At 73.2% G+C, this 57,356-nt stretch carries 54 protein-coding genes (2 of these 54 running past the window's edge); 38 read left to right on the top strand and 16 right to left on the bottom strand.

Annotated elements, in window-relative coordinates:
* The 7 genes from CXY01_RS16120 to CXY01_RS16090 all read left to right on the top strand — a co-directional run.
* Nucleotides 1-60: the final stretch of an ABC transporter ATP-binding protein gene (locus tag CXY01_RS16120; RefSeq protein ID WP_146929094.1), read on the top strand. Its footprint begins 1,797 nt before the window's first position; the window shows 60 of its 1,857 coding nt (coding positions 1,798-1,857); its start codon lies off the left edge, out of view; the stop codon is at nt 58-60.
* A gap of 193 nt (nt 61-253) precedes the next feature.
* Entirely contained in the window at nt 254-2,059 is a 1,806-nt protein-coding gene (locus CXY01_RS16115; protein ID WP_146929091.1) for an ABC transporter substrate-binding protein, read from the top strand.
* A 106-nt stretch (nt 2,060-2,165) separates the two neighbouring features.
* Nucleotides 2,166-4,127 (top strand): translational GTPase TypA, encoded by a 1,962-nt coding sequence (gene typA, locus CXY01_RS16110; protein WP_146929088.1) that lies wholly within the window; start codon nt 2,166-2,168, stop codon nt 4,125-4,127.
* 7 nt (nt 4,128-4,134) lie between these two features.
* A complete protein-coding gene (locus CXY01_RS16105; protein ID WP_146929085.1) occupies nt 4,135-5,091 on the top strand; it encodes a PIG-L family deacetylase in 957 nt (318 codons plus the stop codon).
* A 5-nt stretch (nt 5,092-5,096) separates the two neighbouring features.
* Nucleotides 5,097-5,507, top strand: coding sequence for a DUF6113 family protein (locus tag CXY01_RS16100; RefSeq protein WP_146929082.1), 411 nt, complete (start codon nt 5,097-5,099; stop codon nt 5,505-5,507).
* Entirely contained in the window at nt 5,504-5,989 is a 486-nt protein-coding gene (locus CXY01_RS16095) for a flavin reductase family protein (protein ID WP_146929079.1), read from the top strand. Before CXY01_RS16100 ends, CXY01_RS16095 begins: the two co-directional genes overlap by 4 nt.
* Before the next feature lie 169 nt (nt 5,990-6,158).
* Nucleotides 6,159-9,920, top strand: coding sequence for a VanW family protein (locus CXY01_RS16090; RefSeq protein WP_146929076.1), 3,762 nt, complete (start codon nt 6,159-6,161; stop codon nt 9,918-9,920).
* On the opposite strand, the gene CXY01_RS16085 is transcribed toward CXY01_RS16090, so the two are convergent.
* Nucleotides 9,921-10,193, bottom strand: coding sequence for an LSm family protein (locus CXY01_RS16085; protein WP_146929073.1), 273 nt, complete (start codon nt 10,191-10,193; stop codon nt 9,921-9,923).
* Nucleotides 10,194-10,277: 84 nt separating this feature from the next.
* Here CXY01_RS16085 and fdxA point away from each other — a divergent pair, with 84 nt between their 5' ends.
* The 3 genes from fdxA (at nt 10,278) to CXY01_RS16070 (ending at nt 13,302) form a co-directional block, all read left to right on the top strand.
* Complete coding sequence (fdxA, locus tag CXY01_RS16080; protein ID WP_028050935.1) at nt 10,278-10,604, top strand: ferredoxin; 327 nt, start codon at nt 10,278-10,280, stop codon at nt 10,602-10,604.
* An 11-nt stretch (nt 10,605-10,615) separates the two neighbouring features.
* On the top strand, nt 10,616-11,746 hold the full coding sequence (dapC, locus tag CXY01_RS16075) for a succinyldiaminopimelate transaminase (RefSeq protein ID WP_146929070.1): 1,131 nt from the start codon (nt 10,616-10,618) through the stop codon (nt 11,744-11,746).
* A 230-nt stretch (nt 11,747-11,976) separates the two neighbouring features.
* A complete protein-coding gene (locus tag CXY01_RS16070) occupies nt 11,977-13,302 on the top strand; it encodes a citrate synthase (RefSeq protein ID WP_146929067.1) in 1,326 nt (441 codons plus the stop codon).
* Between the two features lie 4 nt (nt 13,303-13,306).
* Here the strand turns inward: CXY01_RS16070 and CXY01_RS16065 are convergent, their stop codons facing one another.
* Together CXY01_RS16065 and dapD are read right to left on the bottom strand one after the other, a co-directional pair.
* Entirely contained in the window at nt 13,307-14,185 is an 879-nt protein-coding gene (locus tag CXY01_RS16065) for a hypothetical protein (protein WP_146929065.1), read from the bottom strand.
* The gene (dapD, locus tag CXY01_RS16060) at nt 14,182-15,129 is read right to left on the bottom strand and encodes a 2,3,4,5-tetrahydropyridine-2,6-dicarboxylate N-succinyltransferase (RefSeq protein WP_146929063.1); all 948 of its coding nucleotides are present in this window, start codon (nt 15,127-15,129) and stop codon (nt 14,182-14,184) included. The genes CXY01_RS16065 and dapD overlap by 4 nt, the downstream gene beginning before the upstream one ends.
* Before the next feature lie 44 nt (nt 15,130-15,173).
* Here dapD and dapE point away from each other — a divergent pair, with 44 nt between their 5' ends.
* The 6 genes from dapE (at nt 15,174) to CXY01_RS16030 (ending at nt 21,264) form a co-directional block, all read left to right on the top strand.
* Nucleotides 15,174-16,262 carry a succinyl-diaminopimelate desuccinylase gene (gene dapE, locus CXY01_RS16055; protein WP_146929061.1) on the top strand — a complete coding sequence of 363 codons (1,089 nt, stop codon included), beginning with the start codon at nt 15,174-15,176 and terminating at the stop codon, nt 16,260-16,262.
* A gap of 68 nt (nt 16,263-16,330) precedes the next feature.
* Complete coding sequence (locus CXY01_RS16050) at nt 16,331-17,152, top strand: LOG family protein (protein ID WP_146929059.1); 822 nt, start codon at nt 16,331-16,333, stop codon at nt 17,150-17,152.
* The gene (folP, locus tag CXY01_RS16045) at nt 17,149-18,057 is read left to right on the top strand and encodes a dihydropteroate synthase (RefSeq protein ID WP_222594570.1); all 909 of its coding nucleotides are present in this window, start codon (nt 17,149-17,151) and stop codon (nt 18,055-18,057) included. Before CXY01_RS16050 ends, folP begins: the two co-directional genes overlap by 4 nt.
* On the top strand, nt 18,054-19,316 hold the full coding sequence (locus CXY01_RS16040) for a hypothetical protein (protein ID WP_146929057.1): 1,263 nt from the start codon (nt 18,054-18,056) through the stop codon (nt 19,314-19,316). The genes folP and CXY01_RS16040 overlap by 4 nt, the downstream gene beginning before the upstream one ends.
* A 167-nt stretch (nt 19,317-19,483) precedes the next feature.
* Nucleotides 19,484-19,651, top strand: coding sequence for a DUF3117 domain-containing protein (locus CXY01_RS16035; protein WP_013116243.1), 168 nt, complete (start codon nt 19,484-19,486; stop codon nt 19,649-19,651).
* 2 nt (nt 19,652-19,653) lie between these two features.
* A complete protein-coding gene (locus tag CXY01_RS16030; protein ID WP_146929055.1) occupies nt 19,654-21,264 on the top strand; it encodes a leucyl aminopeptidase family protein in 1,611 nt (536 codons plus the stop codon).
* A gap of 62 nt (nt 21,265-21,326) precedes the next feature.
* Here CXY01_RS16030 and CXY01_RS16025 read toward each other — a convergent pair whose 3' ends face one another.
* Both CXY01_RS16025 and CXY01_RS16020 read right to left on the bottom strand, forming a co-directional pair.
* Entirely contained in the window at nt 21,327-22,211 is an 885-nt protein-coding gene (locus CXY01_RS16025) for a dienelactone hydrolase family protein (protein ID WP_146929053.1), read from the bottom strand.
* A 248-nt stretch (nt 22,212-22,459) separates the two neighbouring features.
* On the bottom strand, nt 22,460-23,092 hold the full coding sequence (locus CXY01_RS16020) for an O-methyltransferase (RefSeq protein ID WP_146929211.1): 633 nt from the start codon (nt 23,090-23,092) through the stop codon (nt 22,460-22,462).
* Between the two features lie 201 nt (nt 23,093-23,293).
* Between CXY01_RS16020 and sigE the strand changes: the two genes are divergently transcribed.
* The 11 genes from sigE to CXY01_RS15965 all read left to right on the top strand — a co-directional run bounded on the left by sigE (nt 23,294) and on the right by CXY01_RS15965 (nt 32,686).
* On the top strand, nt 23,294-23,872 hold the full coding sequence (gene sigE, locus CXY01_RS16015; RefSeq protein ID WP_146929050.1) for an RNA polymerase sigma factor SigE: 579 nt from the start codon (nt 23,294-23,296) through the stop codon (nt 23,870-23,872).
* Nucleotides 23,869-24,873, top strand: coding sequence for a zf-HC2 domain-containing protein (locus CXY01_RS16010; protein ID WP_146929047.1), 1,005 nt, complete (start codon nt 23,869-23,871; stop codon nt 24,871-24,873). The genes sigE and CXY01_RS16010 overlap by 4 nt, the downstream gene beginning before the upstream one ends.
* The gene (locus CXY01_RS16005) at nt 24,870-26,384 is read left to right on the top strand and encodes a S1C family serine protease (protein WP_146929044.1); all 1,515 of its coding nucleotides are present in this window, start codon (nt 24,870-24,872) and stop codon (nt 26,382-26,384) included. The genes CXY01_RS16010 and CXY01_RS16005 overlap by 4 nt, the downstream gene beginning before the upstream one ends.
* A gap of 70 nt (nt 26,385-26,454) precedes the next feature.
* Nucleotides 26,455-26,862, top strand: coding sequence for a twin-arginine translocase TatA/TatE family subunit (locus CXY01_RS16000; protein WP_146929041.1), 408 nt, complete (start codon nt 26,455-26,457; stop codon nt 26,860-26,862).
* Nucleotides 26,863-26,932: 70 nt separating this feature from the next.
* Nucleotides 26,933-27,973: a tryptophan--tRNA ligase gene (trpS, locus tag CXY01_RS15995; protein ID WP_146929038.1), complete on the top strand. Its 1,041-nt coding sequence runs from the start codon at nt 26,933-26,935 to the stop codon at nt 27,971-27,973.
* On the top strand, nt 27,970-28,542 hold the full coding sequence (locus CXY01_RS15990; RefSeq protein ID WP_146929035.1) for a 2'-5' RNA ligase family protein: 573 nt from the start codon (nt 27,970-27,972) through the stop codon (nt 28,540-28,542). Before trpS ends, CXY01_RS15990 begins: the two co-directional genes overlap by 4 nt.
* A 9-nt stretch (nt 28,543-28,551) precedes the next feature.
* Nucleotides 28,552-29,571 (top strand): YihY/virulence factor BrkB family protein, encoded by a 1,020-nt coding sequence (locus tag CXY01_RS15985; RefSeq protein ID WP_146929032.1) that lies wholly within the window; start codon nt 28,552-28,554, stop codon nt 29,569-29,571.
* A 152-nt stretch (nt 29,572-29,723) separates the two neighbouring features.
* Complete coding sequence (locus CXY01_RS15980) at nt 29,724-30,728, top strand: YihY/virulence factor BrkB family protein (RefSeq protein ID WP_146929029.1); 1,005 nt, start codon at nt 29,724-29,726, stop codon at nt 30,726-30,728.
* A 51-nt stretch (nt 30,729-30,779) separates the two neighbouring features.
* Entirely contained in the window at nt 30,780-31,358 is a 579-nt protein-coding gene (locus tag CXY01_RS15975; protein ID WP_146929026.1) for an ArsR/SmtB family transcription factor, read from the top strand.
* Nucleotides 31,355-32,143 (top strand): SRPBCC family protein, encoded by a 789-nt coding sequence (locus tag CXY01_RS15970; RefSeq protein ID WP_146929022.1) that lies wholly within the window; start codon nt 31,355-31,357, stop codon nt 32,141-32,143. Before CXY01_RS15975 ends, CXY01_RS15970 begins: the two co-directional genes overlap by 4 nt.
* Nucleotides 32,144-32,236: 93 nt before the next feature.
* Entirely contained in the window at nt 32,237-32,686 is a 450-nt protein-coding gene (locus CXY01_RS15965; protein WP_222594569.1) for a DUF6069 family protein, read from the top strand.
* A gap of 19 nt (nt 32,687-32,705) precedes the next feature.
* Here the strand turns inward: CXY01_RS15965 and CXY01_RS15960 are convergent, their stop codons facing one another.
* From CXY01_RS15960 to sdhC, 5 genes are read right to left on the bottom strand one after another with little or no spacing between them, the layout of a single operon-like run.
* Nucleotides 32,706-33,473 (bottom strand): phosphotransferase, encoded by a 768-nt coding sequence (locus CXY01_RS15960; RefSeq protein WP_146929019.1) that lies wholly within the window; start codon nt 33,471-33,473, stop codon nt 32,706-32,708.
* 52 nt (nt 33,474-33,525) lie between these two features.
* The gene (locus CXY01_RS15955) at nt 33,526-34,287 is read right to left on the bottom strand and encodes a succinate dehydrogenase iron-sulfur subunit (RefSeq protein WP_146929016.1); all 762 of its coding nucleotides are present in this window, start codon (nt 34,285-34,287) and stop codon (nt 33,526-33,528) included.
* A complete protein-coding gene (gene sdhA / locus CXY01_RS15950) occupies nt 34,287-36,137 on the bottom strand; it encodes a succinate dehydrogenase flavoprotein subunit (protein ID WP_146929013.1) in 1,851 nt (616 codons plus the stop codon). Before sdhA ends, CXY01_RS15955 begins: the two co-directional genes overlap by 1 nt.
* A gap of 36 nt (nt 36,138-36,173) precedes the next feature.
* The gene (gene sdhD / locus CXY01_RS15945) at nt 36,174-36,632 is read right to left on the bottom strand and encodes a succinate dehydrogenase, hydrophobic membrane anchor protein (protein WP_146929010.1); all 459 of its coding nucleotides are present in this window, start codon (nt 36,630-36,632) and stop codon (nt 36,174-36,176) included.
* Nucleotides 36,632-37,003 (bottom strand): succinate dehydrogenase, cytochrome b556 subunit, encoded by a 372-nt coding sequence (gene sdhC / locus CXY01_RS15940; protein ID WP_281285328.1) that lies wholly within the window; start codon nt 37,001-37,003, stop codon nt 36,632-36,634. The genes sdhD and sdhC overlap by 1 nt, the downstream gene beginning before the upstream one ends.
* Nucleotides 37,004-37,226: 223 nt before the next feature.
* Here sdhC and CXY01_RS15935 point away from each other — a divergent pair, with 223 nt between their 5' ends.
* From CXY01_RS15935 to CXY01_RS15890, 10 genes are all read left to right on the top strand, one after another.
* Nucleotides 37,227-38,321, top strand: a complete 1,095-nt coding sequence (locus tag CXY01_RS15935; protein WP_246125426.1) for a mannose-1-phosphate guanylyltransferase — start codon at nt 37,227-37,229, stop codon at nt 38,319-38,321.
* 117 nt (nt 38,322-38,438) lie between these two features.
* Entirely contained in the window at nt 38,439-39,611 is a 1,173-nt protein-coding gene (locus CXY01_RS15930) for an amidohydrolase (protein ID WP_146929204.1), read from the top strand.
* Nucleotides 39,612-39,820: 209 nt separating this feature from the next.
* Nucleotides 39,821-40,921 (top strand): BMP family lipoprotein, encoded by a 1,101-nt coding sequence (locus CXY01_RS15925; RefSeq protein ID WP_146929001.1) that lies wholly within the window; start codon nt 39,821-39,823, stop codon nt 40,919-40,921.
* 123 nt (nt 40,922-41,044) lie between these two features.
* The gene (locus CXY01_RS15920) at nt 41,045-42,646 is read left to right on the top strand and encodes an ABC transporter ATP-binding protein (RefSeq protein ID WP_146928997.1); all 1,602 of its coding nucleotides are present in this window, start codon (nt 41,045-41,047) and stop codon (nt 42,644-42,646) included.
* The gene (locus CXY01_RS15915; protein WP_371862780.1) at nt 42,643-43,932 is read left to right on the top strand and encodes an ABC transporter permease; all 1,290 of its coding nucleotides are present in this window, start codon (nt 42,643-42,645) and stop codon (nt 43,930-43,932) included. The genes CXY01_RS15920 and CXY01_RS15915 overlap by 4 nt, the downstream gene beginning before the upstream one ends.
* A complete protein-coding gene (locus CXY01_RS15910) occupies nt 43,929-45,230 on the top strand; it encodes an ABC transporter permease (protein WP_146928995.1) in 1,302 nt (433 codons plus the stop codon). Before CXY01_RS15915 ends, CXY01_RS15910 begins: the two co-directional genes overlap by 4 nt.
* 5 nt (nt 45,231-45,235) lie before the next feature.
* Nucleotides 45,236-45,631 (top strand): cytidine deaminase, encoded by a 396-nt coding sequence (locus CXY01_RS15905; protein WP_146929197.1) that lies wholly within the window; start codon nt 45,236-45,238, stop codon nt 45,629-45,631.
* Complete coding sequence (locus CXY01_RS15900; RefSeq protein WP_146928994.1) at nt 45,628-46,935, top strand: thymidine phosphorylase; 1,308 nt, start codon at nt 45,628-45,630, stop codon at nt 46,933-46,935. Before CXY01_RS15905 ends, CXY01_RS15900 begins: the two co-directional genes overlap by 4 nt.
* A gap of 39 nt (nt 46,936-46,974) precedes the next feature.
* Nucleotides 46,975-47,205 (top strand): hypothetical protein, encoded by a 231-nt coding sequence (locus CXY01_RS15895; protein ID WP_146928992.1) that lies wholly within the window; start codon nt 46,975-46,977, stop codon nt 47,203-47,205.
* Between the two features lie 46 nt (nt 47,206-47,251).
* The gene (locus tag CXY01_RS15890; RefSeq protein WP_146928990.1) at nt 47,252-48,412 is read left to right on the top strand and encodes an adenosine deaminase; all 1,161 of its coding nucleotides are present in this window, start codon (nt 47,252-47,254) and stop codon (nt 48,410-48,412) included.
* Nucleotides 48,413-48,484: 72 nt separating this feature from the next.
* Here the strand turns inward: CXY01_RS15890 and CXY01_RS15885 are convergent, their stop codons facing one another.
* Genes CXY01_RS15885 through CXY01_RS15870 form a run of 4 tightly spaced genes read right to left on the bottom strand, consistent with a single transcriptional unit; the run spans nt 48,485 to nt 52,837 of the window.
* Nucleotides 48,485-49,345 carry an aldehyde dehydrogenase family protein gene (locus tag CXY01_RS15885; RefSeq protein WP_146928988.1) on the bottom strand — a complete coding sequence of 287 codons (861 nt, stop codon included), beginning with the start codon at nt 49,343-49,345 and terminating at the stop codon, nt 48,485-48,487.
* A complete protein-coding gene (locus tag CXY01_RS15880; RefSeq protein WP_146928986.1) occupies nt 49,342-50,838 on the bottom strand; it encodes an aldehyde dehydrogenase family protein in 1,497 nt (498 codons plus the stop codon). Before CXY01_RS15880 ends, CXY01_RS15885 begins: the two co-directional genes overlap by 4 nt.
* 11 nt (nt 50,839-50,849) lie before the next feature.
* A complete protein-coding gene (gene deoC, locus CXY01_RS15875; RefSeq protein ID WP_146928984.1) occupies nt 50,850-51,854 on the bottom strand; it encodes a deoxyribose-phosphate aldolase in 1,005 nt (334 codons plus the stop codon).
* On the bottom strand, nt 51,851-52,837 hold the full coding sequence (locus CXY01_RS15870; RefSeq protein ID WP_146928982.1) for a sugar-binding transcriptional regulator: 987 nt from the start codon (nt 52,835-52,837) through the stop codon (nt 51,851-51,853). Before CXY01_RS15870 ends, deoC begins: the two co-directional genes overlap by 4 nt.
* A gap of 224 nt (nt 52,838-53,061) precedes the next feature.
* Here CXY01_RS15870 and CXY01_RS15865 point away from each other — a divergent pair, with 224 nt between their 5' ends.
* Nucleotides 53,062-55,389, top strand: coding sequence for a DUF6055 domain-containing protein (locus CXY01_RS15865; protein ID WP_146928980.1), 2,328 nt, complete (start codon nt 53,062-53,064; stop codon nt 55,387-55,389).
* On the opposite strand, the gene CXY01_RS15860 is transcribed toward CXY01_RS15865, so the two are convergent.
* Both CXY01_RS15860 and CXY01_RS15855 read right to left on the bottom strand, forming a co-directional pair.
* Nucleotides 55,386-57,227 (bottom strand): phospho-sugar mutase, encoded by a 1,842-nt coding sequence (locus CXY01_RS15860; RefSeq protein ID WP_146928978.1) that lies wholly within the window; start codon nt 57,225-57,227, stop codon nt 55,386-55,388. The genes CXY01_RS15865 and CXY01_RS15860 overlap by 4 nt on opposite strands.
* 37 nt (nt 57,228-57,264) lie before the next feature.
* Nucleotides 57,265-57,356, bottom strand: partial view of a purine-nucleoside phosphorylase gene (locus tag CXY01_RS15855; RefSeq protein ID WP_146928975.1) — the 3' end only. It continues 748 nt past the right edge of the window; only the last 92 of its 840 coding nucleotides appear in the window; its start codon lies off the right edge, out of view; it ends in the stop codon at nt 57,265-57,267.

Below are 57,356 nucleotides of genomic sequence, written 5' to 3'. Positions count from 1 at the left end.
ATCGACGCGCACGACATCACCGACGTCGACAACGAGCGGATGACCGGCCGCGGCTTCTGACCGGTCGAACGCCGCGAGCGCCGTCCCCCGCGGGGTCGGCGCTCGCGGCGTCTGCACGCCCGGCGCGTCCGCCCCTCTTCGGCCGGTTCCGACGGATGTGTCCGGCATGGTTGACCTTCAGGTGGAAACGACCGATACCCCGGTGACGAGGTGCGGTGGTCCGCCTCGATGACGTCGGTCCAGGAGGCACGCGGTGGTCAAGGGTTCACGGTTCGGGGTCGTCGCGCTGGTCGCGCTCGTGGCGGTCACCGGCTGCACGCAGGAGCCCCCCCAGCCGGACCGGACCGGCACCGTGGTCGTCACCGTCGGTGCGCCGTTCACGTCGCTGAACGGCGGGACCCCCGAGGGCCGTGCGCCGGGCAGCACGCTGGTCCGCTCCCTGGTGCAGGCGGGGTTCGTCTCGCTCGACGAGGAGGGCACCGCGGTGCTCGACGAGGGCTTCGGCACGGTGGAGAAGGTCAGCGACGCGCCCCTGACCGTGCGGTACACGATCGACCCGTCGGCCACCTGGTCCGACGGCACCCCCGTCACCCCCGCCGACCTGCTGCTCGAGTGGGCGGCGCGCAGCGGCCAGCTGGACGACGTCACGCCCGAGCTCGACGCGCAGGGCGGGATCACGAACGACGACGAGCTCGAGGCGGGCGTGGCGTTCGTGGCGGCGTCCCCGGCCCTCGCGCAGGTGCAGCAGGTGCCGGCGGTGGAGGGCGCGACGCTGACCCTCGTCTACGCGGCACCCGTCGCCGACTGGCAGGTCGCGCTCGACGTCAACCTGCCGGCGCACGTCGTGGGGCAGGTCGCTCTGGGTGTCGAGGACCCGGCCGAGGCGGCGGCCGCGGTCTCGGCGGCCGTCGTCGGGGAGGACAAGGAGGCGCTGCGCTCGATCTCCGCGGCGTGGCGGACGGACTTCGACGCCGACGCGCTCGCGCAGCACGTCGACCAGGCGGTCTCCACCGGGCCGTACGCGGTGGACGTGATCGTCCCGGGCGAGCGCGTCGAGCTGGTCCGCAACGACGAGTACGGGGGCGACGGGGCCGCGAGCTACGACCGCGTGGTGGTGCGGACCGACCTGGAGCCGCTGGCACAGGTCGAGGCCCTGGCCGCCGGGTCGGTCGACGTCGTGGCCCCGACGGACACGCCGGACGTGCTCGACGCGCTGGCGGAGGTCACCGGTGCCGAGGTGCGCACCGGGGGCGACAGCACGCTCCAGCTCCAGCTCCAGGCGGCGGGGGCCGGTGCCTTCGACCCCGCCACGTACGGCGGCGACGCCGCGACGGCGGCCGCGGTGCGCCGGGCGTTCCTGCTGACGGTCCCGCGGGACGCCATCGTCGCGACCGTCGTCGCGCCGCTGTGGTCGGAGGCGGTCGTCGCCACGGCGCTGCTGCCGACCGTCGGGCCGGACGCCGGGGGTGACGTGGTGCCGAGCGGGCCGGCGGACATCGCCGGCGCGCGCCGGCTGCTGGACGAGGCAGGCATCACCGAGCCGGTCACCGTGCAGGTCCTGGTGAACTCGACGGACCCGCTGCGTGCCTCGATGCTCGACCTGATCACCGCGTCGGCGTCGGACGTGGGGTTCGAGGTCGAGCCGTACACCCCGGTCGACGACCTGGGACCGGACCTGGTCGGTGCGCCCGACGCGTGGGACGCGGCGCTGGTACCGGTGCCGCAGTCGGACCTCCCGGTCGACTCGGTCCTGGCGCGGTGGCGGACCGGGGGCGCGACGAACGTCACCGGCTGGTCGGACGCCGCCACGGACGCGGCCGCGGGGACCCTCGCGCAGACCGTGGACCCCGGTGCGGTCGAGGACCCCCTGGAGGCGGTCGCCGACAGCCTCGTCGCCGGGGGTGCCGTGCTCTCGCTGGTGCGGCAGCCCGTCGTCGTCGCGACCCGCGGGTCGGCCGCACCGACCGCCGGGACCACGCCGGCGGCGCCCGACGTGGAGCCGTTGGCGCTGGGCCGGGCCGACCTGACGTCGTGGTGGGCCTGGGCCCGCGCCGACTGACGTGGGTCTGGTCACCTTCTGACGCGGGTGTACGGGTGTGCGGGTAGAATCGATCGGCGCGGCCGACGACTCGGCGCGCTCCCCACCTTCTGAGATGAGTTCCCCCATGTCTGAGCCCACGACCGTGCCCGAGACTGTGCCGACGTCGTCGGCGGGCACGAGCGTGCGCGGCGACCTGCGCAACGTCGCCATCGTCGCGCACGTCGACCACGGCAAGACCACGCTCGTCGACGCGATGCTGTGGCAGTCCGGGTCGTTCGGGTCCCACGCCCACGTGGACGAGCGCGCGATGGACTCCGGCGACCTGGAGCGCGAGAAGGGGATCACGATCCTCGCCAAGAACACGGCGATCCGGTACACCGGACCCGCGGCGGCGGAGATCGGTCAGCCCGACGGCATCACCATCAACGTCATCGACACCCCCGGCCACGCCGACTTCGGCGGCGAGGTCGAGCGCGGGCTGTCGATGGTCGACGGTGTCGTCCTGCTGGTCGACGCGAGCGAGGGCCCGCTGCCGCAGACGCGCTTCGTGCTGCGCAAGGCGCTCGTCGCCAAGCTCCCCGTGATCCTCGTCGTGAACAAGACCGACCGCCCCGACGCGCGCATCACCGACGTCGTGCACGAGGCGACGGACCTCCTCCTGGGCCTGGCGTCCGACCTGCACGAGGACGTCCCGGACCTGGACCTCGACGCCATCCTCGACGTCCCGGTCGTGTTCGCCGCCGCGAAGGCCGGCCGCGCGTCGCTCAACCAGCCGGCCGACGGTGGCCTGCCGGACGCGGAGAACCTCGAGCCGCTGTTCAAGACCATCCTCGAGCGGATCCCCGCCCCCACCTACACCGAGGGCGCGCCGCTGCAGGCGCACGTCACCAACCTCGACGCCTCGCCGTTCCTCGGCCGCCTCGCGCTGCTGCGCGTGTTCAACGGCACGATCCGCAAGGGCCAGACGGTCGCGTGGGCCAAGGCCGACGGCACCCTGGCGAACGTCAAGATCACCGAGCTGCTGGAGACCAAGGCGCTCGAGCGGGTCAGCACCGAGTCCGCGGGCCCCGGGGACATCGTCGCCGTCGCCGGCATCGAGAACATCACCATCGGCGAGACCCTCACGGACCCCGACGACCCGCGTCCGCTGCCGCTGATCACGGTCGACGACCCGGCGATCTCGATGACCATCGGCATCAACACCTCGCCGCTGGCCGGTCGCGGCGGCAAGGGCCACAAGGTCACCGCCCGCCAGGTCAAGGACCGCCTCGACAAGGAGCTCGTCGGCAACGTCTCGCTCCGCGTCGTGCCCACCGAGCGCCCCGACGCCTGGGAGGTCCAGGGCCGTGGCGAGCTGGCGCTGGCCATCCTGGTCGAGCAGATGCGCCGCGAGGGCTTCGAGCTGACCGTCGGCAAGCCGCAGGTGGTCACCAAGAAGATCGACGGCAAGGTGCACGAGCCCGTCGAGCGGATGACCATCGACGTCCCCGAGGAGTACCTCGGTGCCGTGACGCAGCTGCTCGCGCAGCGCAAGGGCCGCATGGAGACCATGTCGAACCACGGCACCGGCTGGGTCCGCATGGAGTTCCTGGTCCCCGCACGCGGCCTCATCGGCTTCCGCACGCGCTTCCTCACGGACACCCGCGGCACCGGCATCGCCTCGTCGATCGCCGAGGGCTACGAGCCCTGGGCCGGCACCATCGAGACGCGCATCAACGGCTCGCTGGTCGCGGACCGCTCCGGACCGGTCACGCCGTTCGCCATGATCAACCTGCAGGAGCGCGGCTCGTTCTTCGTCCAGCCCACGCAGGAGGTCTACGAGGGCCAGATCGTGGGCGAGAACTCGCGCAACGAGGACATGGACGTGAACATCACCAAGGAGAAGAAGCTGACCAACATGCGGTCGGCCACCGCGGACAACTTCGAGAACCTCATCCCCCCGCGCAACCTGACGCTGGAGGAGTCCTTGGAGTTCGCCCGCGAGGACGAGTGCGTCGAGGTGACGCCGGAGATCGTGCGCATCCGCAAGGTCGTGCTGGACCAGACCGAGCGCGCGCGCATCACGGCCCGCTCGAAGCGCGCCTGATCCCTCGATGGTGACGTCGGGCGGGCTCCTCGCCGTCCACGCCCACCCCGACGACGAGTCGCTGGCGACCGGCGCGCTGCTGGCCACGTGGGCAGCCGCCGGTCGGCCGGTCACCGTCGTGACCTGCACCCGCGGGGAGCGCGGCGAGGTCATCGGCAAGCGCCTGGCGCACCTCGAGGGGGACGGTCCGGCGCTCGCCGAGCACCGTGACCGCGAGCTGGGCAGGGCACTGGCCGCCCTCGGCGTGCGGGACCGCGGGTACCTCGACTCCATCCCCGGTGGGACGCGCGAGCGGTTCCAGGACTCCGGCATGGCGTGGGTGGGCACCGGCCGGGCCGGGCTTCCCGACGAGGTCCCCGACGGGGCGTTCGTCGGCGTCGGGCTCGAGGAGGCCGCCGAGCGGCTGGCCCGCGTGATCCGCTCCCGTCGCCCGGACGTGGTCGTCACGTACGAGCCCGGCGGCGGCTACGGCCACCCCGACCACGTCCGCACCCACGAGGTCACGCAGTGGGCCGTCGACTTCGCCGCGGCCCGGGCCGACGACGCCGCACCGGCGTTCGCCGTGCCGGTGGTGCTCTGGTCCGTCCAGGGGCGGCTCGCCCTGCAGCGCGGCATGCGGGCCCTGCGTGACGAGGCGGTGCTGGCCGCGCTCGGCTCGCTGCACGACGACCTGGACCTGCCGGACCCCGCCGCGGAGCTGCCGTCGGTCGCCGTCCCCGACGACGAGATCGAGCTCGAGGTCGACGTGCTCCCCGTGCGCGACCGCGTGCTGGACGCCCTGCGCTCGCACGTCACGCAGGTCCAGGCGATCCGGGCCGTCGACGACGACCGCGGCCTCGTCGCCTGCTACGCCCTGAGCAACCGGGTGCTCGCGCCGATCCTGCCCGCCGAGGCGTACCAGCGGGGGACCGGCGGCTCGGGAGCCGACGTCGTCTGGCCCGCCGGCGTCCGCCCGGTAACGTGACGAGCGTGCATCGCCTCTCCGCCGGCGCGATCGGCTCCGCCGCCGCGTCCCTCGTGCTCGGGGTCCTCATCGGCACCCTCGGCACCGTGCTGCACCGCAGCATCCCGCCGTGGGGGCTCGTCATCTGCCTCACCCTCGCGTTCGTCGCCGCGGTCACCGTCCGTGCGTGGACCGGGTACGTCGCGCTCGCCGGTTACGCGGTCGGCCTCGCCGGCACCGTCCTGCTCCTCACCCAGCGCGGGCCGGGCGGCGACGTCCTCGCGCCCGACGGGCAGGCGATCGGCTGGCTGTGGGTCCTCGGCTCCATCGCCGTGCTGGTCGTCGCCGCGCTCCTGCCCCGAGGCCCGTTCGACGACCGCCCCCGCGCACCGCGCACGCCGACCGTCGAGCACGAGCTCGTGGACCCGGCTCCGTGACCGACCCGGACACCTTCCGCTCCGCCGTCGCTCGGCTCCCCGCGGGGGTCGCCGTCATCACGCTGCGCTGGCGGGGCACCCTGCACGCCATGACGGCCAGCGCGATCACGTCGGTCTCCCTCGAGCCGCCGATGCTCCTGTTCTGCGTGCACGCCGACGCCCGGTTCCGCGACGCGCTCGACGACGTCGACACCTGGTCCGTCAGCGTCCTCGCCGACGACCAGGCACCCACGGCGGACTGGCTCGCCTCGCCCGGCAGGCCCGCCGTCGACCAGCTCGCGCGCGTCCCGCACCGGCCGGCACCCGTCGCCGACGCGGTGTGGGTCGACGGCGCCGCCGCGTGGTTCGACTGCCGGACCGAGTCCGTGCACCGGGCCGGGGACCACGACGTCGTCGTCGGCTCCGTGCTCGTCGCCGAGCAGGGTCGGGCAGGGGCGGGCGGTCTCGTCCACCTGCGCGGACGGCTGCACGGGGTTCGCTGAGACGGCTTCCGCCGACCCCTCGACGGGTCGTTCGCCAACCCTGCAGGTCTCGCCGCGAGGCGTGACGGGTGAGAACGACCGTCCGTGCGGTGACCGCGCCAATTCGGTTCGCCCAGGCACGTAGACTCGCGCGGACGCGTTGTGCGTGTGTGGAGCAGCGGGGGAGCGGATGACGAACGGCACCGAGCGCGACGAGCCTGGACAGCGCAGCGAGGACGGGCCCGAGGGCGCCGGTACCGCGGAGAGCGACCGTCCGTCGTCGGACCCGGTCTGGCCGGTGTGGGGCGGCGGCGTCGCCGAGCCCGTGGCTCCGACGGACGAGCAGTCCGGCGACGGCCTCGCCGAGTCCGCCGTCGACGAGACGGCTTCGTCCGAGACGGCACCGGACGCGGCCGCTGCTTCTGACGACGCCGTTGCCTCGGAGGACGCCGTTGCTTCGGACGTTGTCGCCGACCAGGCCGCGCGTTCTGAGGTTGTCGCCGAGCAGGCCGTCAGCTCCGCCGACGAGGGCGGTCCGTCGGACGTCGCCGCTGACCGGACCGCCTCCGAGCCGGACGCCGACGCGGCAGCGGACGGAACCACCGCGGACGAGGTGGCTCCCGTGGAGCCGCCCGAGGTCGCGCCCGCCGCCGAGACGGGCGACGTCGAGCTCGCCGACGAGTCACCTGATGTCGCGCCCGCCGACCAGGCGGACGACGTCGTTCCTGCTGACATGCCCGGTGATGCCGCTGCCGCACAGGTCGCTTCCGAGGAAGCCGCCGCGGCGCCTGCCGCTCCGGACGAGCCTGCCGCCGCGCCTGCTGGTCCGGCTGAGCCCGACGCCGCACCCGTCGCTGGTGATGAGGCTGCCGACGAGTCACCCGCGGAGGTGACGCCTGCGGACGAGCCCGACGCACAGGACGGATCGCTGGTGGAGCCGGCGGCGCAGGACGCTTCGGCCGACGAGTCCGCAGCGCCAGACGCATCCTTGGTGGAGCCCGTTGCACCGGATGCATCGGTGGTGGAGCCGCCGGCACAGGACGCGTCGGCCGACGAGCCCGGTGCGCAGGACGCATCGGTCGCCGAGCCGGTCTCAGACGACGCGTCGGTCGTCGAGCCGGTCGCCGACGTCAGCTCCGTCGCCGAGGGCACCTCCGTCGAGGAGCCGGTCGAGGACGGCGGATCCGGCGACGACTCCGCCGCTGACGAGAGCCCCCTCGTCGTCGGAACCGTCTCGGACACCTCGACCGAGCAGCAGCCCGTCGACGCGGCGAACGCCGACGAGCGGACCGCCGACCAGCCGGGTGCCGACCCTGCGGTGGAGGACGGGACGGCCGCCCGCCCGCTGCACGCCGCCGAGGTGACGGAGCCCGACCAGTCCGGGTCGCACGCCCCCGAGGAAGCCGCAGTTGAGTCGCGCGCCTCCGAGGAAGCCGCAGTTGAGTCGCTCGCTTCCGAGGAAGCCACAGGCGGGACGAGCGCCTCCGAGGAAGCCGCAGGCGAGTCGAGCGTCTCCCGGGAAACCGCAGCCGGGCCCACGACGGCGCCTTCCGCGCAGACCCAGGAACCGACGGTGACCGAACCGCCGGCGAGCAGGTCCACCGGGCGGGACGACGCCACGGCTGTCATGGCACCGGTCGCCGCCGAGTCGTCGGACCCGGACCCGGGGACGCCTCCTGCCTCGACCTCGCCGAGCTCCGCTCAGGCCTCACCTCCGGCCCCGGTCGGGACGCTCGCGGGCGCGGTCACCCGCACGGTGCCGGCATCGGCACCAGCGACGGTCGCGCCGACGCCTTCCGGACCGGTGCCGCCGCCCGCGAGCGGAGACGCGACGACCTCTGCAGGGACCACCGCCGCGGCAGCCGCCGCTGCGGCCGCTACGGCGACGGCCGCATCAGCCGCGTCGACGGACGCCGCTGCCGGGCCGAGCAGCGCCGCCGGAGCAGCGCCGAAGGGCGCCGCAGCCGCGCCGACCAGCGCAGCCGCGCCGACCAGCGCAGCCGCAGCCGCACCGGGCGCCGCCGCACCCGCACCGAACAGCGCCGCAGCAGCAGCGGCGGGCGCCGCAGCAGCAGCGACCGGCGCCGCCGCGGCCTCGCCCACGAGCGCCGCGACGGCCCGGCCGACCGCCGCGCCGGCAGCCGCGTCCGGAACGGCGCGACCCTCGGTCCAGCCGCAGGCACCGATCCCGTCGGGGCCGGTCCCGCCGTCGGAGCGCAACGAGTCGCCCCTCGACGTGTTCGAGGCGGAGGACGGCAAGCGGCGCTGGCCCAAGCGGCTGCTGATCGTGGCCGCCGTCATCGTGGCCCTGGGTGCCGTGTACGTGGGTGCGTCGTACGCGCTCGCGGACCGGGTGCCGCACGGCGCGACGGTCGCCGGGGTCGACATCGGCGGACTGACGTCCGGCGAGGCGGTCGCCCGGCTGGACGAGGAGCTCGCGGACGCCACGACCCAGCCGATCGAGGTGGTCGCGAACGACGTCCAGGCGACGGTGGACCCGACGGCGGCCGGGCTGACGTTCGACGCCGAGGCGACGGTCGACGAGCTGACGGGCGTGGACCTCGCGGAACCGGGTCGTCTGTGGGCGCACCTGGCGGGTGTGGGGGCGCAGGACCCGGTGACGGCGGTCGACGACGACGCGCTGTCGGCGGCGATCGGTGACCTGAGCACGTCGCTGGCGCTGGCGCCGGTGGACGGCACGGTGGTGTTCGTCGACTCGACCCCGCAGTCGACGGCGGCGGTGGACGGCTGGAACCTGGACCAGCCGGGTGCCGCGGACGTGCTGGCGTCGGACTGGCTGGTCGCTGCGCGGCCGATCGAGCTGCCGACGGCGACGGTGGCCCCCGACATCACGCAGGAGGAGACGGAGGCCGCGCTCGTGGAGGCGCGGCAGGTGACGTCGGCTCCGGTGACGGTCTCGGTGGCGGGTCAGAGCGCGCTGCTCGATTCGCCCACGCTGGCCGCGAACTCGTCGTTCGTCCCGGTGGACAGCGCCCTGGCGCTGCAGATGAACGGTGAAGGGCTCGCGGCGGTCGTCCTCGCCCAGCTGCCGGGTCTGCTGACCGAGTCGGCGGACGCCCACTTCGAGTTCGTCAACGACGCACCGGTGATCATCCCCGGCATACCCGGGACGTCGCTGGACCCGGCGGCCCTGGCGGAGAGCGTCGCCGCGGCGACCACGGCGCCCGACCGCACGGCGCCCGTCGAGCTGGTCCAGGCCGACCCGGCGGAGTCGACGGCCGAGCTCGAGGCGCTGGGCGTCAAGGAGATCGTCTCGGAGTTCTCCACGCCGCTGAACAGCGAGCCGCGCCGCACGGTGAACATCACGAACGGCGCGAGCAAGATCAGCGGCACCCTGATCCGCCCCGACGAGACGTTCAGCCTGACGGAGGCCCTCGGCCCGATCGACGCCGCGCACGGGTACGTCGAGGCGGGCGCGATCGTCAGCGGGGAGCACACGGACGCCTGGGGCGGCGGCCTGAGCCAGGTGTCGACGACCACGTACAACGCGGCGTTCCTCGCGGGCTTCGAGGACGTCGAGCACCGTCCCCACAGCGAGTGGTTCGCGCGGTACCCGGAGGGCCGCGAGGCGACGATCTTCACCGGGACGCTGGACATGCGGTGGAAGAACAACACGCCGTACGGGGCCCTGGTCCAGGCGTGGGTCTCCGACGGGCGCGTGTACGTCCGGGTGTGGGGCACGAAGCACTGGACGGTCGAGTCGATCACGAGCCCGCGGTCCGGGGTGGTCGCACCGACGACGGTGTACTCGCAGTCGCCCACGTGCGAGCCGCAGGGCGCCGGCAACCCGGGCTTCTCCGTCACCGTGACGCGCAAGACGTACCTGAACGGCGTCCTGGAGAAGACGGAGTCCAACTCCTGGCGCTACAAGCCGCAGAACAAGGTCATCTGCGGCGCACCGCCGGCGGCCACGCCACCGGCCACGCCGTAGTCACGCGCCCGTCGGCCGGTGTCGCCGGTCGACGGGCGCGGCCGGCACCAGCTTGGTGAGCACGATGTCGTCGGCCGGCACCCGCACGTCGCCGCGCCGCGTCCGCACCAGGACACCGTCGTCGTCGACGGCGATCAGCTCGCCGAGCACGTCGGTGAGCGGCGGCGCGTGCAGGTCCGGGTGCTCCGGGTGCGGTTCGGGAAGGTCGTCGCGCACGCGACGCACGACGACGCGCACGCCGGGCGACCAGCTGCGCCAGCCCCCCGGGCTCACGGGTGTCCCTGTGATGGACACCGCGTCGCCAGCCTGCGCATGTGAGCGATACTAGGAGCACCCCTGGCCTGTGGAGGACCCACCGTGACGTATGTGATCGCCGAGCCTTGCGTGGACGTCAAGGACAAGGCGTGCATCGAGGAATGTCCCGTGGACTGCATCTACGAGGGCAAGCGATCGCTGTACATCCACCCTGACGAGTGCGTCGACTGCGGTGCGTGCGAGCCCGTCTGCCCGGTCGAGGCGATCTACTACGAGGACGACGTCCCCGAGCAGTGGACCGAGTACTACAAGGCGAACGTCGAGTTCTTCGACGACCTCGGCTCGCCGGGCGGTGCCGCGAAGATGGGTGAGATCGACAAGGACCACCCGATCATCGCGACACTCCCGCTGCGCGTGCACGGCGACTGACGCCCGCCCCGGTGGGCCTGCTCGCCGGCTCGTTGCCGGACTTTCCCTGGGACACCCTGACGCCGTTCGCCGAGCGCGCTCGCGCGTACCCGGGCGGCATCGTGGACCTGTCCGTCGGCACGCCCGTCGACCCGACGCCCGAGCTCGTGGGCGACGCGTTGGCGGCGGCGGCGGACTCGCCGGGCTACCCGACGACGCACGGCACGCCGGCGCTGCGGCAGGCGGTGGTCGACTGGTTCGCCCGTCGGCGCGGTGTCCGCGGCCTGGACCCGGCGGCGGTCCTGCCCACGGTCGGCTCCAAGGAGCTGGTGGCGTTCCTGCCGTCCTTGCTGGGCCTCGGCGCGGGAGACGTGGTGCTGCACCCGTCGGCGGCGTACCCGACGTACGACGTCGGGGCGCGGCTGGCGGGCGCGACACCCGAGCCCACGGACGACCCGGCCGCCCGCCTCGCGCAGGGTGACGACGTCCGGCTGGTCTGGCTGAACTCCCCGGGCAACCCGGACGGCTCCGTGCTGGGCGTGGACCAGCTGCGTGCGGTCGTCGACGCGGCGAGGACCTCCGCCCGGCCCGTCGTCGTCGCGTCCGACGAGTGCTACGCCGAGCTGGCGTGGGACGAGCCGTGGGCGTCGGCCGGCGTGCCGAGCATCCTCGACCCCCGCGTGACCGGCGGGGACCTCACCGGTCTGCTCGCGGTGTACTCGCTGTCGAAGCAGTCCAACCTGGCGGGCTACCGGTCGTCCTTCGTCGCGGGCGACCCCGCGCTCGTCGCGCGGCTGCTGGAGGTGCGCAAGCACGCCGGGATGATCGTCCCCGGCCCGGTGCAGGCCGCGACGACGGCGGCGCTGGGCGACGACGAGCACGTCGCCGCGCAACGGGTGGTCTACGGGCGCCGGCGCCGGGTGCTGCGAGCAGCGCTCGAGGGCGCGGGGTACGCGGTGGACCGCTCGCACGCCGGCCTGTACCTCTGGGTCCGCCCCGAGTCCGGTGCCCAGGACAGCTGGGCGACGGTCGCGGACCTGGCCGGTCTCGGGATCCTGGTCGCACCGGGCGCGTTCTACGGGGACCCGGAGCACGTGCGCGTGGCCCTGACCGCCTCCGACGACAAGATCGCGGAGGCCGCGGCGCGGCTCTCCGGGGCGTGAGCCGGGCGTGTGCGGCGCCTCGATGAGGGACTCTGCACAGGTGTGATCGTCGTCACAGCAGCACCAACGTCTCGTCGAGGATTGGTCACGGAACGGTTCGCGCGGGTACCGTCGATCCACGCCAACGAGGGCACGCACGCGCAGGCCCAGCCGGCCCATCCAGCGCAGTCGCCGACGACCGGACGCCACGGGACATCCCCGTCACCCGGGAGTCGCAGGAGAGGAACACCATGTCCGACGTCGCCACCCCTGTGCCGGTTCACGCGCCCGTCCACCAGCCTGTCCAGCTGATCGTCGAGGGACAGTCGAAGGACCTGCCGATCGTGACCGCGACCGAGGGCAACGACGGCATCGTCGTCTCCTCGCTGCTGCGCGACACGGGCATGGTCACCGTGGACCCGGGCTTCATGAACACCGCGTCGTGCGAGTCGCAGATCACGTACATCGACGGCGACGAGGGCATCCTGCGCTACCGCGGGTACCCGATCGAGCAGCTGGCCGAGCACTCCACGTTCCTCGAGGTCGCGTACCTGCTGATCCACGGCGCGCTGCCGACGAAGAGCGAGCTCGACGCGTTCGAGGAGCGGGTCAACCGCCACACGCTGGTGCACGAGGACTTCCGCACGTTCATGGGGACGTTCCCGCGCCACGCGCACCCGATGGCGGTCATGGCGTCGGCGATCAACGCGCTGTCCACGTTCTACCCGGAGTCGCTGGACCCGCACGACCCCGAGACGGTCGAGCTGGCCACGGTGCTGATCCTGGCCAAGACGCGGACCATCACGTCGTACGTGCACCGGGCGTCCAAGGGCGAGCCGCTGCTCTACCCGGACTACTCGCGCGGGTACGTCGAGGACTTCCTGCGGATGACGTTCGCGGTGCCGTACCAGCAGTACGAGGCGGACCCGACGGTGGTGGCGGCGCTCGACCAGCTGCTGATCCTGCACGCGGACCACGAGCAGAACTGCTCCACGTCGACGGTGCGCATCGTCGGCTCCAGCCAGGCCAACCTGTACGCGTCGGTCGCGGCCGGCATCAACGCGCTGTCCGGCCCGCTGCACGGCGGCGCCAACGAGGCCGTGCTGAAGATGCTCACGGAGATCCAGGCGGACGGTGGCGACGCCACCAACTTCATGAAGCGCGTGAAGGACAAGGAGCCGGGCGTCCGGCTCATGGGCTTCGGGCACCGGGTCTACAAGAACTACGACCCGCGCGCGGCGATCGTGAAGAAGAGCGCGGACTCGGTGCTGTCCGCCCTCGGCGGCAACGACGAGCTGCTCGACCTGGCGATGGGCCTCGAGGAGATCGCGCTCTCCGACGACTACTTCATCTCCCGCAAGCTCTACCCGAACGTCGACTTCTACACGGGTCTGATCTACAAGGCGATGGGCTTCTCCGAGGAGATGTTCACGCCGCTCTTCGCGCTGGGCCGGATGCCCGGCTGGATCGCCCAGTGGCGCGAGATGATGACCGACCCGCAGACGAAGATCGGCCGTCCGCGGCAGATCTACACGGGCGCCACGTCGCGCGACTACACCGAGCTGGACGCCCGCTAGCCCGTCAGCCCGCGAGGGTCAGGCGCACCGTCCCCGCGGGGACGGGCGTCTCCGACGGGGTCCACGCCCCCTCGACGCGGTCCCAGGTGCGGTCGGCGACGGCCACGGACGTCACCGCGAGCGGCTGGGCGACGGACACGGCCCACTGCGCGACGGCCCAGTCGAGCCGGGTGCGGTCCGCGGGCGCCCCGAGGGCGGAGGTGTCGACGAGCAGCGCACCGGCCGCGTCCGCGACGACCGGCAGGGCGCCGAGGTCGCGGTGCACGCGGGCGGTCGCCGCGTCGGCCGAGGCTGCGGCCGGGTCGGCCTCGTCCAGCCGGCAGGTGAGCGTCGCGGGGGACCAGCCGGTGAGGGCGGACGCCCAGGCGCGCGAGCGTGTCTCGTGCTGCGCGTACGCGTCGGGGAAGCCGGATCGCTGCACCGCCTGCGCCGCCTCCGTGACGGGCAGGTCCTCATAGCCCTCGACCGTGACGAGGCCGTCGTAGAACCGGCCGGTCGCGTACACGGGGTCCTGCACCTGCTCAGGGGTGCCCCAGCCCTGCGACGGGCGCTGCTGGAACAGCCCGAGGCTGTCGCGGTCGCCGTAGTCGACGTTGACCAGCCGGGACTCCTGCAGGGCCGTGGCCAGGGCGATCGTCACCGCGCGGGCAGGCAGCCCGCGCTGGACGCCCGTGGCGGCGATCAGGCCGGCGTTCTGGGCCTGGTCGGGGCTGAGCCGCCACCGGGTGCCGTCCAGCTCGGCGACGCACTGCTGCGCCGTGGGCGGCCCCGGGTTCAGCCGCGTCAGGGCGGTGACCACTCCGACGGTCCCGGCGACCAGCACACCGGCCGCGACGACGACGGCGACGCCGGCCCGGCGCGCCCGCCGACGCCGGGCGCTCACTCGTTGGCGTGCAGCGTCGCGTTCAGCTGCACGCCCGAGCCGGCACGGGCGACGGCCTCGACGCCTCCGGTGAGGGAGTTGCGGCGGAACAGCACACCGTCGCGACCGGCCAGCTCACGGGCCTTGACCACGCGCGGCGCGTCCTCGAAGCCGACGAGGGCGACCTTGGTGCCCGCGGTGACGTAGAGCCCGGCCTCGACCACGCAGTCGTCGCCGAGCGGGATGCCGACCCCGGCGTTGGCCCCGAGCAGGGTGCGGCGACCGATGGAGACGACCTCCCGGCCGCCGCCGGACAGGGTGCCCATGATCGAGGCGCCGCCGCCGACGTCCGACCCGTCCCCGACGACGACCCCGGCCGAGATGCGGCCCTCGACCATCGACGTGCCGAGCGTCCCGGCGTTGAAGTTGACGAAGCCCTCGTGCATGACGGTGGTGCCCGCCGCGAGGTGCGCGCCGAGGCGGACACGGTCGGCGTCGGCGATCCGCACCCCGGAGGGCACGACGTAGTCGACCATGCGCGGGAACTTGTCGACGCCGAGCACCGTGACGGGCACCCCGGTGGCCGCACGGAGGCGGCCGCGCGTCTCCTCGAAGCCGTCGGCGGCGCACGGCCCGCGGTCGGTCCACACGACGTTCGGCAGGACGCCGAACAGCCCGTCGAGGTTCTGCCCGTGCGGCTGGACCAGGCGGTGGGAGAGCAGGTGGAGCCGCAGGTACGCGTCGGCCGTGTCGGCGGGCGGCGTGTCCAGGTCGACCGTCGTGCGGACGACCTCCACGCGGACGCCGCGGGCGGCGTCGACGCGCTCGGCACCGGTCAGCGAGGCGGGCGCGGACACGTCGGGGTCGGGCGAGCCCAGGGCGGGGGCCGGGTACCAGACGTCGAGGGTGGTGCCGTCGTCGGTCACCGTGGCCAGGCCGAATCCCCAGGCCGTCCGTGCAGTCATGGCGACAACCCTAGGTCACCTGACGGTCGGGCTAGGGTCGCGTCGTGGACACCGCCCTGGACCTGTCGTCCGATCTCGTCTCCCTCACGCGTGCCGTGTGCGACCTGCCGTCGGTGAGCGGTGACGAGCGTGCGCTCGCCGACGCGATCGAGACCGCCCTGCGCCGGTACGCGCACCTCGAGGTGCTCCGCGACGGTGACGCGGTCGTCGCCCGCACGAACCTCGGCCGCTCGTCGCGCGTGGTCATCGCGGGCCACATCGACACGGTGCCGATCGCGGACAACCTGCCCACCCGGCTCGTCGGCGAGGGTGCGCAGGCGGAGCTGTGGGGCCGCGGCACGGTCGACATGAAGGGCGGCGTGGCGGTGCAGCTGGCGCTCGCGGCGGAGCTGAGCGAGCCGACGCGCGACGTGACGTGGGTCTTCTACGACCACGAGGAGGTCGCCGCCGAGCTCAACGGCCTGGGCCGGATCGTGCGCGAGCACCCGGACTGGGTGACGGGCGACTTCGCGATCCTCGGCGAGCCGACGAACGGGGGCATCGAGGGCGGCTGCAACGGCACGCTGCGGGCGGAGGTCCGGCTCACCGGTGTCGCCGCCCACTCGGCGCGCGCGTGGATGGGCGTCAACGCGATCCACGCCGCCGGTGAGGTCCTGCGCCGGCTGGAGGCCTACACGCCCCGGGACGTCGAGGTCGACGGGCTGGTCTACCGGGAGAGCCTCAACGCGGTGCTCGTCTCCGGGGGCACCGCCGCCAACGTCATCCCGGACTCCTGCGTGGTCACGGTGAACTACCGCTTCGCGCCGTCGGCGGGGGTCGAGCAGGCGTCGGCCCACGTGCGCGAGCTGTTCGCCGGGTATGACGTCGTGATCGTCGACGCCGCACCCGGTGCGCGGCCCGGCCTGGACGACCCGCTCGCGCAGGAGTTCGCCGACTCGGTGCTGGCGATCACGGGCGGCGCACCTGCGGCCAAGTACGGCTGGACCGACGTCGCGCGGTTCTCCGAGCTCGGGGTGCCCGCGGTGAACTTCGGTCCGGGCGACCCGCTGCTGGCGCATAAGGACGACGAGCGGTGCGTCGTCGGCCAGATCACCGTGGTGCACGCGGCGCTGCGGGACTGGCTGACCGCCTGAGTGAACGGCGGGCGTCGCCGACGGGAACCGTCCGTCGCCGCGCGCCCGGTCGACCTAGAGTCGGGGCCATGAGCGACGACGGCGTGTCCGCCCCCGGTCACGGGTACCGCAAGGGCCCTGTGCTGCTGCGCGGCCAGCAGATCCCCACCACCACCTCCGACCAGCGGCTCCTGAGCGGCGCGGGCGACGCCGAGTGGCTGCGCGGCGACCCGTGGCGCGTCATGCGGATCCAGAGCGAGTTCGTCGAGGGCTTCGGTGCGCTCGCCGAGGTCGGCCCGGCGGTCAGCGTGTTCGGCTCGGCGCGGGTGCCGGTGGACCACCCCGACTACGCGCTCGGCCAGGAGGTCGCGCGGCTGCTGGTCGAGGCGGGGTACGCCGTGATCACCGGCGGCGGGCCCGGGATCATGGAGGCCGCCAACCGCGGGGCGCTGGAGGCCGGCGGGCTGTCGGTCGGGCTGGGCATCGAGCTGCCGTTCGAGCAGGGCATGAACGACTACGTCGACCTCGGCGTGAACTTCCGGTACTTCTTCGCGCGCAAGACGATGTTCGTGAAGTACTCCGAGGGCTTCGTGGTGCTGCCGGGTGGCTTCGGCACCTTCGACGAGCTGTTCGAGGCCCTCACCCTGGTGCAGACGCACAAGGTCATCAGCTTCCCGATCGTCCTGGTCGGCAGCGACTACTGGCAGGGTCTCGTCGACTGGGTGAGCACCGCCGCCCTGAGCCGCGGCATGATCTCGGCGGCCGACCTGGACCTGCTGAAGATCGTCGACACCGCGCAGGACGCCGTCGACCTGGTGCTCGAGCGCGGGGCCCAGCTCCGTGCCGAGGAGGCGGCGGCCGCCGCCGCGACCGCGCGGGCGCAGCAGGCCGCCGAGGACTCGGGGCGGTGACGACCCCGCCGGCCGGCGCGCAGCTGCGCCTGCGGGGACGCTGGGTCGCGCCCGGCCGTCCGGTGGTGATGGCGGTCGTCAACCGCACACCGGACTCGTTCTACGCGGCGGCGCGGTTCGACGACGCGTCCGCCGACGCCGCCGTGGCGCGTGCGGTCGACGAGGGCGCCGACATCGTCGACCTCGGCGGGGTGCGGGCCGGCCGGGGCCCGCGCGTCGAGGTCGCCGACGAGATCGCCCGGGTGATCCCGCTGGTCAGGCGGGTCCGCGCGCGCCACCCGGACCTGGTGATCAGCGTCGACACCTGGCGCGCGGAGGTGGCTCGGGCCGCCGCCGACGAGGGCGCCGACCTGGTCAACGACACGTGGGCCGGCCACGACCCCACGCTCATGGAGGTCGCGGCCGAGCGCGGCCTCGGCATCGTGTGCTCGCACACGGGTGGTGCGCGTCCGCGGACGGACCCGTTCCGGGTGGAGTACCCGGCGCGCGACGGTGGCGACCCGCTCGACGGCGTGGTCGAGGACGTCGTCCGCACGGTGTCCGCGGCGGCGCGGCGGGCGGTGTCGCTCGGCATCGACCCCGCCAGCGTGCTGGTGGACCCGACCCACGACTTCGGCAAGAACACGTGGCACTCCCTGCACCTGGTCCGGCGCACCGAGGCGCTCGTCGCGCTCGGCTTCCCGGTGCTCATGGCGCTGTCCCGCAAGGACTTCGTGGGGGAGTCCCTGGACCTGCCCACCGAGGAGCGCCTGGAGGGCACGCTGGCCGCGACCGCGGTGGCGGCGTGGCTCGGTGCCCGCGTCTTCCGGACGCACGACGTGCGCGCGACCCGCCGCACCCTCGATATGGTCGCCACCATCCGCGGGGACCGTCCCCCGGCACGGACGGTCAGGGGGCTGGCGTGAGCGAGGTGCAGGAGGTCGAGGAGCCGGCCGCGGAGGCCCGCCCCGCCGCCGGGCCCTGGGCGTGGGCGGTCAGCCGGCCGTGGTGGGTCCAGGTGCTCCTCGTCTACGGTGCCGCGCGGCTGTTCACCACGGCGGTGTTCCTGTGGGTCGCGAGCGTCCAGGGGCAGAACGCCTGGACCGGCGAGCACCCGGACTACTTCCCGTACGTCGGCTTCATGTTCGACGGCTCCTGGTACAAGAACGTCGCCGAGAACGGCTACCCGGCGCAGCTGCCGGTGGGCGCGGACGGTCTGGTCCAGCAGAACGCCTGGGCGTTCTTCCCCCTGTTCCCGATGCTGGCGCGCGGTCTCATGTTCGTCACGGGCGGCCCGTGGGAGGTCGTCGCCCCGCTCCTGGCGCTCGTCCTCGGGGCGGGCGCGGTGCTCGCCATCCACCGGACCGTCGTGCGGGGCGCCTCCCGCGCCGTCGCCGCCCGGCCCGGCCTCCCGCTCGCGACCGTCGCCCTGGTCAGCGTCTTCCCGACGGCGGCCGTGCTGCAGGTGGCCTACGCCGAGGCGCTCGCCCTGCTGCTCGTCGCGAGCGCGCTGCTGCTGCTCCTGCGTCGCGACTACGGGTGGATGGCGCTCGTCGTCGTCGCGCTGGGGTTCACGCGCGCGGTCGCTCTCCCGATGGCCGCCGTCGTCGTGGTGCACGCCGCGGTCCGCTGGTGGTCGTCGCGACGCGGGACCGACACGTGGACCTGGCGCACGGGGACCGGCCTGGCGGCACTCGCGCTGCTGGCGGCGGCGTCCGGGTTCCTGTGGCCAGCGATCTGCGGCTGGGCCACCGGCGTGCCGGACGGGTACCTGCAGACCCAGGAGGCGTGGCGCGGCGTCCGCGAGGTCGCGCCGTTCGGCGGCTGGTTCTACGTGCCGCAGTTCTGGTTCGGGTCCCGCGCGTGGCTGGTGGTGGGCCTGTCGTTCGCGCTCGTGATCGCGGTGCTCGTCGTGCCCGCCGCCTGGCGTCTGGGCAACGAGCTGCACACCTGGGCCGCCGCGTACGTCGTGTACATCGCCGCCGTCGTCGAGCCGGGCAGCAGCCTCGCCCGGTTCCTGCTGCTGGCGTTCCCGCTCGGGGCCGTCACCGCGGGTGTGATCACCCGCCCGCCGGCTGCGCGGCGCTGGTGGTTCGGCGCCGTCGTCGTCCTCATGCTCGGGCTGCAGGTGCTGTGGGTCCGGCAGATGTGGCACGCCAACCCGGTGGCCGACTGGCCACCGTGATCCTGGACGTGCGTCCGATCGTGGGCCTGACCGGCGTCGGGACAGGTGAGGGGCCCCGGGTGAACTAGGATGGACCTCGGACAACCGGGAGACGAGGACGACGTGGGGTGCGCGAAAACGCCCCCGTGAGCCGCGCGCCGGACGCACGAGCGAAGGAGAGGCCCCGCATGGCCGCGATGAAGCCGAGGACCGGTGACGGCCCGCTCGAGGTCACGAAGGAGGGCCGCGGCATCGTGATGCGCGTCCCGCTCGAGGGCGGTGGACGGCTGGTGGTCGAGCTCAACGCGACCGAGGCCGCGGAGCTGGGTGAGGCTCTGACGTCCGTCGTCGGCTGACGATGGCAAGCTCAGGCACTGCACGACGGGCGTCGTCCCCTGGTCGCCTCCCCCCGGAGGTGACCGTCGACGGCGGCACCATCGCGACGACGACGCTGCTGACCGACGGGTCGACCGACGCGGTCGCCGTCCCGGTCGCACCCGCACGTGCGGGTGACGACGCGCTGCGCCCGCTGCAGGGCACGGCGGACGCGGCGGCCCGGTACGGCGTCGACCTGGCGGAGATCGGCGAGCGCGCACGCCTGACCGGCGCAGCGGGCGAGATCTACGTCCTGCAGCTGCCCCGGCCGGTGGGCTCGTCCGTCACGCTCCCGTGGTCCGGGCTGCCGCCCCGACTGATGCTCGTCGGGGTCGGTTCCGGGCGGCCCGCGGACCTGCGGCGTGCCGGTGCCGCGCTCGCCCGGTCCTCGCGCGGGCTGCGCCGGGTCGTCACCACGCTCGGCGCCGAGGCGCACCAGGACGACTCCGCCGCCGCCACGGCTGCGCGGGCCGTCGCGGAGGGCTACCTGCTCGCGGCGTACGTGCCGCCCACCGCGGCCGCGACGCCCGACGAGGGCTCGCCGTCCCGCGAGGCCGCCGAGCTCGTCCTGCTCGGGCGTGACGGCATGCGGCCGGCCGCGGCCGTCTCGGAGGGCCGCACGGCCGCGACGGCGACCTGGCTGGTCCGGGACCTGGCGACCACGCCGTCCAGCACCAAGACGCCCGCCTGGCTCGCCGACCAGGCCAAGCGGCTGGCGACCAGGGCGGGGCTCGGCGTCACCGTCCGCACCACCCGCGAGCTGGCGGCCGAGGGGTTCGGCGGCATCCTGGCGGTCGGCGCGGGCTCGGCCTCGTCGCCGCGCCTGGTGACGGTCTCCTACACGCCGCCGACCACGGGCGGCCGGCACGTCGTGGTCGTCGGCAAGGGCATCACGTTCGACACGGGCGGCATCTCGATCAAGCCGCGCGAGGGCATGGTCCCGATGAAGACGGACATGACCGGCGCCGCGGTCGCGCTGGCCACGGTCCTGGGGGCCGCCGCCGCCGGGGTGACCCACCGGGTGACGGCCGTGCTGCCGCTCGCCGAGAACCACTTCGGTGGCGCGTCGTACCGTCCGGGCGACGTCCTGACGATGTGGGGCGGCACCACCGTCGAGATCGCCAACACCGACGCCGAAGGACGCCTGGTCCTGGCCGACGCGCTGGCCTGGGCCGATGCCACCCTCGACCCCGACGTGCTCATCGACGTCGCCACGCTGACCGGCGCGGCGACCCTGGGCCTCGGCAAGCAGCACGCCGCCCTGTACTCCGGCGACGCCGACCTCGCCGACGCCCTCGTGGCCGCCGGTGACGCGTCCGGCGAGCTCGCGTGGCGGATGCCGCTCGTCGAGGAGTACGAGGAGGCCGTGGCCTCGCAGGTCGCGGACCTGCGGCACGTGCCCGTCGACAAGCACATCGGCGGCGGGTCGATCACGGCGGCCCTGTTCCTGCGGCACTTCGTCGGGACGCGCACGTGGGCCCACCTCGACATCGCCGGCCCCGCGCGCGCGACCTCGGACAAGCACGAGGTCACCGAGGGGGCGACGGGCTTCGGCGCGCGTCTCCTGCTGCGGTACCTCGACGACCTGCGCTGACGGCTCAGGGCACCCCGCGCCGCTCTGGCGACGGCACGGGGTGCCCGGTCAGAGGGCCGACGTCAGAACGGGCAGCTCGAGGCTGCTGCTGACAGGGCGGTGCCGGACGGTGTGGGGCACAGGAACTGCGTGAAGCGGGTGTCGTCGTCGACGAACCGCTTGAGCCACGCGATCGAGTTCTCCGCGATCGTCGTGTTGGAGGTGTTCGGTGCGAAGTGGCTCGCACCGCGCAGCTCGAGGTAGGTGCGTGGAGTCGACGCGGGAAGCGTCTGGTAGAACGGCTTCGCGTGCGACGCGACGGAGGCGACGGAGTCGTTCTGCGCGCCGATGACCAGGGTCGGGGTGCTGACCTCCGGCCACGTCTTGTCGACGTTCCACGGGGTCAGCGGGATCGCGGCCTTGAGGGACGGGCGGTCCTTGGCGGCCTCGAGGGTCCCGCCGCCGCCCATCGAGTGGCCGACGACGGCGACGCGGGTGGCGTCGATCCGGCTGGCGACGGCGCTGCGCTGGGTCAGGTAGTCGGCGGCCGCGAGCAGCTGGTCGCCGCGCGACGACGGCTGGTCGTAGACGGAGTTGGTGTCGATGGTGAACACGACGAAGCCCTGCGACGCGATGCGCGGCCCCAGCCACGCCATGCTCGACTGGCGGGCGGTGTAGCCGGGCACGACGACGACCGCGCCGAAGGTGCCCTGGGACTGGTCGGTGGGGTAGTAGACGGTGCCGCCGCCGAAGCCGCTGACGCCGTAGCGCGAGACCGAGGTCTGGGCGACGGCGAAGGTCCCACGGGCGGCCTGGATGCTGGACCGCGTGGGGTCGGGGCCCCGCTGGTACGGGTTGTCCGCGGCTGCCGCCGGGCTGGCGACGCCGGCGATGCCGCCGACGACGAGGGTGGCGCTGAGCACGGCGCTCGTGGCGACGGTGCGCCGCCACTGGGTCAGAGATGTCACGACGTTGTGTCCTCTCGGTGGTGCCCCGCCGACCGGTGCGACGTGGGGCGTGGTGATCGAGTGAGCCCCCTCCTTTCACAAACCGACCGGTCGGTTTTGCGAAAGTAGCACCCGAGACACCGAGTTGTCATCGAATTCGTGTGACCTAGTCACGAGCAGCCGCAACAGCGGCGCGTGACCTGCGGAGACGCCACATCCGGCGCCCGTCCGGCTCTGCGAACCGTCCGGCGGTGCGGAGTGCTCGTCCGCTAGCGCTTGACGGCGACCAGCAGGCCGTCCCCCACGGGCAGCAGCGACGGGAGCAGGCGGTCGTCGGCGCGCACGATGCGGCCGACCTCGCGGATCGTGGTCGTCGTCTCGTCGCGACGTGCCGGGTCCGCGACACGGTCGTGCCAGAGGGCGTTGTCGACGACGAGCACGCCCCCGGTCCGCAGCAGCCGCACCGCCTGCTCGACGTACCCGCGGTAGCTCTCCTTGTCCGCGTCGACGAACACCAGGTCGTACCCGCCGTCGGTGAGGCGCGGCACGACGTCGAGCGCGCGACCCGAGATCGTGCGCGTGCGGGTGGGCTTGATGCCCTCCTCGGCGAACGCCTCCTTGGCGGCGCGCTGGTGCTCGACCTCGACGTCGATCGTCGTCAGGACGCCGTCGGCCGGCATCCCGCGCAGCAGGTACAGCGAGCCGACGCCCGTACCGGTCCCGATCTCGACCACCGCACGCGCCCCGACCGCCGCCGCCAGCACGCTCAGCGCGGCGCCCGACCCCGGCAGCACGGGGGTGCACCCGAGCTGAGCCGCGCGCTCGCGGGCGCGCAGCAGGACGTCGTCCTCCGGCAGGAACTCCTCGCAGTAGACCCAGCTCTGGGCCTTGTCGGTGGAGATGGTGGCCTCCCGGCGCGCGACGACGTGGTGGTGCAACGGTCGTCCGCCAGCGTAGTCGGGTGCCCGCAGAGGGGTGCGGAGCCCGCGCGGTCCGCTACGGGCGGAACTTCTCGCCCGCTGCAGACGTTCCTAGCGTTCGAGGCTCACAGGTCCACCTGGGACACTGGGCGCACGATGGCACGCACCGAGGAGAACGACCCCATGACCACCCAGCCCGCCGCCTGGCAGGCTCCGTCGTGGGAGGAGATCGTCCGCGACCACTCCGCACGGGTGTACCGGCTGGCGTACCGCCTCACGGGCAACAAGCACGACGCCGAGGACCTCACGCAGGAGACGTTCGTCCGCGTGTTCCGGTCGCTGCACTCCTACACGCCGGGCACGTTCGAGGGCTGGCTGCACCGCATCACCACCAACCTCTTCCTGGACCAGGCGCGTCGCCGCCAGCGGATCCGCATGGACGCCATGGGAGAGGACTCCGAGCGGTACGCGTCCGGTGACCAGCTCGGTGCACCGGAGCGGGCGTTCGAGCACGGCAACCTCGACCTCGACGTCCAGCGCGCGCTCGACCAGCTGCCCCCGGAGTACCGCGCGGCCGTGGTGCTGTGCGACATCGAGGGCCTGTCCTACGAGGAGATCGCGGTGACGCTCGGCATCAAGCTGGGCACGGTCCGCTCGCGCATCCACCGCGCCCGCGCACGTCTGCGCGTGTCGCTCGAGCACCGGGCGCCTGCGGCTCTCGCGACTGCCGCGGACGAGTCCCCCCTGACGGTCCTCGGATGAGCCACCTCGGGTCGCGGATCAGCGCGCTGGTCGACGGGCAGCTCTCGGTGCCGGAGACCGAGAAGGCCCTCGCGCACGTCGCCGTCTGCCCCGGGTGCGCCGCCGAGCTGGCCGCGTCCCGCGCCGCCCGGCGGGCGCTGACCTCCGCCGACGAGGTCACGCCCAACCCCGACCTGACCGCGCGGCTCCTCTCGCTCGCCGGCAGCCCGCCGGACGCCGACCCGTTCGCGGGCGACCCGTTCGCGCCTCCCGCCCGGCAGACCCGCGACGAGCTGGCCTCCTACGGCGTGGCCAGCGGCGGCCTGGGTTCGCGCGGGTGGCGGGGGAGCGGGTCGCTGCGCGGCGACGTCGGCCACCGGCGCTCCTCCGTCCGCATCGCCGCCGGCTCGATGGCGGGTCTCGGTGCGGTCGCGGCGATGCTCTTCGTGCTCGGGGAGCGCCCCGACGTCGTGCCCACCGTGCACCCCGGGGTCGACCTGGGTCTGCTCGGCCAGGCGACCACCGAGGACCCCGCAGCGGCGGACCGGGTGGTCGACACGAGCTCCTGGCCCGTCGCCGACGGGTCCACCGACGCCTCCCACCAGACCCTCGCGTGGCTGCGTGCGCACGCCTGGACGTTCCCCGCCGAGCTCCCCGACGGCTGGACCGTGACCGCGGTGCGCTGGTCCGGCGACGACTCCCGGGTCCTCGAGGTCGACGTGACGGGCGCCGACGGGACGTCCCTCGTCGTCACGGAGCAGCAGGGACGGCTTGAGACCGGGGCGCTCGCGGGCGCCCCCACCAGCGAGGTCGGCGGCCGGCAGGTGTACGTGCTGTCGTTCGAGCCGTGGCACGTCGTCTGGCAGGCGGAGGGCACGGTCGTCCAGGTGGTCGGCTCGCAGTCGTCGGGCTCGGCCGAGACTCTTGTGGGAGCCTTTCCTGACGGCGCCTTCGACGACGGCGTACCCGCGCGGATCACGCGCGGGTGGGACACCGTGACAGGAGCGCTCGAACGGCCATGACGACCCCCGACGACGCGCCGCCCGTCGCGGTTCCTGCTGCCGGGACCCCCGAGCCGACGCCCGCCGGCGCGTTCGCGTCGCCGTCCGGTCGTCGTGAGCTGCCTCCCACGCCGACGGCACCGGAGGCGAACCCGGCCCAGGAGCCCGGTGCCGCGCCGGGCCCTGCCGCCCGGCCCGAGCAGGCCGCACCCCGTCCGCCCGGGACCCACTGGTCGGTGCCGCACGGCTCCGTCCCCGCCTATGCCCCGCCGGACCCGCACGGCGGGCCCGTGGGGCAGCCGGTCCCGGCGCCGTGGGCAGGCGTCCCGTACCCGACGACGGGGACGACGGCGGACGTCGACCCGGCGCAGCCGACCGGTCCCGCGGGCGTGCCGCACACGGTCGTCCTGCACCGCAAGCGGCGGCGCACCCTGTCGGCCGCGTGGGTCGTCCCGCTCGTGCTCCTCGCGCTGGCCGCGGGTGCCGTGGGCGGCGTCCTGGGCTCCCGGCTCACCACGGACGACCGCCTCGCGGACGCCGGCCTGCCGGTCGCACCCGTCGGCGCCGCACCCGTGGAGCGGGCGGCAGGCTCGGTGGCAGCGATCGCGGCTGGGGTCCTGCCGAGCGTGGTGTCCATCCAGGTCGACGGTCCCGACGGCAGCGCCACCGGGTCGGGCTTCGTCCTGCGGGGCGACGGGTACCTGGTCACCAACAACCACGTGATCGCGCAGGCCGACGGCGCGGCGTCCACGTCGATCACCGTGACGTTCGGCGACGGCAGCGAGCAGGAGGCCTCGATCGTCGGGCGGACCGCGGACTACGACCTGGCCGTGCTCAAGGTCGACGTCGAGGGTCTGACGCCGCTCCTGCTCGGCGACTCGGACGCGGTCGTCGTGGGCGACCCGGTGGTGGCCGTCGGTGCACCGCTGGGTCTGGCCGGGACGGTCACCACCGGGATCGTCAGCGCACTGAACCGCCCGGTGTCCGCGGGCGAGGCGACCGACTCGCAGGACCAGGCCTTCATCAACGCGATCCAGACCGACGCCGCGATCAACCCCGGCAACTCCGGCGGCCCCCTGGTCAACGCCGTCGGCGAGGTCATCGGGATCAACTCGGCCATCGCCCAGCCGCCGGGGTCGCTGTCGACGGTCGGGGGCAGCATCGGCCTCGGCTTCGCCATCCCGTCGAACCAGGTGCGCCGCACCGCGGACCAGCTGATCGAGAAGGGCATCGCGACGTACCCGATCATCGGTGTGCTGCTGGACCAGCGGTACAGCGGCGAGGGCGTCCAGGTCTCCGCGGACGTGCAGGACGGTCGGCAGCCGGTCACGGCCGGCGGGCCCGCGGAGCGCGCCGGGATCCATCCCGGCGACGTCATCCTCGCGATCGACGGGCGCCCGGTGACGGACCCCGACGAGCTGATCGTGGCCATCCGCGCGCGGACGCCGGGGGACACGATCGTGCTGCACGTGCGCAGCGGCTCCAGCGAGCGTGACGTGCGCGTGAAGCTCGACGAGTCGCCGACGGACTGATCCCGGCGGGCCGCGGGCGCCCTCCACAGCGCGGCCCGCGAGGCTCAGTGCCGGGGGGTACTCTGACCCGGTGTTCGGGATCAACGGCGGTGAGCTGCTGGTGCTGCTCGTCGTCGCCGCGCTGGTCATCGGCCCCGAGCGGCTCCCCGGCTACGCCGAGCAGCTCGGCCAGTGGGTGCGCCGCGGCCGCCGGTTCGTCAAGGACGCGAAGGCGCGGGTCGACGAGGAGCTGGGCGAGGAGGTCGGCGACGTCGACTGGGCCGCGCTCGACCCGCGCAAGTACGACCCGCGACGGATCGTGCGGGACGCACTGCTGGAGGACGACGAGCCGGTCCGGCCCGTGAGCACGCCCGCCACCCGGCCCCGCACGGGCGCCGCCGCCGCGCGAGCAGCGACCGGGGGCGCCGCTGCCGCTGCCGCGACGGACGGTCCCGGCGCTGCACCCGTCAGCACCCCCTACGACGACGAGGCCACCTGACCGGTCCTGTCCCGCCCCCTCCCTCGGGAGCGCCGGCACGCCGGCCCTCCCGTCCTGACAGAATGGTCCGATGGTCTTGGCGCCGCACCAGTCGCGCATCTTCTCGGGGATGCAGCCCACGTCCGACTCCCTCCAGCTGGGCAACTACCTCGGCGCGCTGACCCAGTGGGTCGCGCTCCAGGAGGAGCACGACGCCATCTACTGCGTCGTCGACCTGCACGCCCTGACGGTGAGCCCCGACCCGTCGGTGCTGCGGGACCGCACGCGTCGTACTGCCGCCCAGTACCTGGCGGCGGGTGTCGACCCGGAGCGGTCGATCCTGTTCGTGCAGTCGCAGGTGCCGGAGCACGCGGAGCTCGCGTGGTTGCTCTCGTGCCACACCGGGTTCGGCGAGGCCAACCGGATGACGCAGTTCAAGGACAAGTCCGGCAAGCACGGGACCGAGGGCACGACGGTCGGCCTGTTCACCTACCCGGTGCTGATGGCGGCGGACATCCTGCTGTACGACACGACGCTCGTGCCGGTGGGGGAGGACCAGCGTCAGCACCTCGAGCTGACCCGCGACCTCGCGCAGCGCCTGAACTCCCGGTTCGGCCCGGACACCGTCGTCGTGCCCGAGCCGCACATCGTCAAGGCGACCGCCAAGATCTACGACCTGCAGGACCCGACCGCCAAGATGAGCAAGTCGGCGGAGAGCCCCAACGGCCTCATCGAGCTGCTGGACGACCCGAAGGTCGTCGCCAAGCGGATCAGGTCGGCGGTGACGGACGCGGAGCGCGAGATCCGGTTCGACCCCGAGGGCAAGCCGGGCGTCTCCAACCTGCTGACGATCTACTCGGCGCTCACCGGCCGGGAGATCCCGGCGCTCGAGGCGGACTACGCGGGCAAGGGCTACGGCGACCTCAAGGTCGACCTGGCGAACGTCGTCGTCGACTTCCTCACCCCGTTCCAGGCCCGCGTGCACGGGTACCTGTCGGACCCGGCGTCGCTCGACGCCGTGCTGTCCGACGGTGCCGACCGCGCCCAGGAGCTGGCCCGCGGCACGCTCGAGCGCCTCTACGACCGCAGCGGTCTGCTGCCTCGCCGGTCGCGCGCCCGGGTCGGCGCGTGAGGCTGCCCGAACGATCCGGCGACCAGGTCCGGATCGGGGTGGCCATCACCGTGCCCGAGCCGTACGGCACGGTGCTGCAGGCGGCGCGCGCGCGGTTCGGTGACCCGTGGGCGCAGTACATCCCGCCGCACATCACCCTGCTGGGTCCGACGGTGATCGAGCACGACGAGATCCTCTCCGTCGACGAGCACCTGGCGTCGATCGCGCAGCGGCACGCGCCCTTCGTCGTGACGCTGCGGGGCACGGCGACGTTCCGGCCGATCTCGCCCGTCGTGTTCGTCCAGGTCGTCGAGGGTGTGGACGGCTGCGAAGGTCTGGAGCGGGACGTCAGGTCCGGCGTGCTGGCCCAGGAGCTCCGGTTCCACTACCACCCGCACGTCACCGTCGCGCACGAGGTGCCCGACGAGCAGCTCGACGCGGCCTTTGCCGGCATGGCGGAGTTCGACGCGTCGTTCGTCGTCGACAGCTTCCACAGCTACGCGCACGGCGACGACGGCGTGTGGCGGCCCGCGCGCGACTTCAGCCTCACGGGGACGCCCGCGGATGCCGGGGTCGGTACCGCGACCTAGGGTCGGGGCATGACGGCCGACCGCACCCCCGCAGAGGTGGATCCCGCGGGTCCCGCCGTCGGCGCCGGAGCGGCCCACACGCGTGCCGCCGTGACCGCGCCGGACCCGGCGTCACCCGCGCCGCGTCGCTCGCTCGTGGAGCGGGCGAAGGCCCTGTTCGCGTGGTGGCAGCACACGCGCCCGGCCCGCGCGAACGCCCGGTTCGGTGCACGCGGTGGCGGGGTGCTCACCGGCGGCATCGCGTACGCGGCGCTCTTCTCGGTGTTCGCCGCGCTGACCATCGGGTACACGATCTTCATGGCCGTCCTGGGCAGCAACGACGAGCTCCGCGAGCAGGTGCTGGTCGCGGTCAACGAGTCCCTGCCGGGCCTGGTGACGACCGATGACGCCCCCGGGATGATCGACCCCGACTCGCTCGAGCTCAGCGGCGGCCTGACGATGACCGGGATCATCGCGGTCGTCGTGCTGCTGGTCAGCGCCATCGCCGCCATGGCGGCCCTGCGCACCGCCGTGCGGGCGATGTTCGCGTCCGAGGGTGGAGCGGGCAACCCGGTGCTCGGCAAGGCGCGCGAGCTGGGCGGTTTCGTCGGCATCGCGTTCGCGGTGCTGCTGTCCGCGGTGCTCACCACCGGCGTCGCCAGCGCCGCGTCCTGGATCCTCGACTCGCTCGGGTGGGGTGCCTCGACCACGGTCGTCCTGCGGGTGGTCGGCATCCTCGTCGCGTTCGTGGTCGACGCCGCGATCTTCCTGCTGGTCGTCACCGTGCTCGCCGGCGAGCACGCACCCTGGCGGGACCTGAGCCGCGGGGCCGTCATCGCGGCCGTCGGCATCGGGATCGTCCGGATCCTCGGCACGGAGGTGGTGGCCGGGAGCGTCAGCAGGAACCCGCTCTTCACCTCCGTCGCCGTGATCGTCACGCTCCTGGTCTGGGTGAACCTCATCGCGCGCATCGTCCTGCTGGCGGCGGCGTGGACGGCCGACCCGCCGTTCGTCGAGCCCGCGACCGAGGACCCCGCCCCGGCCACCTGAGAACCACGCGACGTCCGAACCTCTGCGCGGGCGCACCGTGGTCGTGCGACCCCCGTGACGTCCGCGCCTCCGGTCCTCGGGATGCTCGACCGAGCGGACGTCGAGAAGGCATCGTGCTGTACGCCGTGATCGGGCCGCCCTAGGGTCGGCGCATGTCCGCCGACGAGGCACGGCCCGCGGTCGCCGCCGGTGCCGCGCAGGCGCGTGCGGAGGAGGTCCCGCCGCCGTCCGCGCGGCCGCCGGCGAAGCCGTCCCTCGGGGCACGGGCAGCGGCGGGGTACCGGTGGTGGCGGCACACCCGACCCGGCCGGGCGAGCGCGCGCTTCCACGCCCGCAGCGGGGGCGTCCTCGCAGGCGGCATCGCGTATGCGGCGCTGTTCTCGGTGTTCGCCGCGCTGGCCCTCAGCTACACCGTCCTCATCACCGTCCTCGGGGACAACGTGGGGCTCCAGGAGAGAGTCCTGGTCGCGGTCGACTCCACCTACCCCCGCCTCCTGGACACCGGGGACGGACAGGGCGTGCTGGACCCGGCGTCGCTCGAGCTGCCCAGCAGCCGCACGCTCACCGGTGTCGTCGCCGTCGTCGTGCTGCTGCTGAGCGCGATCGCGGCCATGACCGCCCTGCGCAGGGCGGTGCGTGCCATGTTCGCCGCGCGGCTCACCGGCAACATGATGCTCGGCAAGGCCCGAGACCTCGGCGGGTTCGTCGGGATGGTCCTGGTGGTGCTGGTGTCCGCGTTGCTGACCACCGGTGTCGGGACGGTGGCGTCGTGGGTGCTCGATGCCCTCGGGTGGGACGGCCTGACGACGCTGGTGCTGCAGGCGCTCGGCGTGCTCGTGGCGTTCCTCGTCGACGCCGCGATCTTCCTGCTGGTCGTGAGGGTCCTGGCCGGCGAGGACCCGCCGCGCCCGGACCTGCTCCGCGGGGCGCTGCTGGCGGCCACCGGGCTCGGCATCGCGCGGATGCTCGGCACCGCGGTGATCGCGAGCAGCGTGAGCAGGAACCCCCTGGTCACCTCCGTCGCGGTGCTCGTCACGGTCCTCGTCTGGGTCAACGTGGTCGCGCGCATCGTGCTGCTGGCTGCGGCGTGGACGGCCGACCCGCCGTTCGAGGAGCGTGCGCCGTCGACGGGCCACCGGTCGGGACGAGCGTCGTAGGAGGAGCGCGACGGCCTTGACAACATTTCTTGTCAAGAGCACGATGGCGCTATGCAGGATGTCGAGATCATCGAGGACGCGGAGGCGGCCGCCGCCGCGCTGGACCCGGTCCGGGCGCGGCTGCTCAGCGAGCTCGCCGTCCCGGCCTCCGCCGCCGGGCTCGCCGCCCGGGTCGGCATCGCGCGCCAGAAGGTCAACTACCACCTCAGGGCGCTCGAGGCGCACGGGCTGGTGGAGCTGTCGGAGGAGCGCCGGCACGGCGGGATCACCGAGCGCGTGCTGCAGGCGTCGGCGGCGTCGTACGTGGTGTCACCGGCCGCCGTCAGCGCGTCTGGTGCCGACCCGGACGCCACGGCCGACCACCTGTCGGCGCGGTACCTCGTCGCGCTGGCCGGCCGGCTCGTCCGGGAGGTCGGCGCCCTGGCCCGTCGGGCCGGGACGTCCGGGGCCCGCCTCCCGACGATGACCATCGACACGACGATCGGCTTCCGCTCGGCCGCCGACCGCGCAGCCTTCGCGGACGACCTCACCGCCGCGGTGCTCGACCTGGCCGCTCGCTACCACCACGACGACGGGCGCCCGCACCGGCTCGTCGTCGCCGCCCACCCCCTTCCCGAGGAGACCTCATGAGCACGCCCACGACCGTCCCGTACCGCCTGGAGTTCACCGTCGAGGTGCCCGGCACCCCGGAGCAGGTCTGGGACGCCATCGCGACCGGCACGGGCATGAGCGCCTGGTACCTGCCGACCGAGCTGGAGGAGCGCGAGGGCGGCTCGGTGCACTTCACCATCGGCGAGCACATGGGCTCCGACGGCCGGATCACCGGCTGGGACCCGCCGCGCCGCCTCGCGTTCGACGAGGACTGGGCCTCGCTCATGGGTGTCGACGCGGACGCGCTCAGCCCCCTGACGTGCGAGTTCCTCGTCGAGGCGCAGTCAGGCGGCACCTGCGTCGTGCGCGTGACCAGCAGCGGCTTCGGGACGGGCACGTCCTGGGAGTCGGAGTGGTGGGACTCCGTGGCTCCCGCCTGGATCCCGTACTTCGACAACCTGCGCCTGTACCTCGCGCACTTCGCCGGCCAGGAGGCGACACGGATGGAGGTCACGGCCTCCCACCCCGGTGACGTGGACGCGGTCTGGTCCGCGCTGCACGACGCCGTCGGGCTCGGCGAGGAGGGCTCACCGGTCGAGGTGCGCGGCGCCGCCGGCACGGTCGAGCGGCTCGGCGACCGGCAGGCGCTGGTCCGGCTCACCGCGCCGGTCCCCGGGATGCTCGACGTCTTCGTCGAGGGCCACGGCGGGGCCGCGACCGCCGGCGTGCGCGCGTACCTGTTCTCCGCCGACGCCGCGGACTACGTGCGGCGCGAGGAGCCCGCGTGGCAGGCCTGGCTGCGGGAGCTCGCCGTCCCCGCCTGACGGCCGCCCGGACCCGCACGACCGGCTGCGCCCGACCGTCCGTCGGGCAGCCGTCGCACCCGCACGACCGCGAACCGACGACGGAGGAACGACATGGGCACGACGACGAACGACGGACCCAGCACGACGACGGACGTCCGCCGGGCGAGCGACAGGCGTCCCGTCCGCAGGCTCGTCCTGACCGGTCTACTGGCCACCCTCGTGGCGATGGTGGCGACGACGCTCGTGGCCGCGCTGGCCCAGGCGCTCGGGGTCGACTTCATGGTCTCCGGATCCGACGAGGCGATCCCGCTGGCCGGGTTCGCCACGGTCACGGGTCTCTTCTCGGTCCTGGGCGTCGTCCTCGCCGCGGTCCTGCTGCGGTGGAGCGCTCACCCCGCGACGCGGCTCGTGCAGACGGCCGTCACGCTGACCGCGGTCTCGTTGGTCCCGCCTCTGCTCCTCGGGGACGGCGCCGCCACCTCGGTCGCTCTCGTGGTGCTGCACCTCGTCGCTGCAGCGGTGATGATCCCCGCCCTCGCGCGGAGCCTCCGCACCGCCTGACGCTCCGACGAGCCGGTGCTCAACCGACGTCGAGCGCCGCGTGCAGCTCCGTGAGCCGACCGGTGAGCACCACCAGGCGGGCCCGGGTCGCGGCCGGCTCGCCGACCGTGCCGAGCCGGAGCATCCCCGGGTCGCCCGCGGCCTGTGCCGCGGCGATGCGGTCCGCGGCATCGGTCATGCGGACGGCGACGTGGTCGAGGACCGCGTGGGGGTCGAGGTCGCCGTAGCCGTCAGCGATCGTGCGCAGCACCTGCGCGACCTGGGCGGCGTCCGCGTCGGGGAAGAGCACGGCGGTGTTCCACGCGAAGATCGCCACGTCGTCCAGCGGGATCCCCGGGCCGGCGACGTCCCAGTCGAAGACCCCCGCCAGGTCGTCCCCGTCGAACGCCATGTTGTACATCGCACTGTCGTGGTGGCACACGATCTCGCCGGGCCGCAGCGCACGCTCCACGAACCGCCACCGCCGGCTCTCGCGCGGGAAGCCCGCGACCACCGCGTGGTAGTCGCGCAGCCACCGCATCGCCGACCGGAGCTGGGCGTCGCTGAGCGCCTCCCGGCCGATGTCCAGCACCCGGCCGGGCAGGAACGTGAGGATCTCGCGGCCCTGCTCGTCGATGCCGAGGACGCGGGGGATCCGGGGGAGCCCCGCGGCGGCGAGGAAGTCCAGCAGCTCGTGCACCGCGGGCGTCCAGGGGCCTGTCGGGCGGCGCACCGTGTCCCCGACGCGGACGGCCCCGCCGACGTTCCCGCCGGGGAGCGGGATCTCGTCGTCGGGGCCGTGGGTCACGACGGGCAGGCTACCGAGGTGCGGGCGGCACCGCGAAGCGGATAAGCGCAGGTCAGAAGGCGCGCGTGATCATCGCGCGCTTCACTTCCTGGATCGCCTTGGTCACCTCGATGCCACGCGGGCAGGCCTCGGTGCAGTTGAAGGTGGTGCGGCAGCGCCACACCCCCTCCTTGTCGTTGAGGATCTCGAGGCGCTGGGTGCCACCCTCGTCGCGGCTGTCGAAGATGAACCGGTGCGCGTTGACGATCGCGGCGGGGCCGAAGTACTGACCGTCCGTCCAGAACACGGGGCACGACGAGGTGCACGCGGCGCAGAGGATGCACTTGGTGGTGTCGTCGAACCGCTCGCGCTGCTCGGCGCTCTGCAGGCGCTCCTTGCTGGGCTCGTTCCCGGTGGTGATGAGGAACGGCATGATCTCGCGGTAGGACGCGAAGAACGGCTCCATGTCGACGACGAGGTCCTTGATCACCGGGAGGCCCTTGATGGGCTCGACGACGATCGGCTTGCTCGGGTCGAGGTCCTTGAGCAGCGTCTTGCACGCCAGCCGGTTGCGGCCGTTGATCCGCATCGCGTCCGAGCCGCAGACGCCGTGGGCGCAGGAGCGACGGAACGTCAGCGAGCCGTCCTCCTCCCACTTGACCTTGTGCAGGGCGTCGAGCACGCGGTCCGTGCCGTGCGCGCGGACCGTGAACTCGTCCCAGTAGGGCTCCGGGGCACCGGCGCCGTCGTCGGGGAGGTAGCGCCGGATCTTCAGGGTCACGTCGAAGGACGGGATCGCCCCGACCTCGCTGGGTGCCTCGAGGGTCGCTGTCATCAGTACTTACGCTCCATCGGCTGGTAGCGGGTCATCGTGACGGGCTTGGAGCCCAGGACGAGCTGGTAGTCGTCGAACACCGTGGTGTGCGCGAACGACCCCTTGTGGTCGCCGTCGCCGTCGGTGCCCCACAGGCGGTGCCCCTTGACGGGCAGCGGGCGCCGGTACGCCATCGTGTGGCGCATGTAGTTCTTGTCGTCGCGGTCCGGGAAGTCCTCGCGGAAGTGCCCGCCGCGCGACTCGTCGCGGTTGAGGGCGCCGACGACGACGGTCTCCGCGATGTCGAGCAGGAAGCCCAGCTCCACGGCCTCGAGGAGGTCGGTGTTGAACATCTTGCTCTTGTCCTGCACGGACACGTGCCGGAACCGCTTCTGCAGGACCTTGATGTCCTCGAGCGCCTGGTTGAGCGACTCCGACGTGCGGAACACCTGCGCGTTCAGGTCCATCGTCTCCTGCAGGGCCTTGCGGATGTCCGCCACCCGGTCCCCGTCGGGACGCGTGCGGATCTCCTCCAGGCCCGCGACGACGGTGGCCGCGGGGTCCTCGGGGAGGTCGACGAACGAGGCCGTGAGCGCGTAGGCGGCGGCCGAGATGCCGGCCCGCTTGCCGAACACGTTGATGTCGAGCAGCGAGTTGGTGCCCAGGCGGTTGGAGCCGTGCACGCTCACGCAGGCCACCTCCCCCGCGGCGTACAGGCCGCGGATGACGTCGGTGGAGTTGCGCAGGACCTCGGCCTCGATGTTGGTGGGGATGCCACCCATCGCGTAGTGGGCCGTCGGGTACACCGGCACGGGCTCCGTGTAGGGCTCGATGCCGAGGTACGTGCGGGCGAACTCCGTGATGTCCGGGAGCTTCGCGTCGATGTGCGCGGGCTCCAGGTGCGTCAGGTCGAGCAGCACGTAGTCCTTGTTGGGGCCGGCACCGCGGCCCTCGCGGACCTCGTTGGCCATGGACCGGGCGACGATGTCGCGGGGCGCCAGGTCCTTGATGGTCGGGGCGTAGCGCTCCATGAAGCGCTCACCCTCGGAGTTGCGCAGGATGCCGCCCTCGCCGCGGGCCGCCTCCGACAGGAGGATGCCGAGGCCTGCCAGACCGGTCGGGTGGAACTGGAAGAACTCCATGTCCTCCAGCGGGATGCCGCGGCGGTACGCCAGCGCCATGCCGTCGCCCGTCAGGGTGTGCGCGTTGGAGGTCGTCTTGTAGATCTTGCCCGCGCCGCCCGTGGCCAGGACCACCGACTTGGCCTGGAACACGTGGATCTCGCCGGTGGCCAGCTCGTAGGCGACGACGCCCGAGACGTTGACCTCCTCGCCGTCGGGCACGTGGCCGGCGGCGAGGTCGTGGTCCACCAGCAGGTCGAGCACGTAGAACTCGTTGAAGAACTCGACGTCGTTCTTCACGCACTGCTGGTACAGCGTCTGCAGGATCATGTGGCCCGTGCGGTCCGCGGCGTAGCAGGACCGGCGGACGGCAGCCTCGCCGTGGTTGCGGGTGTGCCCGCCGAACCGGCGCTGGTCGATCCGGCCCTCCGGCGTGCGGTTGAACGGCAGGCCCATCTTCTCCAGGTCGAGCACCGCGTCGATGGCCTCCTTGGCCATGACCTCGGCGGCGTCCTGGTCCACCAGGTAGTCACCGCCCTTGACGGTGTCGAACGTGTGCCACTCCCAGTTGTCCTCCTCGACGTTGGCCAGCGCGGCGCACATGCCGCCCTGCGCCGCGCCCGTGTGGGACCGCGTCGGGTAGAGCTTGGAGATGACGGCCGTGCGCACGCGCGTCGAGGACTCCAGGGCCGCGCGCATGCCGGCGCCGCCCGCGCCGACGATCACGACGTCGTACTGGTGGGTCTGCATCGGGGTCGATGCCTTCCTTTTGCTGGGGGGAGAGCGTCAGGCCGTGCAGAACGAGGGCAGCAGGTCCGCCGGCGAGCCGGACGGGCACGGGTCGAACGTGAAGATCACGAGCGTGCCGAGCACGACCACGAGGACGAACGCGAGGTACAGCGCGGACTTGAGCGCCAGGCGCACACCGTCGCGCTCCGCGTAGTCGTTGATGATCGTCCGCACGCCGTTGGTGCCGTGGATCATCGCGAGCCAGAGCATCAGCAGGTCCCAGACCTGCCAGAACGGCGACGCCCACTTGCCGGCGACGAAGCCGAAGTCGATCGCGGTCACGCCCTCTCCGGCGACGAGGTTGACGAAGAGGTGCCCGAAGATCAGGACGAGCAGCACGACGCCGGACGCGCGCATGAACACCCAGCCGTAGAGCTCGGTGTTGCCGCGCGTGGTGAGGCGCGCCGGACGTGGCTTGGGAGGCCGCGGGGCCTTGGGGTCGGCGATCGTGGTCATCACTCGCCTCCGAACACGTGCATGAGGTGCCGGGGCAGGAAGCCGGCCATGGTGACGACGAACAGGCCCATGACGACCCAGAGCATCACGCGCTGGTACTTCGGGCCCTTGGACCAGAAGTCGACCAGGATGATCCGGATCCCGTTGTAGGCGTGGAACACGATGGCGGCGACGAGGCCGGCCTCACCGAGTCCCATGATCGGGTTCTTGTACGTGGCGATGACGTCGTTGTACGCCTCGGGGGAGATGCGCACGAGCGACGTGTCGAGCACGTGCACGAGCAGGAAGAAGAAGATGGCGACGCCGGTCACGCGGTGGGCGACCCACGACCACATGCCTTCCCGCCCGCGATAGAGCGTTCCGGCGGGCACCTTGCGGGTGGCCGACGCGGGAAGCGCATCAGGCACTGGGGCCTCCTGGCGGATCAGAGGTGCGGACGACGGCGTCCTTGTCCCGTCAACTGTAGTGAACCGATCAGTACGCAACCCGTCGGCAGGGGCCTCCTGTGAGGTATTGCACAGCTCGGGCACCCGGCCGGGCGGGATCTCGGGGCTCGCTACCCTGGCGCCCATGTCGACTCCGTCCACTGCTCCCATGGCGATTCCCGGTTTCCACGCCGTCGTCCCGGCCGGTGGGGCGGGCACCCGCCTGTGGCCGCTGTCGCGTGCCGGCCACCCCAAGTTCCTGCTCGATCTCACCGGCTCCGGCCGGACCCTGCTGCAGGCGACGGTCGACCGCCTGCTCCCGCTCACGGGCACCGGCGGCGTGCTCGTGGTGACGGGCACCCGGCACGCCGACGCGGTGGCGGGGCAGCTCCCCGAGCTCGGGGCCGCGGACGTGCTCGCCGAGCCGTCGCCCCGGGACTCGATGGCCGCGATCGGCCTGGCCGCCGCGGTCCTGCTCGAGCGGCACGGCGAGGACGTGGTCCTCGGGTCGTTCGCGGCCGACCACGTCATCGACGGCACCGAGGCGTTCCAGCGGACGGTGCGGGAGGGCGTCGTGGCCGCCCGCGCCGGGTACGTGGTGACGATCGGCATCGCCGCGACCGGCCCGTCGACCGCGTTCGGGTACGTCCGGTCCGGCCCGTCCCTCGGGCTCGACGACGCCCCGACGGTGACGCGCGCCGCCGGCTTCACGGAGAAGCCCGACGCCGTGACCGCGACGGCGTACCTGGCGACCGGCGAGTACCGCTGGAACGCCGGCATGTTCCTCGTGCGGGCCCGTGTGCTCCTGGACCACCTGGCCACCCAGCTGCCGGCCCTGGCGGCGGGTCTCCAGGAGGTCGCGGCGGCGTGGGACGGCCCCGACCGCGCCGACGTGCTCGACCAGGTGTGGCCGGGCCTGACCAAGATCGCGATCGACCACGCCATCGCCGAGCCGGTGGCGGCCGCGGGCGGGGTCGCCGTCGTGCCGGGCGACTTCACGTGGGACGACGTCGGCGACTTCGACTCGCTCGCGCAGCTGCTCGCCGCGGACACGCTGGGCGACGAGGGTCTCGTGCTGCGCATCGAGGCCGACGGCGCGTTCGTCGCACCCGGCGGCGGGCGGACCGTGTCCGTGGTCGGGCTGCCCGACGCGGTGGTCGTCGACACTCCGGACGCCGTGCTCGTGACCACGCGGGCGCACGCGCAGTCGGTGAAGTCGGCCGTCGACGGCTGGCGGGCACGCGACCGGACGGACCTGCTCTGAGGCGGACACGCTCCACCCGTGCGGACCGGCGCGGCTAGGGTCGAAGCCGTGTCCATCGTGCATACCGAACCCGCCGTCGCCCCGCTGACCAGTCTCCGGCCCGAGCCGACGGAGCCCATGTCGGCCCGGCTCGCCGTCCTGGTCGCGGAGCTGCGTGACGAGCTGGTCGCCGTCCGCCGCGACATCCACGCCCACCCCGAGCTGGGTCGTACCGAGGTGCGGACCACCGCGCTCGTCGCCGACCGGCTGCGGGCCGCCGGGCTCACGCCGCACCTGCTGCCGGGCAGCGGCCTGGTCTGCGACATCGGTCCGGGGCCGGCGACGAGCGGGCGCAAGCGGATCGCGCTGCGCGCGGACCTCGACGCGCTGCCCGTCCAGGAGACCAGCGGCGTGCCGTGGGCGTCCACCGTCAAGGGCGTCACCCACGCGTGCGGGCACGACGTGCACGTCGCGGCGGTGCTCGGCGCCGGGCTGGCCCTCGCGCAGGTCGCCGACGAGCTGCGCACCGGGGTGCGGCTGGTGTTCCAGCCGGCCGAGGAGGTCCAGCCCGGGGGAGCGCTCGACGTGGTGGCCGCCGGTGGGCTGGACGGGGTGGCCGAGATCTACGCGTTCCACTGCGACCCCAAGGTCGACGTCGGGCACGTGGGCACGCGCATCGGTCCCATCACGTCCGCCAGCGACGAGGTCACCGTGACGGTGTCCGGCCCGGGCGGCCACACGTCCCGGCCGCACCTGACGGGCGACGTGGTGTTCGCGCTGGGGCAGGTCATCACGCAGGTGCCCGCGATCCTGGGCCGGCGGCTGGACCCCCGCTCGGGCGTCAACCTCACCTGGGGCGCCGTGCAGGCGGGGTCGGCCCACAACGCCATCCCCGCGACCGGAACCGTGCGCGGCACGCTGCGGTGCCTCGAGGTGCGGGCGTGGGAGAAGGCGTCGGAGGTGTTCCACGCCGCGGTCGAGCAGGTCGTCGCTCCGCTGGGCGTGACGGTCGACGTCCGGCACCACCGCGGGGTGCCGCCGGTGGAGAACGCCGAGCACGCCACGGGGATCCTGGAGGCGGCCGCGCGCGACGTCCTGGGCGCCGGGTCGGTGCTGCTGACCGAGCAGTCGCTGGGCGGCGAGGACTTCGCCTGGTACCTGACCAAGGTGCCCGGGGCGATGGCCCGCCTGGGCACGCGGACGCCCGGCGGCCACACCTACGACATCCACCAGGGCGACCTGCGGGTCGACGAGCGGGCGATCGAGGTCGGTGCGCTGCTGCTCGCGCGGATAGCAGTTCTCGCGGGCTGAGACGCACAGTCCGTCACCTGGGCGGACTCATACCAAGTCGATAACGGAACCTGCGCAGATACCCGTCGGTAACCTGCGTGACACCTCACGGTCGTTATGGTCCGAGGAATCAATGCCGGGCAGCCGCAGACCACGTGGCGGTACACCGTCGTGCCACCCGCACGGTCGGCCCAGCCGGACCGGCTGCTGACGAGATTCAGGAGAGTCGCGTGAAGAAGATCATTCGAGTGGCCGCGCTCGGCGGGGCTGTCGCCCTCGCACTTGCAGCGTGTGGCAGTGCCCCGGAGGAGACGGACGAGACGGCCGGCACGGGCGAGACGTCCGCCGAGACGGTCGACTTCAAGGCCTGCATGGTCTCGGACGCCGGCGGCTTCGACGACAAGTCGTTCAACCAGTCCGGCTTCGAGGGCCTCATGCGGGCCGTCGACGAGCTCGGGATCGAGGAGGCGCACGTCGAGTCCGCCGCCGACACCGACTACACGCCGAACATCGACAGCCTCGTCGCCGAGAACTGCAACCTGATCATCGGCGTCGGCTTCCTGCTCGAGGACCCGATCCAGGCGGCCGCCGAGGCCAACCCGGACGTCGACTTCGCCCTCGTCGACAGCGCGTTCTCCGACGCGGATTTCGCGCCCGTCACGCTGGAGAACGGCAAGCCGATCCTCTTCGACACGGCGCAGGCCGCCTACCTCGCCGGCTACGCCGCCGCGGCCACCTCCACCACCGGCAAGGTCGCGACCTACGGTGGCATCCAGATCCCGTCCGTCACGATCTTCATGGACGGCTTCGCCGACGGCGTCGCCAAGTTCAACGAGGACAACGGCGGCTCCGTCCAGGTCCTCGGCTGGGACAAGGCCACCCAGCAGGGTGTCTTCGCCGGCAACTTCGACAGCCAGGACGACGGCAAGAACATCGGCCAGTCCTTCATCGACCAGGGCGCGGACATCATCATGCCCGTCGCCGGCCCCGTCGGTCTGGGCACGGCGTCCGTCGCGCAGGCCGCCGGCAACGTCGCGGTCATCGGCGTCGACAGCGACTGGTTCGAGACCACCGAGTACGGCTCCCTCATCATGACCTCGGTCATGAAGGAGATCGGCCCGGCCGTCTTCGACACCATCAGCGAGGCCGTTGACGGCAACTTCAGCTCCGACCCGTACGTCGGCACGCTGGAGAACGAGGGCCTCGGTCTGGCGCCGTTCCACGACTTCGAGTCGAAGGTCCCCGCGGACGTCGTCACCAAGCTCGACGAGCTCAAGGCGGCGATCATCGCCGGCGACATCACCGTGGAGTCCGAGGCCTCCCCGAAGTGATCTGAGCAGGACCGCAGGACGACGGCCCGGGCCCAGCGCCCGGGCCGTCGGCCTGTCCAGCACCGACCTCGTGAGGGGATGGATAGTGTCTGAGGACAGTCGTGACGTCGAGGGAGACGACCGGTGAAGCTGGAGCTGCAGGGCATCACCAAGACCTTCGGGTCGTTGGTCGCCAACGACCACATCGACCTCGTCGTGGAGCCCGGTGAGATCCACGCGCTCCTCGGGGAGAACGGCGCCGGCAAGAGCACCCTGATGAACGTGCTCTACGGCCTGTACGACCCCGACGACGGCCGGATCCTCGTCGACGACGCGCCCGTGACGTTCACCGGGCCCGGGGACGCGATGGCCGCCGGCATCGGCATGGTCCACCAGCACTTCATGCTCGTCCCCGTCTTCACCGTCGCGGAGAACGTGGTCCTCGGCCACGAGCCCGTGCGCGGCGGCGGCCTGATCGACCTGCCCGAGGCGCGTCGCCGGGTCAAGGAGATCTCCGACCGGTTCGGGTTCCACGTCGACCCCGACGCCTATATCGAGGACCTGCCCGTCGGCGTCCAGCAGCGCGTCGAGATCATCAAGGCGCTGTCCCGGCAGGCCAAGGTGCTCATCCTCGACGAGCCCACCGCGGTCCTCACGCCGCAGGAGACCGACGAGCTGATCGTCATCATGCGTCAGCTGAAGGCGTCCGGGACGTCGATCGTCTTCATCACGCACAAGCTGCGCGAGGTCCGCGCCGTCGCCGACCGGATCACCGTCATCCGGCGCGGCAAGGTGGTCGGCAGCGCCGAGCCGACCTCCACGGAGACCGAGCTCGCCTCGCTCATGGTCGGACGGTCCGTGTCGCTCGGTGTCGCGCGCACCGAGGCCGTGCCCGGTGAGGCGACGGTCCAGGTCCGGAACCTGACGGTCATCGACGAGGCGGGCGTGCGGCAGCTCGACGACATCTCGTTCGACGTGGCGCGCGGCGAGATCGTCTCGATCGCCGGCGTCCAGGGGAACGGCCAGACCGAGCTCACCGAGGTCATGCTCGGGCTGCAGACGCCGGTCGCGGGCTCCGTCCGGCTCGACGGGGTCGAGATGGTGGGCAAGTCCGTGCGGGACGTGCTCGACGCCGGCCTCGGGTTCGTCCCGGAGGACCGCTCGACCGACGGCGTCATCGCCGACTTCTCCATCGCGGAGAACCTCATCCTCGACCTGCACCGCCACGAGCCCTTCGCCAAGGGGGTCGCGCTCAAGCCGGCCGCGGTGCGGGCCAACGCCGAGCGGCGCATCGCTGAGTTCGACGTCCGGACCGGGTCGATCGACGCGCACGCGAGCACGCTGTCCGGCGGCAACCAGCAGAAGGTCGTCCTCGCGCGGGAGATGTCGCGGCCCCTGCGGCTGCTCATCGCCTCGCAGCCGACCCGCGGGCTCGACGTCGGGTCGATCGAGTTCGTGCACTCCCGGATCGTGCAGGAGCGTGACAACGGCACGCCCGTGATCATCGTGTCGACCGAGCTGGACGAGGTCCTGGCGCTCGCCGACCGGATCCTGGTCATGTACCGCGGGCGGATCGTCGGCGACGTGCCCGGCGGGACCGACCGTGACGTGCTGGGCCTGATGATGGCCGGCGTCCCGCTGGAGGACGCCGTCCGGCAGGCCTCCGAGCACCACACCACGCTCGGGGAGGCCGACCTCGACGCGGTCGGCGACGACACGACCATCCCCTTGGAGGAGCAGCTGTGAGCAGCCAGACGCCGGTCCCGCTGCCCGACGCCGCGGTGCCGCCCCCCGGGCAGACCGGGGTCGCCGAGACGGCCCAGGAGCCGGACGGCGGCCGCCGCATCCTGCACGAGATGCTGACCAGCAGCTGGCTCGTGTCGCTGCTCGCGATCGTCCTGGCGCTCATCCTCGGCGGGCTGCTGATCGCCGCGGCCGACGCCGAGGTGCAGGCGACCGCGAGCTACTTCTTCTCGCGGCCCAGCGACCTGATCTCCGCGGCGTGGACCGCGGTCTCGGAGGCCTACGCCGCGCTGTTCGCCGGAGCCGTCTTCGACCCGCGGGCCGAGGAGCTGGGCCGCGCGGTCCGGCCGTTCACCGAGACCCTCACGGTCGCGACGCCGCTCATCCTGGCCGGTCTCGGCCTGGGCATCGGCTTCCGCGCCGGCCTGTTCAACATCGGCGCGCAGGGCCAGATCATCCTCGGGGGGATCTTCGCGGGGTTCATCGGCTTCACGTTCGACCTGCCGCCGGTGGTGCACCTGCTGCTCTGCGTCTTCGGTGCCGCGCTCGGTGGTGCCCTGTGGGCCGGCATCGCCGGTGTGCTGAAGGCGCGCACGGGTGCGCACGAGGTCATCGTCACGATCATGCTCAACAACATCGCGATCTACCTGGTCGCGTACCTGCTGAGCCTCGACGCGTTCCAGCGCACCGGGAGCAACAACCCCGTCAGCCCGCCGATCCCGGACAGCGCGGCCTACCCGCTGCTGCTCGGCAGCGGCTACCGCCTGCACGCCGGGTTCCTGGTCGCCATCGCCGCCGCGTTCTTCACCTGGTGGCTGATGGAGCGCTCGACGATCGGCTTCCGGTTCCGGGCGGTCGGCTCCAACCCGCACGCCGCACGCACCGCGGGCATCTCCGTCAACGCGACCTACGTGTGGGTCATGCTCACGGCCGGTGCGCTCGCGGGCCTCGCCGGCTCGGCGCAGGTGCTCGGGACTGAGCGGGTCCTCACCGCCGGGGTCGCGGCGAGCTACGGGTTCGACGCCATCACGGTCGCGCTGCTCGGCCGGTCCAAGCCGCTGGGCACGGTGCTCGCCGGCATCCTGTTCGGCGCGCTGCGTGCGGGCGGTGTGGTCATGCAGGCACGCACCGGGACGCCGATCGACATCGTGCTCGTCGTGCAGTCGCTCATCGTCCTGTTCATCGCGGCCCCGCCGCTGGTCCGGTCGGTCTTCCGACTGCCGTCACCGGACACGCCACGCGCACCGAAGCCGGTCGTCCCCGTCGCCGCGAAGGAGGTCAGCGCATGAGCGCCCCCACGATCGACGCGTCGTCGTCGGCACCCGCCCGCCCGGCCTCCGCGCTGGTCCTGCCCCCGATCAAGTGGCACGCACCGATCGCCTACGCGGCGGTCGCGCTGTTCGGCCTCGTGGTGTTCGGGCTGCTCGCACCGAGCGGCGAGCACAGCACGTTCGCCATCTCGACGAGCCGGGACTTCATCCAGTTCACCCCGTTCTCGGTGCCGTCGAAGCTCACCGCGATCCTCCTGTGCCTCGGGGCGCTCGCGCTCGCCGGGGTGTCGTTCTACGAGACGCGCCGCCGCGAGAAGGCCGGTGCGTGGCTGCCGATCACCTACGGCTTCCTCATGGTGTTCGCGTTCCTCGTGTGGGCCGTCGCCGGCAAGGGCAGCTCGCTGCCGCTCACCGGTCTGCTCCAGGGTTCGCTGTTCCTCGCCATCCCGCTGGTGTTCGGGGCGCTGGCCGGTCTGCTGTGCGAGCGGTCCGGCATCATCAACATCGCCATCGAGGGCCAGCTGCTGGGTGGCGCGTTCCTCGCGGCCGTCGTCGCCACCCTGACCGGCAGCGCGTACGCGGGCCTGATCGCCGCGCCCGTCGCCGGCGCCCTGGTGGGCCTGCTGCTGGTGCTGTTCTCGATCAAGTACGTCGTCAACCAGATCATCGTCGGCGTCGTGCTCAACGTGCTGGTGATCGGCGTGACCAGCTACCTGTTCTCCACCGTGCTCAAGGAGAACCCGGACACCTGGAACAACCCGCCCGGCCTGCCCGTGATCAGCATCCCCGTGCTCTCCCAGATCCCGATCCTGGGCCCGGTGCTGTTCCGGCAGACGGCGCTCGTCTACATCATGTACGTCGTCGTGATCCTGCTGCAGATCATGGTCTTCAAGTCCCGGTGGGGCCTGCGGCTCCGGTCGGTCGGGGAGCACCCCAAGGCCGCGGACACCGTCGGCATCAAGGTCAACCGCACCCGGCTGCGCGCCACGGTGCTGGGCGGAGCCGTCGCGGGACTCGGTGGTGCGTTCTTCACGGTCGCCGCGGGGCTCGCGTTCGGCAAGGAGATGACCGGCGGCAAGGGCTACATCGCGCTCGCCGCGATGATCCTGGGCCGCTGGAGCCCGAAGGGTGCGCTGGCGGCGGCCCTGCTGTTCGGGTTCGCCAACAACCTGCAGCTGCAGCTGAGCATCATCCAGACGCCGATCCCCAGCCAGATCATGTTGATGACGCCCTACATCGTGACGATCTTCGCCGTCGCGGGGCTCGTCGGACGGGTGCGCCCGCCGGCCGCCGAAGGAATCCCCTACACGAAGTGAGCACCGTGAACATCGACTGGGACGCGTTGCGCTCCGCCGCCACCGAGGTCATGCACAAGGCGTACGCGCCCTACTCGCAGTTCCCCGTGGGCGCTGCGGCGCTCGTGGACGACGGCCGGGTCGTCGTCGGCTGCAACGTCGAGAACGCCTCGTACGGCGTCACCCTGTGCGCCGAGTGCGCGCTGGTCTCCGGGCTGCACGTCTCCGGGGGCGGGCGGCTGGTCGCGTTCACGTGCGTCGACAAGCACGGCAACGTCCTCATGCCCTGCGGTCGCTGCCGGCAGCTGCTGTGGGAGCACGGGGGAGCGCGGCTGCTCGTCGAGACGACGCACGGCGTCAAGCCGATGACCGAGGTGCTCCCGGACGCGTTCGGGCCGGCGGACCTGGAGGAACGGGCATGAGCTCCCGAGCGCACGCCGAGCAGCACGACGCCGTCGACGTCATCGTCGCCAAGCGTGACGGGCACCGGCTGTCCGACGCGCAGATCGACTGGGTCATCGACGCCTACACGCGCGGGGTCGTCGCCGAGGAGCAGATGTCCGCGCTGAACATGGCGATCCTGCTCAACGGCATGGACCGCGCGGAGATCGCCCGGTGGACCGCCGCGATGATCGCGAGCGGCGAGCGCATGGACTTCTCGGGGCTGTCGCGGCCGACCGCGGACAAGCACTCGACCGGCGGCGTGGGGGACAAGATCACGCTGCCGCTGGCACCGCTCGTGGCGGTGTTCGGGGTCGCCGTCCCGCAGCTGTCCGGCCGCGGGCTGGGCCACACGGGCGGGACCCTGGACAAGCTGGAGTCCATCCCCGGCTGGCGGGCCGCGCTGAGCAACGACGAGATGATGGCGCAGCTCGACGACGTCGGCGCGGTCATCTGCCAGGCCGGGTCCGGGCTCGCGCCCGCCGACCGCAAGCTCTACGCGCTGCGCGACGTGACCGGCACGGTCGAGGCCATCCCGCTGATCGCGAGCTCGATCATGAGCAAGAAGATCGCCGAGGGCACCGGCGCGCTGGTGCTCGACGTCAAGGTGGGCTCGGGGGCGTTCATGAAGGACGTCGACCGCGCCCGCGAGCTGGCCAGGACGATGGTCGCGCTCGGCACCGACGCAGGCGTGCGCACGGTCGCGCTGCTGACCGACATGTCGACGCCGCTGGGCCTGACCGCGGGCAACGCGCTGGAGGTTCGGGAGTCCGTCGAGGTGCTGGCCGGCGGGGGACCGGCGGACGTCGTCGAGCTCACGGTCGCGCTGGCCCAGGAGATGCTCGCCGCGGCCGGCCGGCCCGACCAGGACGTCGCGGCCGCCCTGCAGGACGGGCGTGCCATGGACGCGTGGAAGCGGATGATCGCCGCCCAGGGCGGGGACCCGGACGCGACCCTGCCCGTGGCCCGCGAGACGTCGCAGGTGCTCGCCGAGGCCGACGGGGTGCTCGCCGAGCTCGACGCCTACGCGGTGGGGATCGCGGCGTGGCGCCTCGGCGCCGGACGCGCGCGCAAGGAGGACCCGGTGCAGGCAGGCGCCGGTGTCGAGCTGCACGCGAAGCCGGGCGACGTCGTCCGGGCGGGCCAGCCGCTGCTGACGCTGCACACCGACACCCCCGAGCGGTTCGAGCGGGCGCGCGAGGCGCTCGCCGGCGGGGTCGTCGTCGCCCCGCACGGCACGTCCGTCCCGACGAGGCCGCTCGTGATCGACCGCATCGACGCCTGACCTCTCGCGGCCCCGCATCGTCCGGGGCACGATGGAGCGATGAGCACCGTGCCCGGAAGTGACGCCTGGAAGGACGCCGGCCTCGCGCCGGTGGACCCGGACGGGCCCCGCAGCCTCGCCGACGACGTCGACGACACCGCCGTGACCGAGGATCCCGAGGAGTACGCGCCGGGATTCGCCCGGGCGGACCGCGACGGCCGTGCCGACGAGGCGGACGTCGTGGAGCAGGACACCGAGGTGCCCGTCGATGATGAGGATGCTGACACCTGAGCCTGGGTGAGTCATTCGTCTCGGTCCGTCCCGGTACGGTGAGCGCATGACCTCCCCCTCCGAGCCCTCGGTGGCCGACGCCCCCAGCGACCCGTCCGAGGCCACCACCGATCCTGTCGCCGCACTCGTCGCGCTGATCCCCTCGCTCCCCAAGGTCGTCCTGCACGACCACCTGGACGGGGGCCTGCGTCCGGCGACGATCGTCGAGCTCGCCGCCGAGATCGGCCACGAGCTGCCCGCGACGGACCCCGACGAGCTGGGCCGCTGGTTCGTCGAGGCCGCCAGCTCCGGGACGCTCGAGCGGTACCTCGAGACGTTCGACCACACCGTGGCCGTGATGCAGACCGAGGACGGGCTGCGCCGGGTCGCCCGCGAGTCCGCCGTCGACCTGGCCGCGGACGGCGTCGTGTACGCCGAGCAGCGGTACGCGCCCGAGCAGCACCTGGCGAAGGGGCTGACGCTGCAGCAGGTCGTCGACGCCGTGCAGGCCGGCTTCGCCGAGGGCATCGCCGAGGCGTCCGCCGCCGGCCGCTCGATCCGCATCGGCACGCTCATCACGGCGATGCGGCACGCCGACCGCGGTGACGAGATCGCCGCGCTCGCCCTGGAGAACCGGGACAACGGCGTGGTCGGCTTCGACATCGCCGGTGCCGAGGACGGCTTCCCGCCGTCCCGTCACGCGAGCGCGTTCACCACGCTCGGGCAGGCCGACTTCCCGACGACCGTGCACGCCGGTGAGGCGGCCGGGGTGGAGTCGATCGCCGAGGCGGTGCACGTCGCGCACGCCTGCCGGATCGGGCACGGCGTCCGGCTCGTCGAGGACATCACCACAGACGGGCTCGGCGACCGGCTGGGGACGCTCGCGCACTGGATCCGCGACCGTCGTATCCCGCTCGAGCTGTGCCCGTCGTCGAACGTCCAGACCGGTGCCGCCGAGTCCGTGGCCACGCACCCCGTGACCCGGCTGCGGAACCTCGGGTTCGCGGTCACCGTCAACACGGACAACCGGCTGCAGTCCGGCACGTCCATGACCCGGGAGCTCACGCTGCTGGTCGAGGAGGCCGGCTGGGAGCTGGTCGACCTGCGCGACGTGGCGGTGACCGCCGCGGCGCACTCGTTCCTGCACCACGACGAGCGCTCGGCGCTGATCGACCAGGTCATCCGCCCGGCGTACGCCTCCGCACGGGGCGGCCGGCACCGCGCCTGACCGTCAGAACGGCGTGGGTCGCGCCATCACACCGGATGACGCGACCCACGCTGTCCTCGATGCCGGCGAGGGCTAGATCAGGCCCTTCGTGTGCCAGACCGTCTTCGTCTCGACGAAGGCCGTGATGCGGTCGAGGGACGGGGCTGCCGCGTCCAGGCCGTTCTCCGGCGGGAGCACGCGCTTGAGCGTGTCGGCGGCGGCGATCTGCAGGTCGATCCAGTCGAGTGCGCCGGCGCCGACCAGGTCGAGGGCGTTGACGTCCTGGTGGCTGGCGAGCCACGGGGCGATCTCCGCGGGGGAGCCCGTGAGGACGTTGACGACACCCTTGGGCACGTCGCTCGTCGCGAGGACCTCGGACAGGCTGATCGCTGAAAGGGGAAGCCTCTCCGAGGCCACCACCACGACCGTGTTCCCGGAGACGAGCGCCGGGGCGACCGCCGACACCAGCCCCAGCAGCGACGAGTCCTGCGGCGCGATGATCGCGACGACGCCCGTCGGCTCCGGCACGGAGATGTTGAAGTAGGGCCCGGAGACGGGGTTGGCGTTGCCGGCGACCTGCGCGTACTTGTCGGCCCAGCCCGCGTACCAGACCCACCGGTCGATCGCGGCGTCCACCTGTGCGGTCGCGGCAGCCGCGCTCACGCCCTCGGCGTCGACGATCTCGGCGACGAACTGCGCCCGCCGGCCCTCGAGCAGCTCGGCGATCCGGTAGAGCACCTGGCCGCGGTTGTACGCGGTGGCACCCGACCAGCCGCCGACGGCAGCGCGGGCGGCGACCACCGCGTCCCGGGCGTCCTTGCGGGACGCCTGGGCGGCGTTCGCCAGGAAGGCGCCCTTCGCGCTGACGACCTCGTAGGTGCGGCCCGACTCGCTGCGCGGGAACGCCCCGCCGATGTAGAGCTTGTACGTCTTCGGGACGGCGAGGCGGGTCACTTGGTGGCTCCCTTGGTGACGGTCTTGCGCGCGGGTGCGGCGGCGACGAGGGCCGGTGCGGCGGTCTTCAGGTACGCGGCGATGCCGTGGCGGCCACCCTCGCGGCCGTAGCCGGACTCCTTGTAGCCGCCGAACGGGCTGGACGGGTCGAACCGGTTGAAGGTGTTGGCCCAGACCACGCCGGCGCGGAGCTTGTCGGCGACGGCGAGGATGCGGCTGCCCTTGTCGGTCCAGATGCCCGCGGACAGGCCGTACGGGGTGTTGTTGGCCTTGGCGATGGCCTCGGCCGGGGTGCGGAACGTCAGGACGCTCAGCACCGGGCCGAAGATCTCCTCGCGGGCGATCCGGTGGCTGGTAGAGACGTTGGTGAAGATCGTCGGCGCGTACCAGAAGCCGTTCTCCGGGATGGTGCACGCGGCGGTCCAGCGCTCGGCGCCCTCGGCCTCGCCGACGTCGCTCAGCTCGCGGATCCGCTCCAGCTGCTCGGCGCTGTTGATGGCACCGATGTCGGTGTTCTTGTCCAGCGGGTCGCCCAGGCGCAGCGTCGACAGACGCGTCTTGAGACGGTCGATGACCTCGTCGTGGATGGACTCCTGGACCAGCAGGCGGCTGCCCGCGCAGCACACGTGGCCCTGGTTGAAGAAGATGCCGTTGACGATGCCCTCGATGGCCTGGTCGATCGGGGCGTCGTCGAACACGATGTTCGCCGCCTTGCCGCCCAGCTCGAGGGTCAGCTTCTTGTTCGTCCCGGCGACCGACCGCGCGATCGCCCGGCCGACCGAGGTGGACCCCGTGAACGCGACCTTGTCGACGTCACCGTGGCCGACCAGCGCGGCGCCGGTCTCGCCCGCGCCGGTGATGATGTTGACGACGCCGGGCGGCAGGTCCGCCTGCTGCACGATCTCCGCGAACAGCAGGGCCGTCAACGACGTGGTCTCGGCCGGCTTGAGGACGACCGTGTTGCCGGCGGCCAGCGCGGGGGCGATCTTCCACGCCAGCATGAGCAGCGGGAAGTTCCACGGGATGACCTGCGCTGCGACGCCGAGGGGTGCGGGGGAGGCGCCGAGCCCGACGTGGTCGAGCTTGTCGGCCCAGCCCGCGTAGTAGAAGAACCACGCGGCCACGAGCGGCACGTCGACGTCGCGGCTCTCCTTGATGGGCTTGCCGTTGTCGAGGCTCTCCGCCACGGCGAGCTCGCGGCTGCGCTCCTGGACCAGCCGCGCGATCCGGAACAGGTACTTGCCCCGGTCGGCGCCGGACATGCGCGACCAGGTGCGGTCGTAGGCGCGACGGGCGGCGGCGACGGCCGCGTCCACGTCGGCCGCGTCGGCGTGCGCGATCGTCGCGAGGTGCTTCTCGGTGGCCGGGGAGATGGACGCGAACGGCGTGCCGTGGCCCTCGCGGAACTCGCCGTCGATGAACAGGCCGTACTCGCTGCGCAGGTTCAGGATCGCCTGAGACTCGGGCGCCGGGGCGTACTCGAGGAATGACATCTGTGGGCCCTTCAGTCGATCGTCACGTAGTCGGGGCCGGAGTAGTGCCCGGTCGTCATCTTCTGGCGCTGCAGCAGCACGTCGTTCAGCAGGCTCGACGCCCCGAACCGGAACAGGTGCGGCGTCAGCCACTCCTCGCCGACCGTCTCCGCGACGGTCACCAGGTACTTGATCGCGTCCTTCGACGCGCGGATGCCGCCGGCCGGCTTGACGCCGACCTTCTCGCCGCTGAGCCGGTGCCAGTCGCGCACGACCTCGAGCATCAGCAGCGTGACCGGCAGCGTCGCGGCGGGGGAGACCTTGCCGGTCGACGTCTTGATGAAGTCGCCGCCGGCGAGGATCGCGAGCCACGAGGCGCGGCGGACGTTGTCGTAGGTGGTCAGCTCGCCGGTCTCGAGGATGACCTTGAGGTGCGCGGAGGTGCCGTCGGCGCGGCGGCAGGCCTCCTTGACCGCGACGATCTCGTCGTACACCTGGCCGTACCGGCCCGCGAGGAACGCCCCGCGGTCGATGACCATGTCGATCTCGTCGGCACCCGCGGCGACCGCGTCGGCCGTGTCCTCGAGCTTGATGGACCGGGACGAGCGGCCGCTCGGGAACGCCGTGGCGACGGCGGCGACGGCGATCTTGCCCTGGTCCGGGTCGCCGTGGGCCGTGCCGAGCGCCTGCACCGCGTGCGGGACCATGTCGCCGTACACGCACACCGCTGCGACGCGGGGGCAGCCAGGGTCCGCTGCGTCGGGCGTGATCGCCTTCGCGACGAGCGAGCGCACCTTGCCCGGCGTGTCCGCCCCCTCGAGGGTGGTCAGGTCGATGAGCCCGATGATGCGGTCGAGCGCCCAGGCCTTCGAGGTGGTCTTGATCGAGCGCGTGCCGAGCCCGGCGGCCCGCTGCTCGAGCCCGACGGCGTCGACACCGGGGATGCCGTGCATGTACCGACGCAGGTTGGCGTCGTTCGCCTCGCCGCCCAGGAGGGCGACCGCGCGCTCCCCGGGGACGATCTGGGTGCTTGTCATGCTGTGCCTCGCTGACCTTCGCTGTCCGGGACGGATGGGTGGTTCTCGATGAGGTGCAGGGCCGTCTCCTCGTCGGTGACGAGCACGGTGCACAGGCCGCTGGCCACGACCGCGCGCGCGACGGCGTGCTTGGCCGCGCCGGCGATGACCGCGATGCTCAGCTGCGCCGCACGCAGGCTCTCCAGCGGCAGGCCGATGGTCCGCTCGTCGAGCCGCTCGTCGACGATGGCGCCCGCGCCGTCGACGTAGCGGCCGACGACGTCGCCGACCGCGCCGCGGCGGACCAGCCCCGCGACGTCGTCGGACGTCAGGTAGCCGCTGTCGACGAGGACGGAGGTGGCGTCGGCCGCGCCGGCGCTGAACAGGTAGGCGTCGGCGTTCGACGCCAGGTCGAGGACGGCGGACACCGCACGGTCGGACTCGATGGCGCGCTTGGTCTCCAGGCGCTCGAGGATCGCCGGGCTGGGCAGCAGCGTGGCGTGCCCGCCGCCCTTCTGCGCGATCGTGACCGCGGTGGAGGCCGCGGTGCCGGCGCGCCGGTTGAGGCTGACGCCACCGTTGATCTGCACGACGTCCACGCCGCCCGCCCAGCCGTCGTGCAGGTGCCGCGAGACGTCGTCGAGCGTGCGGCCCCAGCTGATCCCGAGCGTGCGCGGCACGGGCCGTAGCGTGGCCAGGTAGTCGGCGGCGGCCTGCGCGGTGCGCGACTGCAGCTCGTCCTGGTCCTCGACGCCGGAGGTGGACACGACGATCGCGTCGGCGAGGCCGCACGTCTCCCGCAGACGGCGCTCGACGGGCAGGCGGCGCGCGCGGGGGTGGACGATCTCGATCCGGACGAACCCGCTTGCCTTGGCCTGCGCGAGCAGGCGGCCGACCTTCCAGCGGGTGAGCGCGAGGATCGACCCGATCTCGTCCTGGGTCTTGTCCTCCTCGTAGTACAGCTCGGCGGCGCGGATGGACAGCAGCTCGTCCGACTCGATCATGCGGTTCCTCTCCCGTCCTTCCACAGTAGGCATGCTGCGCCGCGCATCGCAACACTCGTAGGGATCTTTGCTCATATGAGCACGGCGCGTTCGCGAAGGGACGAATCACCCGATCGGTGGTTGTGCACCCGATTGACTCACCCGAGGGCGTCGGCGACAGTGGGGCAGCCATCCGGCGGAGCCGGGGCGCGCGCACGCGAGAGGCAGGCGAGGGGACAGCACGGATGGCACGGTGGGGACGTAGCGGGATCGCCGTCGTCGTCGTCCTCGGCTTCCTCGCCGCCGGGCTCGGCGTGGGCGCCGCCGTCCGGAACAGCCAGGCCGGCAAGAGCGTGGCGGTCCCCGCCGCGTGGGAGCAGGCCTGGGACGACGCCCACGTGCGCGAGGGCCAGGACGTGGTGCTGGCCTGGGGCGACCGCGCCGGTGCCGACCCCACGAGAGCCGCCGCCGAGCTGCGGTTCGACCCCGCCCGCGCGGTCGCCCAGCTCGACGCCCTGTACGCGCTCGACGTGCACGACCTCGACGTGGTCGACGACGACGGCGCGATCGCGCGGCACAAGATCGTCGTGGTCGTCGACGGCACCTGGTCGACGGGGCCCGGAGCGCTCGAGAGCACGGTGGTCGTCCCCCTGAGCGGCGGGCTCGGTCGGTCGGAGCGAGGTGCCACCGGCACCGTCGTCGACGGGATCGGCATGCTGCGAGTCGACGTCCCGGCGCTGACCGCCCGCGGCCACGAGTCCGCGACCGCGCCGGTCACCGGCGACTCCACGCTCGTCGGTGGCTCCGAGTTCGACCCGTCGTGGGAGCTGGCGCGCGGCTTCGCCGAGGTCGTGCAGGGCTTCGCCGTCCTCGACGCGCCCGGGGGGTTCGCCTCCGACGAGGCCGCGACGTTCTGGGCCGCCAGCGCCGCCTACCTGGCCACCGTGGCCGCGCCCGGGGGGATCGGGAACCCGGCGGACCTCGTGCGCAGCCCGCAGCTGCACTGGGCGAGCCCCCGCCTCGGTGACGGCAGCTGGTTGCTGCTGCAGTACCTGGCCGAGCGCGACGGCGAGCAGCTGCTCGGCCGCATGTGGCGCGAGGCCGAGGCCGGCGAGGACCCGCTCAGCACCTACACGCGTCTGACCGGCCTCACCCAGGCGGACCTGAACCGGCGCGTCGCCGAGTACGCCCTGCGCACCGTCGCGTGGGACTTCACGGACCGCAGCGCGATCGCCGCAGGGGTGGACCGGCTCGACCCGGTGCTGCTCGCGGACCGCACCACCCCCGTCGAGGCCGTCGAGGGCGACCCCGGCCACTACCGCGTGCTCGGCGCGTTCGCCCCGTCCGACTACGGCTACACGGTCGTGCGGCTCCGGCCCGACCCCGGGGTGCGGGACATCCACGTCCGCGTCCGGGGGCACGAGGTCGCCGCCGACGCCGGTCTGAGCTTCGGGTTCGTCGCGATGCGGGCCGGCGTCCCGCGCTACAGCCCCGTCACGGAGAGCCTCGACCAGCAGGTGCAGCTCACGCTGCGCACGGGGGAGAACGAGGCCTACCTCGTGGTCGTCGGCACGCCGACGGCGAGCCACCGGTACGGCTCCGGCGACGCGTTCGGTGACGTCGCGCGCTACCCCTACGAGTTCCGGGTGTCCGGCGCGACGGTGGCCGACGACCTCACCGACCCGGCCGAGCTGGGCGGGCACCGGCACGCCAACGGCGGCGGGTTCGTCGACGACCGCGCGACCGTGGACCCGACGGCCTACGTCGGACCCGACGCCGTGGTCCGGGGCGACGCGCAGGTGCTCGGGGAGGCGCGCGTCGAGGGCCGGGCGTGGGTCGAGGCGGGCGCCGTCGTCCAGGACCAGGCGGTCGTGCGCGACGTCGCCATCGTGCGGTCCGGGGCGCACCTGAGCGGGACCACGCTCGTGGCGGGCGACGCCATCGCCGGCTTCACGTGCGCGTCCGGGAGCTACACGACGTTCGACCCGGCCCGCTGGTGCGACGGCCGGGAGGGCCCGCCCGACGTGGCGGTGGCACCGACCCCGTTCGCGGCGACCGACCTCCTGCTCGCCGACCTGCCCGTCCCGACGCCGACCCCGACGCCCGAGCCGACGACCCCCGCACCGTCACCGACGCCGAGCGCCACCCCGACGCCGTCGTCCACGGCCGGCGCTCCGCCCGTCGCGCAGCCGCCCGTGCCGCAGCCGACGCCGACGGTGGGCGGCGTGGAGCCACCGGAGCCGCTCCCGGCCAGCGCGTGCTCCGCGACGTACACGGTGGTGAACCACTGGAGCTCGGAGGGGCAGAACTGGTTCCAGGTCGAGGTCGTCGTCACCGCGGGTGGCGCGGGGGTGGACGGGTGGGCCGTCTCCTGGGCGTTGCCGCAGGGCGCCCAGGTCACCAGCGCGTGGAACGCGCGGCTCGGCACCAGCGGCTCCAACGTCACCGCCGAGAACATGAGCTACAACGGCAGCCTGCGTGACGGGGACACCGCCACGTTCGGCTTCCACCAGACCGGTCCGGGGGACAGCGGCCTGCAGGTCCCGCAGGTCACCTGCGCACGGACGCGCTAGATCCCCAGCGCCGCCCGCACGTCGGCCGCGACCGCGTCCAGGCGCGTGCGCGCGTCGTGCCGCACCTTGCCGACGGCCCGGTGGTCCGCGGACGGGTCGACCGGCAGGACGACCTCGAGGTAGCACTTGACCTTCGGCTCGGTCCCGCTGGGTCGCACGATGACGCGCGTCCCGTCGGCGGTGAGTAGCCGCAGGCCCTCGGTGGGCGGGAGCCCGTCGCGGTCGTCCTCCGACCCCGCGGCCAGGTCGACCACCTCGGTCACGTGGGACCCGCCCAGCGACCTCGGCGGCCGGCTGCGGAGCCGGCCGACCGTCTCGCCGATCTGCGAGAGGTCGGAGAACCGGGCGGAGACCTGGTCGGTCAGGTGCAGGCCGTGGGTGCGGGCGAGGTCGTCGAGGGCGTCGACGACGGTCCGGCCCTCCGCCTTCAGACGCGCCGCCAGGCCCGCGACCAGCACCGCGGCCGAGATGCCGTCCTTGTCTCGCACGTGCGCGGGGTCGACGCAGTACCCGAGCGCCTCCTCGTACCCGAACACGAGCCCGTCGACGCGAGAGATCCACTTGAACCCGGTGAGCGTCTGCGCGTGCCGGTACCCGGCGGCCGCGGCGATCTTGCCGAGCAGCCGCGAGGACACGATCGAGCTGGCGAAGGTGGCGCCGTCCAGCGGCGCGTTCCCCGCCACGCGCGCCCCGAGGAGCGACCCGGTCTCGTCGCCGTGCAGGATGCGCCAGCCCTCCGCCTCGGCGGTGTCCGGCCCCCGGAACGAGCGGTGGCGCAGGTCCTGGATGCCCACCCCGCAGCGGTCCGCATCCGGGTCCAGCGCGATCACCAGGTCGGCGCGCTCGTCGCTGGCCAGCCCGATGGCCAGGTCGATCGCGCCCGGCTCCTCGGGGTTGGGGAACGCGACGCTCGGGAAGTCCCCGTCCGGCTCGGCCTGCTCCGGCACCACCAGCACGTCGGTGAAGCCCGCCTCGGCGAGCACGCGCCGGGCCACCTCGCCGCCGACGCCGTGCAGCGGGGTCAGGACGATGCGTAGCCGCCTCGCCGCCTCGCGGGTGGCCTCGTCGGTGGGTGCGAGCGCCACGACGGACGCCACGTACGCGTCGAGCACCTCGGGGCCGAGCACGGTCCAGCCGTTCGCGGCGCGCGGCACGGACGCGACCGAGGGGACGTGCGCGATCTCGGCGGCGATCGCCGCGTCGGAGGGGGGCACGATCTGTGCTCCCTGGCCCGCGTCGGTGACCACGCGACCGCCCAGGTAGACCTTGTAGCCGTTGTCCTGCGGCGGGTTGTGCGACGCGGTGACCATGATCCCGGCGTCGGCCCCCAGGTGGCGGACCGCGAACGCGAGGACCGGCGTGGGCAGGGCCGACGGCAGGACCAGCACCTCGATGCCGACGGCCGTCAGGACCGCCGCCGAGTCGCGGGCGAAGTCGACGGACTTGTGCCGGGCGTCGTACCCGATCACCACGCGCGGCCGGGGCTGGACGCCGTCCAGCTCACCGAGCAGGTAGTCCGCGAGCCCCGACGCCGCGCGGATGACGACCGCGCGGTTCATCCGGTGCGGGCCACCGCCCAGCCGCCCGCGCAGCCCGGCGGTGCCGAACTGCAGCAGGCCCGTGAAGCGGTCGGCCAGCTCCGCGCGGGCGGCGGACCGGGCGTCGAGCGCCTGGCGCTGCGTCGGGTCCGGCTCGTGGCCCGGCGCGATGGTCGGGGGCGCGGCGCGGGCGAGGTCGAGCAGGTCGCGCAGCTCGTCGGCCGTCTGCGGGTCGGGGTCGTCCTCGATCCAGGTCTGTACCCGCGCCTCGAGGCCTGCCCATGCGTCGTCGCCGGTCATGGGGCCAACGTACTCAGCCCGCCGGGTGCGCGCCCGCTTACAGCCGGCGCACGATCTGGGCGAGCAGCGCGCTGATCCGAGGGCCCGCCGCGCGGCCGGCCTCGAGGACCTCCTCGTGCGACAGCGGCT

This window comes from Cellulomonas xylanilytica, from assembly GCF_007989805.1.
GTDB classification, from domain to species: Bacteria; Actinomycetota; Actinomycetes; order Actinomycetales; family Cellulomonadaceae; genus Cellulomonas; species Cellulomonas xylanilytica.
Note: the sequence above shows the minus strand (reverse complement) of the source record. Positions and strands in the feature narration are given on the sequence as shown.

Bases quoted from the DNA above. Each gene is read 5' to 3' on its own strand.
- typA (WP_146929088.1), top strand. From the start codon at position 2,166: ATGTCTGAGCCCACGACCGTGCCCGAGACTGTGCCGACGTCGTCGGCG.
- CXY01_RS16105 (WP_146929085.1), top strand. From the start codon at position 4,135: ATGGTGACGTCGGGCGGGCTCCTCGCCGTCCACGCCCACCCCGACGAC.
- CXY01_RS16090 (WP_146929076.1), top strand. From the start codon at position 6,159: ATGACGAACGGCACCGAGCGCGACGAGCCTGGACAGCGCAGCGAGGAC.
- CXY01_RS16070 (WP_146929067.1), top strand. From the start codon at position 11,977: ATGTCCGACGTCGCCACCCCTGTGCCGGTTCACGCGCCCGTCCACCAG.
- dapD (WP_146929063.1), bottom strand. From the start codon at position 15,129: ATGACTGCACGGACGGCCTGGGGATTCGGCCTGGCCACGGTGACCGAC.
- CXY01_RS16050 (WP_146929059.1), top strand. From the start codon at position 16,331: ATGAGCGACGACGGCGTGTCCGCCCCCGGTCACGGGTACCGCAAGGGC.
- CXY01_RS16035 (WP_013116243.1), top strand. From the start codon at position 19,484: ATGGCCGCGATGAAGCCGAGGACCGGTGACGGCCCGCTCGAGGTCACG.
- CXY01_RS16030 (WP_146929055.1), top strand. From the start codon at position 19,654: ATGGCAAGCTCAGGCACTGCACGACGGGCGTCGTCCCCTGGTCGCCTC.
- sigE (WP_146929050.1), top strand. From the start codon at position 23,294: ATGACCACCCAGCCCGCCGCCTGGCAGGCTCCGTCGTGGGAGGAGATC.
- CXY01_RS16010 (WP_146929047.1), top strand. From the start codon at position 23,869: ATGAGCCACCTCGGGTCGCGGATCAGCGCGCTGGTCGACGGGCAGCTC.
- CXY01_RS16005 (WP_146929044.1), top strand. From the start codon at position 24,870: ATGACGACCCCCGACGACGCGCCGCCCGTCGCGGTTCCTGCTGCCGGG.
- trpS (WP_146929038.1), top strand. From the start codon at position 26,933: ATGGTCTTGGCGCCGCACCAGTCGCGCATCTTCTCGGGGATGCAGCCC.
- CXY01_RS15985 (WP_146929032.1), top strand. From the start codon at position 28,552: ATGACGGCCGACCGCACCCCCGCAGAGGTGGATCCCGCGGGTCCCGCC.
- CXY01_RS15980 (WP_146929029.1), top strand. From the start codon at position 29,724: ATGTCCGCCGACGAGGCACGGCCCGCGGTCGCCGCCGGTGCCGCGCAG.
- CXY01_RS15975 (WP_146929026.1), top strand. From the start codon at position 30,780: ATGCAGGATGTCGAGATCATCGAGGACGCGGAGGCGGCCGCCGCCGCG.
- CXY01_RS15970 (WP_146929022.1), top strand. From the start codon at position 31,355: ATGAGCACGCCCACGACCGTCCCGTACCGCCTGGAGTTCACCGTCGAG.
- CXY01_RS15965 (WP_222594569.1), top strand. From the start codon at position 32,237: ATGGGCACGACGACGAACGACGGACCCAGCACGACGACGGACGTCCGC.
- CXY01_RS15955 (WP_146929016.1), bottom strand. From the start codon at position 34,287: ATGACAGCGACCCTCGAGGCACCCAGCGAGGTCGGGGCGATCCCGTCC.
- sdhA (WP_146929013.1), bottom strand. From the start codon at position 36,137: ATGCAGACCCACCAGTACGACGTCGTGATCGTCGGCGCGGGCGGCGCC.
- sdhD (WP_146929010.1), bottom strand. From the start codon at position 36,632: ATGACCACGATCGCCGACCCCAAGGCCCCGCGGCCTCCCAAGCCACGT.
- CXY01_RS15935 (WP_246125426.1), top strand. From the start codon at position 37,227: ATGGCGATTCCCGGTTTCCACGCCGTCGTCCCGGCCGGTGGGGCGGGC.
- CXY01_RS15930 (WP_146929204.1), top strand. From the start codon at position 38,439: ATGTCGGCCCGGCTCGCCGTCCTGGTCGCGGAGCTGCGTGACGAGCTG.
- CXY01_RS15910 (WP_146928995.1), top strand. From the start codon at position 43,929: ATGAGCGCCCCCACGATCGACGCGTCGTCGTCGGCACCCGCCCGCCCG.
- CXY01_RS15900 (WP_146928994.1), top strand. From the start codon at position 45,628: ATGAGCTCCCGAGCGCACGCCGAGCAGCACGACGCCGTCGACGTCATC.
- CXY01_RS15895 (WP_146928992.1), top strand. From the start codon at position 46,975: ATGAGCACCGTGCCCGGAAGTGACGCCTGGAAGGACGCCGGCCTCGCG.
- CXY01_RS15890 (WP_146928990.1), top strand. From the start codon at position 47,252: ATGACCTCCCCCTCCGAGCCCTCGGTGGCCGACGCCCCCAGCGACCCG.
- CXY01_RS15880 (WP_146928986.1), bottom strand. From the start codon at position 50,838: ATGTCATTCCTCGAGTACGCCCCGGCGCCCGAGTCTCAGGCGATCCTG.
- deoC (WP_146928984.1), bottom strand. From the start codon at position 51,854: ATGACAAGCACCCAGATCGTCCCCGGGGAGCGCGCGGTCGCCCTCCTG.
- CXY01_RS15870 (WP_146928982.1), bottom strand. From the start codon at position 52,837: ATGATCGAGTCGGACGAGCTGCTGTCCATCCGCGCCGCCGAGCTGTAC.
- CXY01_RS15865 (WP_146928980.1), top strand. From the start codon at position 53,062: ATGGCACGGTGGGGACGTAGCGGGATCGCCGTCGTCGTCGTCCTCGGC.
- CXY01_RS15860 (WP_146928978.1), bottom strand. From the start codon at position 57,227: ATGACCGGCGACGACGCATGGGCAGGCCTCGAGGCGCGGGTACAGACC.